Source organism: Gluconacetobacter brunescens, assembly GCF_048695475.1.
In the GTDB taxonomy this organism is placed as follows: Bacteria; Pseudomonadota; Alphaproteobacteria; order Acetobacterales; family Acetobacteraceae; genus Gluconacetobacter.
Map to the genome: position 1 here is coordinate 166480 of NZ_JBLHEN010000003.1, position 57671 is coordinate 224150.

Genomic DNA, 57671 nt, shown 5'->3' on the forward strand with positions numbered 1-57671 from the left:
GATCATCAGGAGCAACGACATGGATTATGTAAAACGTGGCTCGACAGAAATGGATATTTCCCGTCTTTGTCTGAGCTGCATGACTTTTGGGGAACCGAATGCTGGTGACCACCCATGGACGCTTGGCGAAGCCGAAAGTCGGTCGATCATCGGGCGTGCGGTCGAACTCGGGATTAAGTTCTTCGATACCATAAATATGGCCGCTCGTGGGGCCGCCCGGGCGAAGGAACTCTGACAATGGAACTAACTTTCCGGCAGGTCGACGTGTTTGCCGCCGAACCCTTTCGAGGGAATCCGCTCGCCGTGGTCGTCGGGGCGGATGAATTATCCGACGCGCAGATGGCGCAGATCGCGAACTGGACCAATCTCAGCGAGACGACCTTTCTTCTCAGGCCGACGCATCCAGATGCCGACTATCGTGTGCGAATCTTCACACCAAAAACAGAACTTCCTTTTGCCGGCCATCCGACTCTTGGAAGTGCGTACGTTTGGCATTCTTTGGGTGGCGCTTCAAAATCTGGCGTCATCGTGCAGGAATGCGGTGCTGGTCTTGTCCCGGTTCGCAGGCATGAAGGCCGACTGGCCTTCTCCGCACCGCCGAGGCATCGCTCAGGCCCCGTCGGTCAGAACGACCTGAGACACGCCCTTGAGGGCTTGCGTCTGATGTCGGCCGACATTCTGGATGCGCAATGGGCGGATAACGGTCCCGGCTGGATGGTCCTGCGGCTGCGTGGTCGTGACGACGTTCTCGCTATTCGGCCAGAATGGAATCTGTTGCGGGGATTGATGGTTGGCGTTGTCGGAGCATGGAACCCCGTATCCGATGGGGCAGACGCCCAGTTCGAGATACGGGCGTTTGTAGGAGAAGAACAGGGCTGGGAAGATCCGGTTACGGGAAGCCTGAACGCGGGGATTGCCCAATGGTTGATAGAAAGTGGCCTCGCGCCGACGCGCTATGTAGCCAGCCAGGGCGCCGCATTAGGGAGAGCGGGGCGCGTATTTGTGGAGCAGTCAGACGGGGAGATCTGGGTTGGAGGCGTTGTCGTTCCCCACATTGTCGGAAGCATCGTCGTGTGAGTTGTGAAAATATGCCGCTAGTCCGCACTTGGCAGGAACAAAGGGAAATGCGGGCAGCTTGGCAGACATAGCAGACCGGCAAGATACGCCTCATGTCGGACATAAAGTGCTTATCCCTATATTCTTGAAAGCGGACATTCTCGGGTGCCCCCAATTCACGATCAGACAAGATCCCGTCACCGATTCGGGTGATGAGTAAAAATCCTCTGACACAAACCATCATTGGCATAAATTAGGTTATCCTTACCGAAACCGCGCGGTAATTCCACAACCCGTCTCCATCGAATTCTTAGTTCTCGCCCCCATGCCCTAGCCGGTGGCCAGGTCGAAATCCGTGGGACCGGGCTTGCCATGCGATCAGGAATCCAGCAGCAGCGAGCCCCGTCACAGCCCAGGGGAATGACGCTGCACCCCATGTGTCGAGCAGCGCGCCGCCCAGAAGGCCCCCGCCGGCTATGGCACTGTTCCAGGCGACGACATTCATCGACAGCGCGACGTCCACGCCATTCCCGGCCGCATCGGCGAGCTCCGTCTGGAGCAACGTCGCGGCCCCGCCGAATGTCAGGCCCCATATCGCGACACCGATCATGATCACCGCAGGCGATGCTGATCCGATGGCGAAAGCTCCTGCCACGACTGCGAATATGGCAAGATTGAGCAGTTTTTCTGGTGCCCGCGCGCTTTCCACGGGCTACAATGACACGCCCGAGCGGGCATCGCGTCCCTTCGATCAGGGCCGGGACGGCTTCGTCATGGGAGAAGGCGCGGGCATCCTCGTGGTCGAAAGCCTCGATCATGCCCTTGCTCGTGGTGCCGTCCCAATTGCCGAGCTGGTTGGCTACGGCACCAGTGCGGATGCCTACCACCTGACCGCAGGTCCGGAAGACGGATCGGGCGCGGCGCGCGCCATGCGCGCGGCGCTGCATCAAGCGGGTATCGCGCCCGAGGCGGTCGGCCACGTCAACGCGCACGCTACATCGACGCAGGTTGGTGATCGTGGCAAACTGGCGGCCATCCGTTCCGTGTTCGGGGAGCATAATGGCCCGATCATCAGTGCTACCAAATCCGCGACGGGCCATCTCCTGGGTGCTGCTGGCGGGATCGAGGCGATCTTTACAGCCCTCGCGCTGCGCGACCAGATCGCTCCGCCGACCCTGAACCTGCATGATCGGGACCCGCTCTCGGCCGGGCTGAACCTGGTGGGCCCCGAGGCCCGGCCGGCGAGCTTCGATTACGCCATCTCGAACGGGTTCGGCTTTGGCGGCGTCAATGCATCCGTCATTCTGCGGCGCTGGATCCCTGAGCAGCCTTCACCGGCGCGCTTGCGTTCCGCAGGCCCGCCGGCTTCAGGTCTGCCGTTCAGGCCGTTGCGGCCGATGCCTTGATGGCATCCACCAGTTCGGCCGTTGTCAGGATTTCGTGAGCGTATGTCGGGCCGTCGATATTGAGGGCCGCGTTATAGGCTTCGGAAGTCCGCGCGGCCGTGGCATCGCGGACCAGTGTGACATGGAAGCCGAGTTCCATTCCGATCCGGGCTGTTGCCTCAAGGCAGGTGTTTGCCAGCAGGCCCACGCAGATGATCTTCTCCTTGCCGTACCGCTTGAGCTGATGTTCCAGATCGGTGTTCGGGAAGCCGCTCGATGCCCAATGTTCGGTTGCAACGACATCGCCGGGTTGCACCTGAAAATCGTCATGGAAGGTGCCGCCCCATGTACCTTTGGCGAACGCCTGGCGCTTGCCGGCGCCGAGCTGGTAGGGCGAAGGATACTTCCAGTTTTCGTAGTCGCCCGGTTCCCATCGGTGATGGGGAACATGGTACACCTTGATGCCCGCTTCGCGGGCCGTGGCGACGATCGTGCGCAGGTTGTCGAGCAGGTTCAGCTCCTGCGCCATGTCCTTGACCCACGGCCAGAGCTTTCCTCCTTCGCTCAGGAAGTCGTTGTAGAAGTCGATGCACAGCAGCGCCGTGATCCGGGGATGGTAGGTTGGTGCCATAACTTCCGTCCTTTTTTGTCAGGGGACTCATCTCGCGGTCGCCCTTGTCATAATAGATAATAGGCATAATCTATTTTGGCGAGCTTTCTCCGCCGTGGCGGTCAGGGCACGCAGAACAGTGGAGATTGCAATGACTGAAACAGGGAAGAAGCTCTACCTCGAAGATCTGACTGTGGGCATGGAGTTCCGCAGTTCGGAATACGCACTCGACAGGGAAAAGATCGTGGCGTTCGCCTCGGAATTTGATCCGCAGCCTTTCCATCTGGACGATGCGGCAGCGGAAAACAGCTCGTTCAACGGACTGGCCGCCAGCGGATGGCACACCATGAGCGTGACCATGCGGTTGCTGGTCGAAAGCGTGCCATTCGGCAGCGGGCTGATCGGGGCCGGCGCGGAGCTGTCCTGGCCCGCCCCGACACGGCCGGATGATGTCCTGCATGTGTGGACGGAAATCATCGACATCCGGCCATCCCGCTCCAAGCTGGATCGGGGCATTGTTGTTATTCGTTCCCGCACGCTCAATCAGCACAACGAATTGCGGCAGGACGTCACGGCAAAGATACTGGTTTTCAGCAGAGAGGTTTAGAAATGGGGCGTTCCTCGCAGGAACAGGCTATTCAGAACCGGGCGAACATAGTCGAGGCGGCCAGCCGCCTTTTTCGCCAGCACGGCGTCGATCATGTGTCGGTCGCCGACATCATGGGCTCGCTCGGCATGACGACGGGCGGCTTTTACAAGCACTTCACGTCTAAGGATGCCCTGGTCGCCGAGGCATTCGCACTTGCCTTCAGGCAGTCGGCGGCCTCATGGCGGAAAGTCTCGCAGCAGAATGGTGCCGGAGCGATCGTGCATCATTATTTCCGCAAAAGACCAGCCGAGCAGAACTGTCCCATTCTGGCGTTCGCCCCGCATGTCGAGACAGAGAATGCAGCCGGGCAGTGCGTGCAAGCCTACACCAGAGGCGCGGAAACGCTGTTCGCGCAGTTTCTCGATCACATGAAGCCGGCCGCGGACGGTACGACTGATCCGCAAGCCGGCCAGGATGCCGAGATCCTGTTTGCGGCAATGGTCGGCGCGAGGCTCCTGGCCGACGCCACGGGTGATTCAGAATGGGCAAAATCAGTCGAAGGGGCCGTGCAGGGGGCTGTCAGCCGCCTTCGTTAATCCCACACCACGGCGAGCGCCAAGCCGCGGTCCTGCCGATATGAGAGCAAGGAAATCGTCGTCAATGACAGTCACGCGGGAGGGAGGATTGCCTGACCAATTCCAGAAGACGAGATTTTTGTCATTTTCCGTCGCTCCCGGGGCAAAGCTTGGGACGATAATGCCAGCCATCCCGCCGGTTATGAGCGTCTTTGCCAGCTCCCATGACGGCGGCGTCTTGCCTTGGTCGGCAAGGTCTTCCCAGGGACAGGCGAGGGCGAAGGAGGAGAAACCGAGATTATCAAGATTGGACGGATCGGTCAGATCGAGGACTGGCTCACTATCGACATCATAGGCACAGATGGTCAAAGGCTGCGGCTTGAATGGAAAACCCTGCTGGGCTTCAAGCCAGGCTGTCTCCATCCGAAGTGAGGTGTAAAGGGCGGGTGTGCCGACTGGATTGAACCGACCTCCATGAAGCGCCGCACCATCGGCTGATAATGGGGTGAAAGACCAGCGGGGATTATGAGCCCGGAATACCCGTCCGTTGAGCCTCACGCGTAACCGCCGATCGCAATCCGATCCAGGTAGCGCCGGACGGCATCGGCGCGTCCTTCTCGGACGAGCGCCTCGGCAGTCTGATCACCGAAGGAGGGCAAGGGTTGTGATCGATACCAGGCAAAAGCCTGCTGGGCTGAACCGGCCCATGGCCGGACGCGATTGAGGATCTCGACCATGTCGCGCAGCCTCGCCTGGGTGGCGGGGCGGCGGAGACGGGCGCTTTTGCAGACGGCGTCACGCGACAGGCCCAGTGTTGCCGCCAGTTCACTCCTCGTGATGTGCAGCATGTTGCTCAGTCGTTCTGCCGCGATCAGCCCGGACGGATCGAAGGCGTCGGAGAGGAATGTGGTCTCAGACATGACACATTGCCTCATATATTGCCCGCATTATGGGATCATATATGAGGCAGAATGCCTATGACAAGGATTCCAGTTGGATATGCCCATGCGCTTTGGCATGGTGACTCTGTCACGCAGCGAGACGGGGTATCTCGCGGTCCACCAATCGCAAGTATCGTTGGTTGTCTTCCCCCGCAACCATGAAACACAACAAAAACCCCACGAAACCATAAGGTTCGTGGGGTTTTTCTTTGGGCGGATGACAGGGTGAAAATAAATGCCAACAAAATCAATGGTATAATTTCGCAGGTTCAAATCGAGTGCAACTTTACCTGCAACCAGTTGCGATATACGCGGGGACCGCCCAAGATAGAAATCGGGATGGTGCTGCAAAGCGGTGCTTCAGACATTGAGTTGACAACCCAATCAGTTGCGGCCGTTCTGAGGCGCTGCGCGCTAGAGAACTGGAAGAGATCGAGGGCCTCCTTCGACGAGTTACGGTCTTCGCGGCGGAACTGAAAAAGAGAGGCGCCTCACTATTCCGGTGCTGGCGCACCGCCGCCCTCAGACAAGCGCTGTTGGAGCCACGTGCGGCTAATGACCTTGAGGCCCTCATGCCACGGTTCGTTGTTGGCGATATTGAATGACAGTGCTTCAAGGTCTGCCATCACAAGATCGCGGCCTGCACGAGTATCATAACTGGTACTGGCCCATTCTGCCTCGAAAAATTGCGGGTCCAGCGTTGCGAGGACGTCTCTTGTCACATCGCGGACCTTGTCCGGATCGCCGGGATCAACCTGATCGCGCAGGCGTGGGTTTCTAGCCCAGGTCTTAATAGTAGAGCACACAAACTGCGTCATGCAGGTCATGCCGACCTTTGAGAGCAACTTGCTGTTTGCGACGAAAAGGTCAGTCCACTCTTCCTTAATCACCGTCCACATAGCGATCAGGAACGCATTCAGGCTGTCGAGGTCTTCGAGTTCGCCGAAGCCAAGAGACTTTGCTTCAGACGCCATCGCCTCGATCGCCGCAGGCACGACGATGCGCTGCTCAGGAGGATTGTTCGGCCATGCGACCATTCCCCGAAACGGGCTATCTGGGTCTTCATCCAGCACGCCCACCGAACCTAGGTTGGTATTCAGCGCTAAGCGCGCGCTCTTAAGCCTGGCCTCTAGTTGATCATCGGCATAGTTGAGCGCAAGCGCGCGAAGATGATCCGGCGGAACCTTTGCAGACTTGTTATTGATCACCAAAAACTGGAAGGCCATTTCCAGATCGGATGCTTCGATGAGTCCGACCACCGGTATGACGGTGTTTGGATCGACAGCCTCTAGTCCGCGCATACGGTGTTGACCGTCGATGATGAGGCCGGGATGAGGCTGCCCCTCGTGCGTTTCAAATCGCAGTTTTCGGACGACCCCGTCGCCCTCAATCACAACACCCCGAAGACCAATCACGATGGCTGTTGGAATAGTGTTCGAAGGATTATCAGCAAAAAACCGTCGGATGCTTGCGATGCGACTTTTCTTCGGCTCTCGCTGTGGCGCCAAGCGGTTATCTGGTCCGAGCCGATCTACGTCGGCCCACTGCGACACCTGACCTGCAGGCGCGTGAAACATCGCCAACAACGGGCCAGAACCATCGACTCGCTGGTGAAACACGAAGGCATCGTATTCATACCGCATCAGTTTGGCATCCAGTCTACGCTGGTGCGAGCCGCATCATGGACCCGCAAATTAAAAAAATCATATCCCTGATCATCATCAATCCGCACTGGGTCTTCGCGCGGACCGATGGCGAGAAGGGCGTCCTTGAGAGAACTACCATTGATTTGCGCATATGACATCGCGGCTCGGATGTGGAGCGCTACCTTAACTTCGCGCGGCAGACTCCTCAGTCCACTCGCCTGGTCGATGTCAGAGAAAACTATCGGTTGGATCCACGCCATCTGCCACGCAGCAATATGGCTTTTGGCGCTATTACACTGCGGACAGGCAGGCAGGAGGTTCTCCAGTACAGTGTCACCTCCGAGTGCTCGCGGCCAGATGTGGTCTGCCGTGGCCATAAGCCCATCCGGACCTGGCGCGTCCTCATAGGCAACCCCGAACAACCGGCTGCAACTATAGCAACTGGCGGGACCGCTTCGGATGACAGCGCGTTTGAGCGTGGGGTTCGGATTTTTGTGCATCTGCTCGGCGCTCGTCAGTACTTCTTGCACAAGTTCGCTGAAATCACCGGTGTAGTGGAGCGGGGTCAACTCTATAACGTCGCAAATCCGGGCGCGCAGTTCCTTGGCCTGCTGCTCGCGGTCTAGCGGCAATTCCTCGCGAACGTCGTGTGCCAAGCGGAGCAATCGTTGCTGCAGGTGAAGCACCGAAGCGCCTACGAAGAAGTTGGTGAGATTGCCGTAGCGCCGGCCCATCAGCAAATTTGCGCCCTGTAGGGTATCCGCGAGAATCTGCCATTCGTCGTGTCGGTTCAACAGCAAAAACAACAATCGTTCACCGGCGGTCGTCGCGATCCATGGTGCGCGGCCTGACAGCAATTCGATCACCAAGCATATCTCCAAGGGGTCTACCTCAGAGACTAACCCATCTGAAGATTCGACGCCATCGCGCACCTGGTGCTCTGGACGAAAAGAGCATTTAAATAACAAAATCGTCGCATATTATGTGAATTAAATGTTGAATTTAATGCGGAATAATGTTAAAATATGCGCAAGAAATGACTTTTTTGTCGAAATCGGTGCTGCTTGTGATGGTCAGATTCTAGGTGTTTAGTCCCAGGGTTTGGTGGTGCGGATCTGAGATGAATCGTGATGGCTCTTTCTGCCATTGCTGACAAATGAATTCGTATGGAGTGAGACCCCGCAGGGTCTTGAGCCTGCGGGCGAAATTGTAGGCGGCAAGAAGTCTGCGAGGTGCTGGCGCAACTGGTCATGCGTTTCATAGTAGAAGCGCTTGACGGTGGCGATCCTTGATCGTGCGGTTCATCCTCTCGACCTGACCATTCGTCCAGGGATGTTTCACCTTCGTCAAACGGTGCTTGATGTCGTTTTCGTCACAGACCCGATCGAAGATGTGGTGGAAGGCATACGTGTCGCAGGCTCGATTGGTGAACTGGATGCCGTTGTCGGTCAGTATCGTATGGATTTTATAGGGAACGGTCTCGATCAGGCGTCGAAGGAACTGAACTGCGACCATTTTGCCCGCTTGCTGATGAAGTTCGACATAGGCAAACTTGCTGGTCCGATCAATGGCGACAAGCAGGCGCAGTTTGCCCTCTGCCGTCTGCACCTCGGCGATATCAATGTGAAAGTAACCGATCGGGTAGCTCTTGAACTTCGCACGCTTCGGCTTGTCGCCTTCGGTATCGGGCAGACGGGAGATGCCGTGACGCTGAAGGCAGCGATGCAGCGAAGAGCGCGTCAAGTGTGGGATCGTCGCCTGTAGCGCGTAAAGGCAATCGTCCAGAGGCAGCAAGGTATGGCGGCGGAACGCCAGGACGATCGCTTCTTCCTCGATCGATAGGACGGTTGAAGACGGCACCTTCGGGCCGGTGCGTCGATCTGACAGACTGTTCCGGCCCTTCCATTTGGCGACCGTCTTCGGGTTGATCCCGTAGCGCTTCGCCAGAGCCCTCAGGCTCTCTTGACTATGCTTGTCTTATAACTTTTCCCGTCGCCTTTGTGCGATGAAGGATCGTTGCTGCGGGACGGCCGTCCCGCAGCAACGGGAAGGGAGCGGATCGGTACTATGTTGGCTATAATGAGCCGGGATACAGTATGATCGCCCCTTCTTTTCCTTGTGCCCTGAACGGATACCCGAGGTCTGGCCTCGAATGACAAGCATAGGACATGGAGAAGATGACGCATCCTCTTGTGACGTCCAAGCCCGAATTGCACCCCGCGTCGATTACGATCGGAATCGACGTTTCCAAAGATCATCTCGATGCCGCCCGTTATCCCAGCGGAGAAACTGTCCGTGTCACCAACACGCGTAAGGGACAGACAGCTCTGCTGCGTTGGATCGGCGATATCCAGACCGTAACCCGGGTGGTGTTCGAAGCGACCGGCCCCTATCACCGGATGCTGGAAGAACGTCTCGCATTGATTGGCTTGCCGATGGTCAAAGTCAATCCACGTCAGGCACGTCGGTTCGCTGAGGCTGCCGGCAGACTGGCCAAGACTGATCGCGTCGATGCAATCATGCTAGCCCGCTACGGCGCACTTCTGGAGCCGATTATACGCCCGGTTCGATCAGATTTGCAGAACCGCCTCGCCGAACTGGTAGCCGCCCGCCGCAGCCTGATGCGTGACCGCACGGCGACGCTCAATCGCCTCAAAACCCTGACGATCGATTTGCTGAAACGCCACGCGCGTCATCGGCTGCGGCAGATCGAGGCGCAGGTCGCCTCCCTCGACGCAGCAATCGAAGCGCTTGTAGCAGAAGACCCAAACCTGTCCCGGCGTCGGGACGTGCTCGCCAGCATTCCGGGGCTTGGCTTGGTTACTGCGCATGCGCTGCTGGCCGACATGCCCGAACTCGGTACAATGGAAGAAGGTCAGGCCGCATCGTTGGCCGGACTCGCCCCTGTAACCCGTCAATCCGGCGCCTGGCGGGGGCGAAGCTTCATACAGGGCGGACGTGCTCCCTTGCGGCAGGCGCTCTATATGCCCGCCATGGCGGCCATGCGATTCAACCCGGATCTCAAGCGCGTTTATGACAGGCTGAATACCAAGGGAAAACACGCCAAGATCGCCATTACCGCCATCATGCGAAAGCTCGTTATCCTCGCCAACGCGCTGCTCCGAGATAACCGGCTCTGGACGCCAAAAGCCGCTTGATCACCACGGATACTGTATCGCTCGACGGACTGCCGCTGTCGTCGTGGCGCTCCCGTGGTGAACCTGGCCCATAGCGCATCCTTCCACTCATGTGAAAATAATGCACCACCAAACCCTGGGACTAAACACCTAGTCGAAAGCGAAAAAGGGTGCGCTGCCATCTGGTGCGAGCGCTTTCGTCTCCCGCGATGACTCGCGTGGCTGTGGATGTCTCTGAAAAGTGGTCGTGTTTTGCGCGGTCGTTGAAATTTGTGGTGGGAGAACTGTAGGCAGGGCGCTGTTTCTCAAAAATGCCAAGTTTCTTTAGCTGTTCGCGCTGCATAATGATGCATAAATCTGATTGAATATCTTGTCATCTGCCAGTTTTATATGCGCCATTGCTATTGAAAAAAAGGTCATAAGTAGCCCTTTTGGCATAGGCGCCTATCGCATTTTTCGCATTCTGTTTCTGGGCATATTTTCCAATTAAATGTGGAAAATGGAATCGCCTTGCTGTAGGGATAAATGAGAGGGAGAAGCGCTGAACCGTGACCGTCGTCATTACCACCTGTACCAACCGCAAGCGAAAAGCGATTGCCAACGACCTTCGTATTTGCGCGGTGGCGCCCGCAGGGCTTGTCGATGTGGCTGGGCATTGGGCAAGGTGTCTGGCGTCGGCGAACGAACATTATTCTCCGGCAGCGATCTATGGGGGAAGGGGCTTCCAGGAGGCTCGGAGTGCAGCCAGTATGCTCAATGCGCGCTTGCTCGTTGTGTCGGCAGGTCTCGGATTAATTGATGCGACATCGAAGGTTCCTCCCTATGCATGCACGATAGTCGCTGGGTCTACTGATAGCGTGGCATCGCGAGTAAAAGGAGCGTTCTCTCCGTCGCAGTGGTGGTCTGCGCTCAATAGGGTTTCGCCGTTTGGATTATCCCTCTGTGACGCCATCCAAGATGCGGGAGGACTCGTTCTTGCGGCTCTCTCGGGCGCATACTTGGACATGATTGCGGACGACCTGTTGGCATTGCCTAACGCCGTCCGTGATCGATTGAGATTGTTTACACGGGCTCCACTGGGTCGGATAAATCCGGGCCTTCGCTCGTTTGTAATGCCTTATGATGAGCGTCTGGACGGGCCCGACAGTCCAATTCCAGGAACAATTAGCGACTTCTCTAGTCGAGCTGTTCGTCATTTCGCGGAAAAAATTGTCATGCCGGACGATCCTCGATCGCCGGCGGAGCATGCGCGGGCGGTGCGGATCGCTTTTGGAGCGTGGCGAACGCCCGAACGTCCAGTGCGCTTGCGCCTCGAGGATCATGCAATATTGAAGATTATGCGGGCCTACTGGGACGACCCCGAGGGATTGTCTCTTTCCCGACTTCGGGGTGAATTCAATGTGGCTTGTGAGCAGAGTCGTTATGCTGGACTCACGCGCATCATTCGAGGCGAGAGAGCATGACTGCGCGCGAATATCTCAGAGTTCGGGCCGTGAAGGCGGAGCAGGGGGGCGGCACAGGGGTCTTCGCTTTCTTTCTCTATGGTGCCGATATCGATCGCATCGCGGACATTAGCCGGATCCGGCGAGAAGATCACGAACTGAAGGGATTTCAGCGTCGCGAGATCCGCGAGCATGTCAAGGAAATTGCCAGCTTTCTCGACAGCGGCCCCGTCCTGTTTCCGAATGCCATCATACTAGCCCTCTCCCCGGAGGTTGAATTTTCGTCTGCGCGGGGACGCACGCCAGGAAATATGTGTGAGGTTGGCGATGCTGGCACTCTTGGCATTCCACTGTATCCAGAGGGAAGCAGAGCGGCTTGGATCGTCGACGGGCAGCAGCGCTCGCTGGCCTTGGCTGCGGCAAAGAACAAGCAGATCGCGGTGCCAGTCATCGGCTTTGTCTCTGATGAAGTCGCTACCCAGCGGGAGCAATTTATCTTGGTCAACAAGTCGAAGAAGCTGCCGACAGGGCTTATCGACGAATTGCTTCCCGAGGTGTCTGTTCAACTGCCTAGAAATCTTGCGGCGCGGCAGTTGCCCAGCGAACTCTGTAATGCGCTTAATAGCGATCCAAAGTCGCCGTTTCATGGTCTCATCAAACGAGAGTCCAATCCAAAAAATGGCGCGGGGATCGTGAGCGACAACGCCCTGATCGAAACGATGAAGGCGAGTCTAAGAACAACTGCCGGCGCACTGGGGCAGTTCAAGCACAATGGTGACGGCAACGACACTGCCGCTATGTATGCCACATTGGTCACATTCTGGTCGGCGGTGCGCGATACCTTTCCTGATGCATGGGGCAAGCCGCCGAAGGACAGTCGTCTCATGCACTCCGTGGGCATCCGGGCAATGGGTGCCTTAATGGACACAATCATGTTTCGCGCCGATGGCGTTGCAGACAAGGCTTTGGCCGTGAGGAACATCCTCGGCCGACTCGCCCCGCAATGTTGCTGGACGGCGGGGCGCTGGGAAGGTCTAGGTCTTGCATGGAACGAACTGCAGTCCACACCACAGCATATCAACAAACTGAGTGAGCATCTCATCCGGATAGAGCGCGAACTGGCGCGGGTGCCAGCATGAAATTCATCTTTGCTGATAGCCTAGACTATGTCGACCCTATGTTCGACTTTATCGCCGACCGCAGTTCGGCGGAGCGTCAGCCTTATTGGGATGACGCCTATCCTCACGAGATACTGGGCTACGCGCCCTATGACGGCGTTCTCGTGTCTCGTGGTATCGTGGGTGACCACCGGGTGAAGGGTAAATATACCGCGAGTCAGGCACGACGTTTTCATTTGGTTGGCGTCCGTAAATTTCTGCGGCTCGACAAGCCGGAGTTTGCCCATCTCGATATTTTCGGAGATTGCGGCGCATTCACGTATGTTCAAGAAGAACGCCCGCCTTATTCGCCGGGTGAGATGGTCGAATTCTATGACGAGTGTGGCTTCACGCACGGCTGCTCGGTCGATCATATCATTTTCGATTTTGACCCTGCCGGAAAGTCGTTCGGGGGCGGCTCTGAAGATGCCAAGATCCGGTTCGATATAACCTTGGAGAATGCAGAGGCATTCTTTCGCGAGACGAGGGCGATCAAGGCCGGTTTTACTCCGCTCGGCGTGGTGCAGGGATGGTCTCCTGGCAGCATGGCAGAGGCGGCTAGGCGCTTGGTGGCGATGGGGTACGATTATCTTGCTCTCGGCGGCATGGTCCCGCTCAAGTCCCCGGAAATTAAGCTTTGCTTGGAGGCGATTCGAGCGGCAGTGCCTTCGGCAACTCGGCTTCACATCCTAGGCTTCGCCAAAGCGGACGATATCGACAGCTTTCATAGCTTTGATATCGCCAGCTTCGATACGACCTCCCCGCTGATCCGTGCGTTCAAGGACGCCAAACAAAACTACTATCTGCCGGGTGAGGGGCTAGGTCTGCGATATTTCACTTCGATCCGCGTCCCGCAAGCGATCGAAAACCCGAAGCTACAGCGGGGCGTAAAAAAAGGTATATTCCGCGCAGAAGAGCTTATCCGTTTGGAGGCTCTCGCACTCGACTCGTTGCGGGCCTTCGATCGAGGCGAAGAGGGGCTCGAAGATGTGCTTCATAATGTCCTCGTCTACAGTGCTCCTCTCGTTGAGGAGAAGCCATACGAGGATTGTAAGGATAGTGTCATGCTGGCGCGACTCGCCCAAAGGTACCGCGCCACACTTGCCGAACGGCCATGGAGGCAATGCTCCTGCAAGATTTGCCAAGAAGCAGCGATCGACGTGATCATTTTCCGGGGCAGCAATCGCAATAAGCGGCGGGGGATTCACAACCTCGCTGTCTATCAAGACCACATTGAACGATTGGATCTAAAGCGTGCCGTCGACTGACTCTATTTCTTTCCTCGCAGTTCAGGCGAAGCAAAGCAGCGAGCACACCGTGCTGACGTTCGCGGCACGGGCGGCGGACGTCCTGCGTTTTGCATCGATCGATCGCATCGGCCGCGATGCTCAGGGTGAGTTGAGCGGCTTCCAGCGGCCGCAGGTGGCGGCGCATATCCGCGAAATCCGTGACTATCTCGAGAAGCCCGACGCGGTGCTCCCGAACCCTATCGTGGTGGCTTTCACGGACCGCACGAGCGTCGATAATCTCAAGAATGGGGCGGTGCGCCTCACGATCGATATGAGCCATGGCGTGCCCGGACTCGTCGTTGACGGCCAACAGCGCCTCACTGCGCTGTCCGAAATCGATCGGGATTTCCAGGTCTTCGTTTCGGCTCTTATCTGCCGCAACGAGGCCGAACTTCGCCGACAGTTCGTGCTGATCAACAACACCAAGCCGCTGCCGAAGTCGCTCATTTACGAACTCCTGCCGTCGGTCGACGATCTGCCTCCGCGGTTGAGCCGCCGATCGGTGGCCGCCGATCTAACGGCCCGCCTGAATTTCGAGCGTACGGCTCTGCAGGGGTACATCAAGCAGCACACCCAGCCAGACGGGATCATTGCCGATACTGTCGTGCAGAAGATCATAATGGAATCGCTCACGAACGGGGTCATGCGAGAACTTATTGACACTCCCCGTGGTCGCGATCGGTGCGTTCGGCTTGTCTCGAATTTCTTCGAGGCCGTGAAGAAGGTGTTCCCCGAAGCGTGGCACGGGCAGAAGCCTGCAACTTCGCGTCTCGTCCACGGGGCGGGTATCCAGGCGATGGGCGATGTAATGGAAGTACTGGCCGCCCGCACCGACGCAAAGTCTGTGGAAGACTTCCGCGAAGGACTCGAGTGCTTGAGGGGACGAACGGCCTGGACGGGCGGCGCGTGGGAAATCGGTGGCGAGGTTCGCCGGTGGAACAGCTTGCAGAACGTCAATCGCGATGTAGCTCTATTAAAGCATTATCTCGTGTCGATCGTGAAAGCGGACCTGAGGCAACGCGCGCGCGGCGCTTCGGCGTCCCCCTTCGAACAAACGGAGGGTGTCTGATGCCCTACGCCGTGAAGGAAATATTCAAGACGCTCCAAGGGGAGGGGGCTCAGTCTGGCCGCGCGGCGGTCTTCTGTCGCTTCGCGGGGTGCAATCTTTGGTCGGGACGTGAGGAGGACAGGGCGAGTGCGGCCTGCACTTTTTGCGATACTGACTTTGTAGGAATGGACGGAACTGGCGGAGGCCGGTTCGCTGACGCAAGGGCTTTGGCGGATGCAATCGAGCGTGAATGGGCGGGTTCTGCCTACAAACGGTACGTCGTGCTCACCGGCGGAGAGCCCCTTTTACAGGTTGATGACGCTCTCATAGCTTCGCTCCACCAACGGGGCTTCGAAATTGGCATTGAAACGAACGGTACGCTGCCCGCGCCAGAGGGAATCGACTGGATTTGTGTTAGTCCCAAAGAGCGAACTGAACTTATTTTAAGGACAGGTCATGAACTGAAGCTTGTCTACCCTCAGGCGGAGGCGAGACCTGAGCACTTTGCCGATCTTGAGTTCGAGCATTTCTTTCTGCAGCCTATGGACTCGCCGATGGCACCGGCCAACCTTGTGGCCGCCATCGGCTTCTGCACCGATAACCCACAATGGCGCCTTTCCATTCAGTCTCACAAGATGATCGGAATTCGCTGATGTTCGAACTGAGCAAGCAGTTTCGCTTCGATGCGGCCCATACGCTCGACCGTGTGATCGAGACCGAGTCCAGCCGACGCATCCATGGCCACAGCTACCGGGCAGAGGTGTTTGTCAGGGGGCAACCCGACCCCACGACCGGCATGGTCGTGGACCTAGGTTTGCTTCAGCGGACAATGGAAGACGCACGCGACGCTCTTGATCATCGGTTCCTAGACGATATCACCGACCTTGGTCCGGCGACGATGGAGAATCTCAGCCGGTGGATCTGGAATCGACTGTCGCCGGTCATCGGAAACCTCCACAAGGTCACGGTCTACCGTGACAGTAGCGGAGAGGCGTGTTCCTACTGGGGCGGTGAGGTGGTGGCGGCATGAGCGCAGACGGCGGCGCACTTGTTCTGTTCTCCGGCGGGCAGGACAGCGCTACGTGTTTGGCTTGGGCCCTCGATCGTTTCGACACCGTCGAGACGATCGGCTTTGACTATGGTCAGCGTCATCGGGTCGAACTTGAGGTCCGAGAGCGGCTTCGTGCCGGGATGATGGAGCTACAGCCTGGCTGGCGGACCAAACTCCGGGACGACCATATGATTGATCTCGCCGTGCTTGGGCAGATCAGTGACACCGCGCTCACGAGCGGTGTTGAGATTGCAATGGTAGCGAGCGGTCTACCAAACACCTTCGTTCCTGGACGGAATCTGCTATTCCTCACCTTTGCGGCTTCGGTCGCTTACCGTCGGGGCATCAAGCACATCGTAACAGGCGTGTGTGAGACGGACTATTCCGGTTATCCGGATTGCCGCGATGATACTATCAAGGCGTTGCAAGTCGCGCTCAACCTGGGGATGGACCAACGGTTCGTTCTGCACACGCCGTTGATGTGGATCGACAAGGCAGAAACATGGGCGCTTGCTGACTCACTAGGTGGGTCAGCCCTAGTAAATCTTGTGCGAGTAGAATCGCACACATGTTATCTGGGCGATCGGGGAACAACGCATGAGTGGGGTTCCGGCTGCGGTAGTTGCCCCGCATGCGATCTACGCCGGGCAGGCTGGCAAGAGTTCTGTGCCCGAAAAAATAAGGGGCTGATTTAGGTAAGGGTCTGGTGGAACGGTTTAGGTCAGCCCAAATGATCGAGGACCGCGCGCAAGATGCTAGCTGTTCCCTTGCCAGGCGCCCAGATCAGTTCCCTGCCGGCCAATGCATCTTTCACGCAGTAAAAGGCTTGGTGGCTACTACTCTTCCACGCGAAGACGAACAAGTCGGCAGCCTTGGCTAGGCTTCTGAGTTGCGCGGTGGCCACTAAGTCGGAATTCACCACGACCTTGCAACCTGGAAACAGTTCTTGGAGGGCTGCTTTCGCCCGGCCGCCAGCGGCTTCTGCCAGCGTATAGATGCCGATCATCTTACCCTCGAGGTTCGGCACAGTCGCGTCTGCGCCACCGGTGTCTTGCTCGCGCTTTAAAGCGCTGATTGCGTCCGATCCAACGTCGTAATCCTTCGCTAGCGTTTCTATCGGCAATAGGTCTGTTGGCATCAACCGGTGGGCAAAGCTCGTGGCTTGGCCAAGAACCAGCAGAAATAGCCTGAGTCTGGCGTCGCGTGCCTGATACGAGGGGCAGGGAAGGATCGCGAGTGCCTCACTTATGTCGAGACTCCACGACAGATAAGCATAGGAGCCGATCCTCTTCTGCACGTCTTCAAGATCGCTCAGTAGCGAAACGTAATCGGACGACGACAGTCCCTGCTCGATTAGTAGGGTTGCTAATTGTGCGAGTAGATCAAGGTCCGCTCGCGACAGCGAATCGTCCATTGCGATTAATAGAAAAAGCAACGAAGCAATTGGCTTTGCTGCCTGTGAAATCTCCGCTTCGTCGGGAAAGAAGCTTGCGAAGATCTGCGGGACTGCAGCCCGAGCAACCGAACCGGCCGCACCGTTGAGGCCGCCGATGATGTCAGTAAACCGCTGGGCTAGTTGTATGTTGTCCCTTATCTTGTGCGCATCCCAATTTGTCGGCGCCGATTGCACTTCGTGCTCGGCGGCAGCGAGATTGTGACCCGTCTGCAATTGCTCTGCCCATAGCATCCATGAGTTGACAGCGGCCTTGACGGTGGTTTCATCTTGCGCTGATGCAGCATCGTCGGTTAGCGCCCGTCCCAAGCTTTCGATCTTCGCTGCGACAGCGGGAGCTAAAGTGTCGACGAGAACCGGATCTGTGCCTTCCAGCAATGTAAGCAGGCGATCCCGAACTTCGTTGGTTCCAATCGTGCCCACGCAGGCCACTAATCTGCTGATGGTCTTCCTGCTTGGCGGCAGCCGCATGTAGAATTCGAATGCACGGTCAATCTGCCCGTCATCGAAGGCTTCGTCGGCTTCGTCCAACGTCGTGGTAGACGCGGGCTTGGACTCTGTGACAAGAGACGGCTCGAAAAGGGACGTGTCTGTTCCCGTTGGCAATAATGCTAGGAGAGAGGCGATGATCGCTGGGTCAGCGGTCGCTTGAAGCTGCTCGAACAGCATAAACGCTTTGACCACCCGCGGTGTAAGAATGCCCCGACGCGACGCAAACAGCTTGGGATAAGGCGTCGCGACATGGAGCGAGAAGGCTTCACGCAGCGCGGTCGGATCACCGACTGTCTCTACATCGTCGATGTAGGTGCGGTAGAGCGCCTCGATGAGGTCAGCGAGAATCTGCGGCGGAAGCGCAAGATCCGCGAGCGTCTTGATTAGCCAGTGATTGCGCGCGACATGCGGCCATAGGCCGAGGCCGGCGCTCAGCCGCACCTCAAGATATTTGAGGTTCTCCTCGTTGAGGCGGCCGGTCCGCTTCAACTCGACGATCAAGGCTTCCGCCTGTGTTTCGTCGCCAGCCAGAAGCGCGCGCTCGAAGTCTCCACGGATTGCTCCAACTGGGCGGACCTGCGCGCGCCTCATCCTCGGCCTACGTCCGAGCAGCGCGGCAAAATCGCTTAGGCGTCCAGCGATCGTCCGCATGGCTGCCGTATCGGGGCCAGTGAAGCGATAGACCATTCCGCCAAAGCGGTTGCGGAGCACCGCCGCCATTGGATCGGCAGCATCGCTTGGCACGCGGTCGAAGCGGCTTAGCCATGTTGGCCCAAGCCACGCGTTGAGTTCGTCTCCAAGTTCGTATCCACCGGCGGGGCCTAGCATGGTGGCATACCAGCCCGTAACCTGTCCGCCACGCACAAACGGAAAAACCAGCGGCGCATTGGTTTGCTGGGCTGCGAGATAGGCGAGCCAGTGCCGAACCTGGTCCGCCTGTTCTGTTGGCGCCGTCCCGTCGACTAGCGATGTCCAGCTAAGCTCGTTCGGAGATGCAAAAAAGCGATCCAGCCACTCCTGCTCATGCGCTGGCAGATGCTCGATCATGCGTCCGTACCCACATAGGATTCAAAATTGATCCGCGCTTCGGCAAGTGTCTTCGGCGTGGTGTCGTATACGACCATCTCGTCGTTCAGTTCGAGGCCATTATAGGTGAGGTTCATCGAGCCGGTGAGCAGACCTCGTTTGAGCAGCACGCCCTTGATGTGCAGATGCTGACGCCGGACGACGCACAACTTGTTGGTGAGGCCCGTTTCGTCGGCTGCCGTGGCGAGCCTATCGAGGAGAGGATCGTTGTGTTCATCCAGACTTGTCACGATACCGAGCGCAGTACCGCGCGCTATCACATCGGTCAGGACCTCAACCAATCTGATTTCGCGGTTGCCCCATTCCGGATTAATCGAACCGAAACCGCCTGCACGATTGTCGAACAGCACGACGTTGCTGATCCAAGGACTGACGAGCCAGGCGCGCTCTCCGCCGGGCGCGATGAGTTCGCCGAGAAACATCATCTGCAGAAGCTCGCGGATGAGGTTCTGGCTGGTTACAGCGCTCTTGAAGATCCTGCGTGTCTCGAAGCTCATTGCAGCGCCTCCGCGACATCGAGATCGACATGGAAGGCGTTTTCTACCCGCCGCACCGCTTGTACGCGGGCATAGACTGAGAGATAGGCCGACTGCACCGGGTTAGTGGCGAGAAAGCTCAGCGCGTTCGCCAGCAGCGAGGAAGCCGCCATCGGACAGACCAATGTTGCCGCTCCGACGTCGGCGAGACGATCGAGGCAGAGATCCTGCCAACCCTCGGCCTCAAGATCAATGAGCGCGGCATCCTCCGTCAGATGGGCGCGCAACAGCAGCGGATCAGGCAGCGGCAGATCGGCGAACGGCGAATAAGGCCGGAGGCCCGATTGCCGAATATGCGCGCCGCGAGGCCAAAGCAGCCCACAGATCACGCCGAAGCGCCACTGGTCCGGATTGACTGTCGGCGGATCAAGGCCGGCGAGGGCAAGCGCGGCATCGATGTCATCGGAGCGGGCGAGTCGATAGGCGAGCACGCGGGCATCCAGTTCGATGCCGAGCCGCGCCTCCTCGGCGTCCCACGACCGCACCGCGTCGAGGAAGAAGGCGTCGCTGTCGCTGCTCGATCCGGGCCGGAGGATGCGGTTGGCGAGTGCAACGATGAACGCGTGAAAGGTGACGAAGCCTTCCTCCGCGAGCGTGTGACGCAACTCGGTGAAACGCACATGGCTCTCCTCCGCGCCCGATGCATGCCGGAATATGCGCGTCGCTGTGGGCAGCGGATCGTCGCTGTCGCCCTCGACGACTGCAGCGAGGAAGCGACCAAGCTGATAATCGCTGAGCGAGAAGTCATTGTCGCGCAGCGCCGCCGTCATCAGGCTGAAGAATCGCCGCGGATCCTCGACATACTGACGCTGCGCCTCTTCGATCTGCCCATTGCCGCCCGGCGCCATCTCGCTGATCCAGATCTCGCCAGCCGGCATGCCGGCGAGCACGTCATCCTCTTCGCGCGGACCCGCCGTCGTATCGAGAACGAGACTATCGCTGTCGATCTGCGGACACAGGCTGGAAATGGCGCTGAGTGCCGCCGCGCCGACGGTCGCAGCGTATCGCTCGCGCAGCCAAGGTTCCCAGCCTGCGTCGATCGGCGTCCAAAGGACCGCAGCGAGGTTAAACAGGCCGGCCACCACTTGCCGATCGGCGAGGAAGCTGGCCAGATCCTGGCGCAACTTGTCCTGCTGGTTGCCCTGGGCGTTGGCATCATCGACGATGGCCGACTGAAACAGGATGTTGAGCGTCTGGTCTAGGTTGAGTGCGGCGTTGCCGTCGGCTAGCCGTGCGGCCGCCTCCCGCAAGGAGATTCCATGTGCCATCGCTTCGTTGCTGAGGGCCGCGAGCATTAAATGCGCGAGCCACTCGCGTGCGAACGGATTGTCCACACGTTCAGCAAGCGGCCCGTGCAACGCTTGATGGTGGAAGCGTGCCGTGCGCATTGCCCGATAGCGCGGGTCCCATTCCGCTCCGAGGCTGGACCACAAGGCATCCGGAAATCGCAGGCGGATGCACATCGCATCAACCGCGAGACTGAAACCGAGAGCGACCGCTTCGCCGCCGACCTCGAAGTGGAACTTCTTGGCAAGCGATCCGCCGTCACGGAAGCGAATACCCGCGTCGCTTCCAAGCGCCATCCGGCGGACCTCGATCGGGCTCAGACCTTCGTGCGAATAGAACCGCACCTCCTCGATCAGGGGTGTCCAGGGGCTGCCACGCGGCGGGTCGAGCACCATGCCATGACCGCGCGCGACAATCTGACTGCGCCAGCGGATTCGGGCGTTGGACGTGTCGACCACGGTGCCCGGCGGTGGCTGAACCTCGAGCACGCGTGGCCGATAAACGGTCACCTGCTGCACCGTCCTGGCACCATGGATACGCCAGTCGCCGAGCCGATCCAGGCGGGTGAAGGGTTCGAGTGGCACGGCCTGTTCTGGATTCTGATCGAGGGCCGGACATACCCAGTGCCGCTCGAACGCATGGCTGATGCCGTATCGCCGGGAGACGCGGCCCGGAGCAAACTCGCGTATCGCATGCGCGATCGGCATCACGGCCCGATCGGGCGTCGCTTGGCCTGGTTGCGGCAAAATGATCTCAACCTCGGGCAGGTTGAGATCGCTGAACAAGTTGGCCGGTGCGAACTCGGGCAAGGGCGAGTTGAATACCTTATAATCATTACCCGGTTGGCCCCGCGCGCTCCAGTTGCTTTCAAGGCGCCGGAGCGCAGTGGGGAGTACTTGGGTCATCAGTGGCCGGGGGTGGTCCCATAGCAATGGCAGGACAGCGCTTTCATCAATCTTCAATGCCGAAGCAAGGTAGGACGTATAGCGGTCGAGTTCGGCCGGAATGGTAAGGATGCGGTGGATCAAGCCGGCTAACGCCGTCTGACGCGACCGTTCGTAGTTACTGTCTGCACTTCTTGACAGATCCACCCACACACTTCCCTGGCGTGAGGAGCCCAGTATCAGGCTTAGGTAGTCAAGCGTCGCATAGACTGCCTGTATGCGCATCACATAGCGGTTGCCGATCGGCAATGTGCGCAACGGTAACTCGGGATCGAACAGCAGATCGTATCCCTGATAGGCGAGACGATCCCGGCCATAGTCTGATAGCACTGCGACAGTCCACGGACGCATCCGGGGTGATCGCCCGGCGCGGCCTTTGCGCTGCAGGAATTGCGCGACGTCGCGGGGGGCCTTGTGCTGGATAACCGCGCCGACGCGGGGATCGTTGAACCCGACCTCGAGCGATGCTGTTGCGACGATGACGTCAAGATTGTTGCCGACACCCGGGTCCATCGACATCACCCGCCCGACTGACTTGCGGTCCTGTGGCTGGAGGCTATGGCCGATCTCGACAACGGCTTTCCAATCCTGGCCATGCAGTTTGCGATGCTGGACGGGCAGCGGTCGACGCAGCGATGCGAGTCCGCCATCTGGCTTGTTCGCTAGGTCAGGTACGCCACTGCTGCGCCGACCCTCTGCATCGAGCATCGCGAAGTACATGCGGTTCGTGACGTCGATATCGTCGGTGAATAGGAACACACGTTCGCCGATGATGCCCCGGCTCTTGCGTTCATCCGGCGCGTCGAGAAGCCGGGACAGCAGCATCCCCGTCTGGATCGTCGTCGACAGCAAGGCTGTACGCGATACGGGATCACCGCGCAGCGCGAGCAGATATTCAGCGCCCTCAGCGATCATATCACTGTTCGAGGGCGCGATCTCGACCGACGCCTGCTCGTATAAGCCCGTCAATTGCGCGAAGAATCGCCCGCCGTCCTTGAGCGTGGCCGACAGACCGACAAAGCTAACGTTGCGCCGCAGAAGTCGCCGCCAGCGGCGCAAGAGGAAAGCTACCTGCGCACCGGAACTGCCGGCATAGGTGTGGACCTCGTCCAGCATCATCATCTCCACTGGCCGCTGGGCACGTTCACCGATCCCGAACAGATGCCGGACGCGGTCGTCCCCCATGCGCTGGTTGAGCATCTCGGTAGTGGTGAACAAGATATCCGGCGCTTCACGCTGTAGCCGGTCGCGGGTGAGGATGATCTCGTCGCTCTCGATCATGGTGGAACATTCGAGACATTCAAGCCGCTCGTGCCCGGCGCGCCGGTCGGCATCGCGCCACGCCATGTCGCCGTCGCAGTCCGGCGTGGGACAGCGAAGATACTCGCAGATGAGACCGGCCGATGTTTGCCGCCAGCCGCTGCGCGCCTCGTGTGCCTTCTCGGCTGACTGGGGCGTCGGACCGAAGAAGGTGCCAATCAGGATCTTTCTGCGTCCGCGCCTCGCGAGCAGCGCATCGAGGCGACGCGTCTGGTCATAGACCTCGGCGAACTGATCCTTCAACAGTTCGTTGCGCGGATAAAGCGCGAGGACTTTGACCCACCGGTCGCCCATTGCGTCACGCTGGATATGCGACGCCACTCGTGAGAGCGCCGGGAGATAGAAGGCCAAGGTCTTGCCACTGCCGGTGCCGGCGCTGACCAGTGTCGCTGTCGATTGCGAGCCCTCGAAGCCTCCCAGAATTCGCGCAGCCGCAGCGACCTGAAAGCCTGCAAGTGCGAATCGCGAACCATAGCTTTCGACAAGTGCCGACAGCGCGGAGCGTGCGGTCTGATCCGGCGTTGCTGACGCAATGGTGGCCAGCGCCATTGCAGCGTCAATCTCGCGCCGCGGATAGCGGCGGCGGCGCCAAATGAAGCGGAAGTCGGCAACGAGGGTTGGCGCGGTCTGCCAACCAATCGGGCCGCGATGCTGCGGAAACAGTTGGCGCAGTCGGAACAGAAGCCGAACGCCTTCCGCCATCCGCGACCGGTAGTGCGAGCCCGCCTCCTCGCCAATATCGAACAACAAGGCACGATCGATCAGCGTAGCGATGACCTGACCGGCACCGGTAAAGGAGACCCTACCGTCCATTCTCGGATCGTCGAGCAGCGCATCGATAATGCCGTGCAACTCGCCCGCCGAGACATGGCCGTCGACCAGACCCCATGTCAGGAGCTTGGCCTCACGTTGCTCGATCTCATCCAGTGCGGCGAGAAGTAGGGCTTCATCGTCTTCCATCTGCACTCCGTGGCACGATACGGTAATTGTCGAAGGCATCGTTCTCGTTGAGCCATTTGAGAACCGCATCGGTCAGCAGATCGAGCTTCGCTCCCCCGATCTGGATGGCCTCGAGGAAGCGCTTCACATCAGTCGGAACGTCGAAGTCGAACGTCTTCGCCGTCTCGGTCAACTGTGCCGCCAGCGCCTTGACGCGTTCGATCGCTGCCCGGTCTCCAGGGAGCTTATCGAATTCGGCACGAAACGCCTGGTGGAGTTGCTCATAGGTCTTGAACGCGGCATTGTTCGCTGGCGTAAAGGCGATGCGGCCTTTTACTAGAGTTGGCGCCTCGCCGGTGAACACGGTTTGCCGATATCCCTTCCAGCCTCGCACGACCGAAGCGGAGACGTCGGCGGAAGCCGCCTTCATTTCCTTCAGTAGATTGGCCCAGCCGCTTCCCTTCTTGAGCGCGGCAGCCTTTCGCTCCCCGGTAAATCGCTCGAGGAGCGCCGCGGCGCGCTTACGCGCCGTCCCAAGTGTGGGCGGCTCGGGCGTTTCGATTCCGGACCCCATCAGCAGGGCGCGTTGATCGAGGGCGCGGCTGAGTTCGGCCGCCGGCGGCGCGAGGTCTGAGCGCAGGTCCTCGAGCCGCCCTGTTTCCTCAACATTCGCACCAAGCCGATCGAGCGCAACCAGCCGTTCGCGAAGCGCCCTGGCACGAACAGGAAGCGATGCGCTCATAGAGTTGCCTTCTCTGCCACGGGTGGCGTTGCGCTTACGCCCTCGAGCAGCCTGGTGATCTCCGCCGCAACAGCGTCGGGGTTCGATTGGCCCCGAACCGCCTCCTGCTGGGTGACTCGCGGCTCCGCCTGGGACACTATGGCATTGGCGGTGATCAGGAACGACATGGTGCGCTGGATTAATCCGAGGTCGAGCGATCCAAGCGCATTGAGCAACTTCGGGACTTGCTCACGATCCGCTTCGTCGACGATTGTCGCCGTCTTATCCACCAACTCGACGAAGCGGCTGGTCTGGAATTCCGTCAGGCGAATCTCGAACTCGCTGAGCTTGATCGCGACATTGGCGGGCCAGCAGTTTGTCTTCTGCAGCAAGGGGATGATCTCCCGCAGGTCGGCAACGAAAGAGCCCTTGTCGATGCGTTCGTCCACATAATCGGCGATCTCGTTGCGGAAGGCACGGAGCTTGGCGATGACCACCTGCAGCCTCCCCCAAATGCGTGCGTCGGTCATGGTCGGGATGAAGGGCCGCACCTCGTCGGGTAACCCTTCTGGAAGCCCTGACGGCGGGTCGCCGGTAAGCGCGTCGAGTAGCCGGGGGCTGTCGACCGCGAAGGGCTTGCTGCCGATCCCCTGGAAGCTGGCGCTGCGGTCGAGCAGCAGTCCCTGCAAGATCGTGCGCACGCTCCGGCCGTTGACCGACCCCGTCGCCTGGGCGCGCAACTGATCCCATCCTTCTTCGAATGCTTGCGTCTCGACCTGCGGCGGCGACCCGAAGAGCCCGCGCAAAAGCGGTTCGGCCCCGCCCAGACGAACCGGAGGCGACAGGCCGACAATGCGCGATTGGTTAAGTAGGGCGCGGCCGATCACTGCGGTCTGCGCATTTGCTTCCGCGACGAGTTTCGGGATCAACTGAGCGAGCAGACGATCGATGATGGCAGCACTCGCGACATAGTCGATATCTGCTTCAGAGTAATTCCAGCGATGACCGTTGAAGCTGAACCTCAGTGCGCCGAGAAAGCCTTCGCGAAGCGTCCCATCCTCGTCCTCGTGACTCTCGCAAACGATGAGGATGCGCCCGCCAACCGGATTGTTGCGGACTCCGGCGATCCAGAGTGAGCGGGCGTCAATGACTTGATCGGGAATACGCAGCACCGGCCAATTGATGGCGCCCTTCAGCATATCCCCTAAGGCGTTCCGAAGCGCGCGCGCATCGGCCTGAACAAGTTCTGTTCCACTGGCCCAAGCATCGAGTTTCTTCGACCACGCGGCGATCTTCGGGTCCTGTTCGGCCGCAACTGGTGGCTGCGGCGGCGCTGGAGGAGCGTTTCCGCCGCGCGTCGGCCCAGCAGGTCGGATTGGTGGTTTCTGTGCGGGTACGAACCCCACGTTGGCGAGTTCGGCCGGCGTCGGCAGCGAAAAAGTCGAGAAAATTGCTGGCGGCACATGGGCAAGCGCGGCCTGATCCGCCGCATTGCCGGCCCAGACGGCCAGCGCGGAAGCCATGCGCCGCTTGACGGGTTCGGGCTGACTTGCCTGTCGGATCAACCCCGCGAGATAGACATTCGGGCGCAGTCCGTGGAATTCAGGCGGCGGGAAATTCCCGCTGACGAACGTGCCCCGCATGAGCAGCGGGCGGCGGAGGATCTCGTTGATCACCCGGCGCGGGTTGAAGACCAGCCGGTTTGCCTCCGTCAGATGCCGCTGGACGAGTTGCTCGATCGCCAGGCGGTTGAACGGAAACAGTGCATGTCCGCGCATGGAGAAGCCGAAGGCGATCAGCGCTTCAGCTTCCTCGTCGCTTTGCTCTCCGTCCTGCCAGGCGGGCAACCAGCCAGTAAGCTCGTCGTCGGCACTGCGGCGGTCGAAGCGTTTGCGCAGACCGTCTTCACCCCAGCGGGCCGCATTCAGATAGGCGCCGACCATTTCGATCACGGCGGCCCCGATTTCATCGTCGCTCTGCTCGCGGTGGCCGACCACCCAGACGCGTTGCGCCCGGGTCAGGATCGTGTCGCGCGAGGCGAGATAGCCGTCGGTGAGCGCGAGCGCCGTGCGCATTGTGGCGCGCACCTTCTTACCGTCATGGGTACCTTCCTGCACGCAAACCTTGAGCAGCACATCCTGAATGCCCGAGAGTGCGGCGAAATCCTCGACCAGCAGGACCAAGTCCATACCGTCTTTGAGTAGGATTTCGCGGATCCCGAGGATGATGTCCTGCAGGGTAATGCCTCCGGTGCTCTGCTCGAGTTGGAAGACATTGCCGATGGCCGTGTCGACGATCGTGTTGAGAAGGTCGGCAGCGGCTTGCCGGCGACGCACGTCCAGGACGGCAAGCTGAGTCTGATAATAGGTCTTTACCGGCAGCGCCGCTTCGTTGAGATCGATCGCGTCGGGCAGAAGCAGATCCTCGGCGAAGAATTGCGATTGGGTCTCATTTCCTTCCGCACCGTCTTCCCGGCCTTGCAGTGCGCGCGCCAAGACCCGAGCGAGGATGGTTTCGTCGAAATAGTCTTTGAGCGCCGCGTCCCCGAACAGCTTCGGCAGCATCTGGGCATGACCGATCAGCGGCCGCAACTCCGCCGCCCGGTCTTTATGTTCGCGCGCCTCGAGTCGCAGCGCTTCAACTCGGCTCGCCAGCGTATTTTCGATCTGCGCGCGGAACAGCACCACGGCCTTGCGCTTATCGATCTCCGCGACCGCGCGTGCCAGTTCCGATCGCGACTTTTCGAAGCGCGAATCGCCTTCTAGCGGCTCAAGGATGAGTTCGACAACGCGTCGGAGACTTGCGCTCTTGGGTATACGGATGATGTGGAGACGCTCGCGTTTGGCCGAGCGCTGAAGTTGCGCGTCGAGCCAGCGAATGATGTGCGACTTGCCGACCCCCGAAGGGCCGGTGATCGGAAACAGCAGATATCCGCCCGGTACGTCGTCGGAAAGAAAAGCATCGAGCAGTTCCTGCTCGGATGCTGGGGCTTCGATGTTCGTACCGGCATTGCGCGTCGTGAGCAGAGCCGGTTGATGAATCGCCAGCAAAACCGACACATCGGCAGTTTCGGCCTCGTTCTTGATGCAGGCGTTGACCTCGTCAGTTTCCGGCCAATATCTCTCAAGCATCAGCGCGCTTTTCCTGCTTGCGTCAGGGCCACATGCGACACGTCCCGCCAGGTCCGTGCATTGGTGCCGGTGAGCGACACGACGCCTTCGGTATCGCTTTTGCTCAAAAGCGTGATGAACCCTTCCCGATCGAGGCGCTGGATCGCCCGCGACAATGACGAGGATATGAGGCCAGCACGCAGGCGGGGCCAGGCGCTCTCCTTCAATGCGGCCTCGACCTGGACACGATAGGCGCCCCCGTCGAAGACCGGCAACACCCCCGCCGCCCGTTCCACGAAGGCGGGGGCAGGCAATTCCCGGTTTGAGCCGAATATGTCGGGAAGCGTCTCGCGCAGCGCCTGCGTCGGATCGACGACCCACTGCACGCCGTCGCGGGCGAACCCCAGATACAGCATCCAGGTTTTGAGGCCGTTCCAGCGGGTATTGTTCTGGGCAATCTTCTGCGCGCTGCTGTCGATCAGTTGGTGCCCCTCCATTTCAGCCAGACGGTCAGAATTGACGTCGAGCGTGTAGACGTCCTGGGCGAGCATCCACGCCACGCCGCGCGACAGGTCCGCGCTCTTGGCGCCCTCGCTTTCCCAGAAACGCGCGTTGTTCGCAGGCGACAACGCGATGGTCCTCGCCACCTTCGGCAGGCGCGTTTCCGCTTCGTCGGCGTTCTTGCCAAGCGCGGAGCGGTAGGAGGCGGCGATGATAATGGACCCGTTTTCCTCGCCGAACAGGCCAAGTTCAGTCCAGCGGTTCAGCGTTCTCGTCAACTGGCTGGTGTCGAAGGCGCCGGCCGCTCCGCCGCAGGCAAGGATCAGATCATCGCGGCCCTTTGGACCAAAGCGGATGAGCACCCGAACCAGCACGATCAGCACGTTGAACAGCCCGTCACTGGCTTGATTGAGGATACTCACAGACGCGCTCCGAGCTTGAATTGATCGACCGCCAGCACGTTGGAGCCGGTGTCGGCAATGCGGCGCGCGAAGTTCCAGGGATCCGGCGTCGACGCCGACGCCATGATGACATGCAACGGCCGCCTCATGGTGAACAGATGTTTCGGCAACGTCGTGCCCGGCGGAGCAGTCCAAAGCGTGACCCGCGGAAGCTCATAGGACGACGGACGAATCGTTTCTTCCTCAAGTGTCTGCAGCAGCAGCACATGATCGTCGCTCTGCTTATGCAGGCCCGCCAGTGCCGGATTGCGTTGTCGAAACGCCGCAGAGGTCGCGATCTCGCGCACGCCGAACATGGCGACAAAATCACGTAGTAAGTCGATAAGCGCCATATCATCGACCGGTTCATCGACTGGCAGAATGATCGGTTGAGCCAGATCAAGCTGCGGGAAGCTACCGGCAAACAGGCTGAGGTCGAATGTGCCGACCTGTTCGATGCCATAGGCAGGAGGTGCCGGATAATCGATGTTGGCTGTTCCCGCACGACGGTCCGCCGAGCACCCCCCGCAGGCCCTCGATACGATTACGGAACGTCCTGGGGCGTTGCTCCGGTACAGATGGTCGAGCAACAGCGAAACCTCCTCCGAACCGTTCAGTAGCTTGTCGAGGAGTGCTCGATTCACGGTCGCTGCATCAAACGCGCGCTGCCGTTCCCGGTCGATCAGCGCTTCGAACCGTTCGCGGCTCAGATGCCCCAACTCCGACAGGCCGACGACAGTGCGCTGGAAATAGCCCGACCAATGCTCATCGCTGCGGATCTCGAACGCCGCTTCACTCTCCTCCTCTTGCTGCGCGATGCGGGCCGGTGGCTGCGATTCAAGGCCAAGCAGGCCGGCTCGCGCCATCATGATCAGCGTGCGCATGTTCCACGACTGGTTATAGTCTGACTGCTGCCGTAGCCGCGGAGGTACGACCGCCAAGTCCACTTCCAGCAACTGTCCGATTGTATCGAGTTGTTTGCTGCTGGCGTACATCGTCGACCATCGCTCGAAGGCAAGATCGTCGCTGATCAGGGAAGGCGAGGCGATCGAGTTCGCTATCTCCTGGTCTTCACGCGAATAGATTAGGAACGATGCCGAGGGACAGCCGTCACGGCCGCCGCGCCCTACTTCCTGATAGAAGCGATCGAGCGTTTCGGGCACGGCGGCATGGATGACGGTGCGCACGTCGCGCTTGTCGATGCCCACTCCGAAGGCCGAGGTGGCGACGATCCCATCGAGGCGGTTTTTGGACCATTGGTCGATGATGCGACGCCGATCTGCATCGGCGGTTTCGCCATGAAAGCAGTCGATCCGCGCATAGCCGTTGCCCCGCAGCAGTCTCACCCATCGCGTCGCGTCGTTGCGCTTGGTCGCGTAGAGGATGAATGGCCGCGGTGCGTGCCTCAGGAGTTCGAGGACTTTCCGATCCTTCGCGTTGGGATCATCCTCGCGGTGCACCCAATATTGCGGCTCTGGCCGAAGATGGACCGAGGCGACCACCTGGAGAGTGCGTGCCGGGCCGAACAGCGCATCGAGTGTTTCCATCGTATCGGGCGTAAGCGTCGCCGACATCAGGAGCGTCCTGAAGCGGCGGGCGGCGGCGCACGCGTCCAGCAACCCGCGCCGCACACCGGCGAGCATTTGAAAGGCAGGACGAAAACCGTCGCCCCACTGGCTGACCAGATGAGCCTCGTCGATGATGAGGTAAGAGAGCAGTCCAGCGCTGGCCGCATCGTAGAGTGAGGGCAGCAGCGCGCCTGTCACGGCCTCGGGCGAACAGTAGAGGATGCCTTGGCGACCCTCGCGAATCGCAGCCTTGATTCCGACGCGCTCCTCCGCGCCAAGGCCGGCGTGCCAGGCAAGCGCGGGCACCTCACGGCGGGGAAAGCGGCGCTTGAGCATCTGCCGCATTTGCCGCGCCTGATCGAGTGCCAGCGCAGTGGTCGGCACGACACACAGCGATAAACCGCCTTCGACCCCACGCGTAAGCACAGGGGCCTGGGCAACGAAGCTCTTGCCCGACCCGGTCGGCAATGCGACGACGAGCGTCTCTCCGGCCGGCAGCAAGAAGGCGCTTCGCACGGCTTCGCGTTGCCCGGGCGACACATAGCTGTCGAAGCCGCTCGCCTCACCGAGAAACGGATCGATCGGCCGCTGCCAGTCGAGCCGGACGTTCCGCTCCGCGAAGATATCCTCGAAGACCGGATTATCGCTCTCTTCCAGCCATTCCGGGCGCCAGGGCCGCGCTTCGATCAGGAAATATCCGTTCGCTTCGCTGTGTGCTCGAACGCCGAAATTTGCCCAATCACGCCGGCTCGGCCAACCGACACCCGACGAAATCCGCAACTGGGCCTGTTGGCCCGCCTGCAACGATTGTCGGCGCAGCACATGCCGAAAGAGCCCCATCGTGTCCTGCGGACAGTGCAGCCGCCCCGTCGCTTGCGACGCCAGAAGGACCTGGGTCAGCCGGTCGAAAATGCCATCTGTGGCCGGCGTCTCCGCCTCGAGCTTGGTGAGGTCGAGCAACGCGTCCTGCAGACCGCCGAAATCATGCACTGCCATCAGATGCTGCCTGAGATACGATCAGTCGCCGATCGGCTTGATGAAATGAAGACGGTGCCGATCGTATCGAGCCGGACGCGCGGCGCGTTGATCCCGGCGCGCAGCGCCGCGGCGAACTGCTCCTCGAAAGCGAGCTCGGCGCCTTCCACTTCGGTCGCACCGGAGCGGGCCCTCGCGCGCAATTGCCCAAGGCGCCCATGATCGATCTGGGCCGCGCGCTGCTCTGCCCGACCAAGGCTCGCGATCAGTTCGGAATCGGCACGAAGCACGTTCTCTGCCGTCGCTCGGGCCTTGCCGCAAAGCTCTCCCCAATAGGCAAGTTCCGGGAACTGCAATTGCAGCAGACGCGGCCATCGCCTGGCGTTGAGGTTGAGATCGACGGCCCCGCTACGATCCGGTTCGATGCTGTAAGGTCGGCCCAAGCGCGCCACCAGTTCCTTGTCGCGCACAGGCGCCAACTCGCGGTCGAGCCAAATTGTGCGATAGAAAGGCGCAAGCGCCATGTCGCCGCGCCGACGGACGGCCGCTCGGGCCGCACTCGTGTTGCGCTTGTGGGTGGAGAGCACGCCGACCGCCGCAGCGGTATCGGCCTCCAAAACGAAATCGAAGCGAAAGTAGAATTCGGCGAGCGGGTCGCCGACATGGTCCGGCGCGAAACGCCACATTGCGAACGAGCGGCCCCGGTCGTCGGCTTCCGTGAGCGCGGTCAGACCGCTGATCAAGGCATCGCCGTAACGGAGGAGGCCTACGCCGGCCGCGCGCGCCGCCCGATTGAGCGCGGTCCGCCTGCGGTAGGTATAGGGAATGGTCCGGATCGTCCGCGCGAGCCTCAGCCCGAGTTGCAGATCGAGCGCTTCCGCACACTGCGCCATGAAGGCGGGCAGCGGAATGAGCGTATGCCGGTTCGACGTCGAATAGATGTAGCGGAAGGGGGCCGCCGCGCCTGCGGTCGCAACCAGCCGCGCCTCTTCGGCGCGACCGAACTGCAGCGTCTGCTCGAGCCAGATCGCCGTGTCGCTGGCGAGCGACTGCCAATCTTCGTCCACCTCCGAAAGCTCGTCGACCAGATCGGTCGAAGGAGTCCCGAGCGCATCAAGTGCATCCTGTTGGTCGATCGATTTGATCTCGCGCTCAATGAGACCTTGCTCGCCGGCGCTGGTCGCCGTCAGATCGATGAGGGCTTCCGCACCATCGGTGAAGAGCGCCCTCGCGATGTCGCGTACCGTCTGCTCAATCAGATATTGAAGGCTCGCAACCGACCGGTCAAAAACCTTGAGGGCCGTGTTGAGGTAGTCGACCCAGGCCAATTCCAACGGATCGTCCTCGCACGCTAGTACGAGCGAGCGCACCGCTTCGCCCGATCCGTAGCGATCCGCCCGGCCGAGCCGCTGCTCGATCCGGTTCGGGTTGAGCGGCACGTCATAATGGACAACCACCTTCTTTCCGCCCTGCAGGTTGAGGCCTTCCTCGGCGCGGCGGTCGCACACCAGCACGGGATGATCGGCGGCTCCGGCGAACTTTGTCCACGCATCGTCCTCGGGATCGTGCCGATCGAGCGTAATCCCAAGCTCATCCTGGATACGCTTCGCGAGCGCATCGGCGGTCTTCGCATCGGAGCAAAAGATCACGCACTGCGCTTGGTTGCGTATGAGTGGCGCGATCGCGTCGAGCAGTGCGTCCGCGCGGTCGTCGAATAGGCCGGCCCGGCCGAGGCAGCGGTTGATCGCCGCAAAGCGTTCGGGATCGCCGATCATCGCCGTCTGGCGAGCAAGAAACCCGATCATCCCCGGACCGGAGTTCGGATATTGCGAAGCACGGTCGAGCACCTGCCAGAATGCCCGTACGCGGTCGCTCCAAAGCTTCTCTGAACCTGCCGCGTCGAGCTTGTTCGCCTCATCGAACCGCCAGTCATCGATGGCCGCGGTCAGAACAGCGCGGTCGCTACTGCGATATCGGACGATCTCGGCGCCGGATCGGTCCGGCGTCAGCCCGCCGATGCTCCGCCGGCGGTGGCGCAGGATGCGACGGTGCAGCCGGTAGACTTCGCTTAGATGGGTGCGTAATCGTCCGATCGCTTCGACAAGAGCAGGATCGTCCTGCTCGGGCATCGTCTCGATGACATTGCGCAGTTGTTCTGCGTGTTCCTGCAGTAATTCGTCATCGGGAAAGAGGGTTGCCAACTGGTCGATCGTATAGTCGAGGTACAATGCATTTTCCGGCGTCAGACCGGCAACGATCTCCGCCAGCGCCTGACGGCTTTCGATCTTGCGACGGAACGCGCCCTCACTGCTAAGCGGATAGGTGGCAGGGTCGAGCAGGTGCAGCATCTCGAGAAAGCCGCGCTCGTTATGCAGTGCTGGCGTTGCGGACAAAAGCAGGACCCGATCGATCGCCGGGGCGGCGGCGGCGATGTCGGCATAGATTCCAGTGATGCCACCCGTTAATCGTTTGGTTAGATGGTGGGCTTCGTCGATGACCAGCATCGTCGCTTTGGGCAGGAGCGAGCGTATGCTGTCGTCATGATCAAGGGCGACTACGTGGATGCTTTGATCGAGGCATCGCCCGAGAAAGAACCGGCTTTCAAGCTCGTTTCGCCACTGGCCGACCAGCGCAGGAGGCACGATCACGAGAATGTTGCATTCCTGCCGTGTGTCCAGGACGCACTGCCGGATGAGCATGCCTGCCTCGATTGTCTTGCCGAGTCCCACTTCATCGGCGAGAAGATAACGCTGCACCGGATCCTGAAGGATACGCCGCACCACCTCGATCTGGTGCGCCTCGAGTTCGACTGCCGACGCCAGGAGTGCCGACATTCCTATTGATGCCGCACGCTGGCGGGTCTGCGAACGGACAAAGGCGCTCCGGCCATCGGAAAAGCGCGGACTCTCATTTATCTGGTTGGCGAGATATGGTGTAGGGTCCTCGATCGGGTTCGCCCAGCGGACGAACACCACGCTGACCTCCAAATACTTTGTCTTGTGATTGGGAAACTGAATTAACTGGCGGTCGCCATGATCGTCGAGAAGTCTGCCAATCTCCCAAGCGCCTGCTGCCTCGTCGAAATGATAAACGCGGGTCTGCTGGGCGAGGAATACGCGCTCAACTAGATTACTATTGAGCTTGCAGGTAACTGGTTCAGAAGTGGGCATGTCAAAGTATTCAACAGTGCAGTAATCTCCTGAATAGTCGATCTGCTTTCCTATACCCCACGTTGCCGGCTCGCCTGCGAGTGCCCTGACGAACACCTTTCCCCCCAAACCAATAAGCCCGACCGTAACAAAATGTCTATTCGGGAACTCCGTCAACCCTTATTAGAGTTGACCCTGCTGTCAACGTGCGGCTTGGGTTTTCTGAAGGATGCCCCTTATATGGTCAATGACGATCACGCGAGGGAGGGCGGCTGTCTGACTGCCTCCAGAAGATAGAATTCCTGTCATTTTTTCTCGTTCCAGGGGTAAGAATCCAGGCAATGATGCCAGATGCCCCATCGCTCATAATCTTCTTTACGAGTTTCCTGGAGAGTGATATATTATTTCAAATCAAGGACAGATTCGCTATCGACATCACAAGCTCGGATAGCCAGTGGATGCGGCTTGAATTGAAAGCCCTGCTGGGCCTCGAGGTAGGCAGTCTCCATTCGAAGTGACGTGTAAAGGGTAGGTGTGCCGGCCGGATTGAACCGACCTCCATGAAGCGCCGCACCATCGCCTGATAATGGAGTGAAAGACCAGCGGGGATTATGAGCCCGGAATACCCGGCCGGTAAACCTCACGCGTAACCGCCGATCGCAATCCGATCCAGGTAGCGCCGGACAGCATCGGCGCGTCCCTCCCGGACGAGCGCCTCGGCAGTCTGATCACCGAAGGAGGGCAGGGGTTGTGACCGGTACCATGCGAAAGCCTGTTGGGCTGAGCCCGCCCATGGCCGGACGCGATTGAGGATCTCGACCATGTCGCGCAGCCTCGCCTGCGTGGCGGGGCGGCCGAGGCGGGCGCTTTTGGAGACGGCGTCACGCGACAGGCCCAGCGTGGCGGCCAGTTCACCCCTCGTGATGTGCAGCATATTGCTCAGCCGTTCCGCCGCGATCAGCCCTGACGGATCGAAGGCGTCGGAGAGGAATGTGGTCTCAGACATGCCCGAGTGCCTCATATATTGACCACGACATAGGATCATATATGGGGCGGGTTGCCTGTGACAAGGATTCCCATTGAATATGCCCATGCGCTTGGCATGGTGACTCTGTCATGCAGCGAGACGGGGTATCTCGCGGTCCACCAATCGCAAGTATCGTTGGTTGTCTTCCCCCGCAACCACCGATTCCCACATTGACGTTTTTGCAAGTCCTTTCAAGGACTTGCCGGACTTTGTGTCCCTCTGATTCACGAACCTCAGCAGCGTTCCCAGCTCGCCATAGAGCGTCGCGAAGATATCGCCGCGCTTGTCGCCGGGTGAGAGAACGATCTTTTCCACCAGCGCGCGGACCGCCTCGGACGCCTCGGCACGGTCTTCCGGCTGGTTCAGGCTCTCGGTCAGACGCTCCACCTTCTTCTTGAACATCGCCGCGACATTCGGGTGAATGTCCAGGGTATCTTCCAGTTCTGAGGAGAGCAGGGCGTTCAGGTCAACCTCGCGGTCACGAAGCTCCTGCATGCGTGCCTTCATATGAAGGTCAAACATCCCGTTCTCGATCGCGGTCATGATGCCGGCGATACCCTTTTCGACTTTCGCCAGTTCGGCCTTCCAGCCGGCGCTGTTGGCGCGGCGTTCATGATTCAGTCGGTTGGTCTCTTCCGTATAGGCTTTCATGGCCGCAGCGGCGGCTTCGGGTGTCATCAGTTTGTGCTTGAGGCCGGCGAGCACGCGTTCTTCAAGATCGGGGCGCAGGATCGTCGCCTTGTTATGGCAGGAGCGGTTGGCGATCCGGTTCGAGCAGGCGTAGCGGTCCTTCTCGCGGAGCGAGTAGGTGCCCCCGCAGACGCCGCAGAAAATCATACCCGAGAACAGGGATTTCGGGCGGCGCATGCCGTTCATCCTGTTTGCGGCCGATGTTCTGACCGCCGCGATGACGTTGACATATTGGGCGGCGATTTTCGCCTGCCTGTCGCGGACGTCCTGCCAGAGCGCATCATCGACGATCTGCAACTCGGGCACTTCGGTGATGATCCATTCAGATTCAGGGTTCAGCCTCGACACCCGCTTACCCGTTGAGGGATCCTTGATATAGCGGAGCCGGTTCCAGACGAGGCGGCCGATATAGAGTTCGTTGTTGACGATACCCGTGCCGCGCTGGACGTGGCCCCGGATCGTGGTGTCGATCCACGGGTTGCCGTTCGGGCCGGGAATGTTCTCGTCGTTGAGGGTACGTGCGATCGCACGTGGGCCGACACCGGCCGCAAAGTCTTTGAAGATGCGGCGGATAATATTGGCCTCGTTTGCGTCAATCTCGCGGTCGCCCCGGATCGGATCGCCTCGTGCGTCCAGCTTCTTGATCACCTTGTAGCCGTAGCACAGGCCGCCACCGGACTTGCCGTCCTCGACCCGACCGCGCAGGCCCCGATGGGTCTTCTGCGCCAGGTCTTTCAGGAAGAGGGCGTTCATTGTGCCCTTGAGGCCGACATGCAGTTCGCTGATCTCGCCTTCGGCCAGGGTAACGATTTTGACCCCTGCAAACTTTAGATGCTTGAACAGGGTGGCGACGTCTGCCTGATCGCGGCTGATGCGGTCCAGCGCTTCGGCCAGCACGACAGTGAATTCGCCACGCTGCGCGTCCTGCAAAAGGGTCTGGATGCCGGGACGCAGGATCATGCTGGATCCGGAGATGCCTGCGTCCTTGTAAGCGCTGGCGACCTTCCATTTTTCGCGTTTGGCGTGCTCGCGGCAGATGCGGAACTGATCTTCGATCGAGGCGGCCCGCTGATTGTCAGAGGAATAGCGGGCATAGAGCGCGACACGGACCATGGCAGGACTCCGGGCATCATCTTCCAAAAAGAGAGGGTGTCAGAGCTTACCTTGCTTCCACCCGCCGGGTGGTAGTCAATTCGTTGGCGTCGCCATCACGTTTTTCGGATAGCCCCTGCTGGATGACGGGTGCGGCGTTGACGGCGCTTCTGACGCTCATAGTCCTCGCGAGCCATCTGGCGACCGATAAGCCGCGCCAGTCGGAGCACGCTGGCATCCGTTATATAAAGGTCGGTTTCCGCGTCGTCGGGAAGAATGATCTCGATCCGCGCCTGCCTGTCTCGTGCGTCCATGACGGTTTCTCCAGACGATACTGGAGCTATTGGACAGGGTTAGGCGTCATGAAAAAGCACAAAATCATACTATGCGGTCATAGGCGGTGTTTGTGTAAGTAATAGGATAGATGAACAAACCTGCAACGGGCAGGCATGGAGGTTGTATGGCGCGGTGAGCCGTGGTTTTTAGTTTCAATAGATGCTGCCGCCAGAAGCGATCAGATAAGAGATGTTGAACCGAACTCCGCGGCGCACGACTGGTTTCGCCTCATGACGGACACGAGAAGCATCATGCTAAATTCTGAAAAGCGGACGTAAGTGTCTGTATCTGCCGAGCTGAAAAAAGCTGAAGAGCGCTGCCAGTGAGGATGGTAGAAATTAAGAGTCGACCGGCCCAGATACTTGCACCGGCTCTATCTTACTCCTAACCCTTTCCGAACCCCGATTTCTCGCTGTCGAGTACCTCCATCTGTTTCGGATCGTAGCGTTCCCCGGCAGCAGACCCTTTTGGAACTGCCTGCTCGATAGCAGCCAGATCGTCAGGCGTCAGCGCAAGATCAAGCGCACCCAGCGCCTCGGAGAGCCGATCGCGTCGGCGGGCTCCTACAAGTGGTACGATGTCGTCACCCTGTGCTGCCACCCAGGCAATTGCGAGTTGGGCCACGCTTGCGCCCTTGGTGGCTGCAATTTCGCGTAATGTCTCCACAAGGGCCAGATTGCGCTCGACATTGCCTTCCTGAAAGCGGGGACTACGAACCCGAAAGTCCCCTGGCCCCTTAGCCCCTTGCCAGTGCCCACTGATTAGACCACGCGCGAGCACGCCATAGGCTGTTATGCCGATGCCAAGTTCACGACAGGCAGGAAGAATTTTGTCCTCGATGCCACGCGAAATCAGCGAATATTCAATCTGAAGGTCACTGATTGGGTGGACGGAAGCCGCGCGCCGGATGGTTTCCGGGCCAACTTCCGAAAGACCGATATGCCGGACATAACCCGCCTGAACCATGTCGGCGATGGCGCCAATCGTATCCTCGATAGGCACAGCCGGGTCCAGCCGTGCAGGCCGGTAGATGTCGACATGATCAAGCCCGAGCCGTTGCAGGGTATAGGCCAGGAAGTTTTTCATGGCAGCAGGCCGTGCGTCGTAGGAGCCCCAGTTGCCACCCGGGTCGCGCATCGCACCAAACTTGACGCTGACGAGGAATCTGTCGCGAGGAATATCCTTGATCGCCTCACCGATCAGCATTTCGTTATGGCCCATGCCATAAAAATCGCCGGTGTCGAGAAGCGTGATCCCAGCGTCCAGCGCGGCATGGATGGTAGCGATGCTTTCTTTCCGATCAGCCGGACCATACATGCCGGACATGCTCATACACCCAAGACCGATTTCGGATACCTGAGGGCCGCTCTTACCAAGTTGCCGCAATTTCATATTTCAGAAAAATCCCTATTTCTTGAAGCAGAACCCTACCACACAGGCTATCTTTCGATAACCTTTCTTCCGTGCAGCTTTTCGTCCTTTGGAACGGAACGAATTTTCCGTTTGATGGAGCAAGCGGACAGGCTGTAGTCGCCTCATGTCGGTAACTAGACGAGATTCGTTCATTTTTGGATAGCGGACATCAGACCATGGTCTGATTACTCTGCACGATACAATCCACTTAGTAGAAATCTCGTTACTAACTTAACAATCTTCTCAAAATGAGATTGTTTGTCTGAAGGCATAGGTCAATGAGCCCTGACATTTCAGGGCTCATTTGTGATGCTTATCGCTCGTGCGCCGGTAAACTAGCGATTAACTTGCTTAGCGAGGGTTCATCTAGCTTCTGCAGAACAGAGGCAAGCGTTACCTCACCGGAAAAACCCGGAGCGAAGTTGGAGCCATACGTCACACGTAGCGTGCGAATCAAAGTATTCCCATGCTTTCGGCTAATAGCACCGTTTTTATCACGATGGCGTTGATCTAAACCAGGCTGCTTCATTTTCTCATGTCCACAATTGTTGAGATCTTTATGTTTTATCGTTCCCTTTGCAATTCAAGGGGGTATGTCCTTGTTTTATTCAATCGAACATTGTGCCGCTATTATCTTGATTGCAGATAAGAATCCGAATCAAAAAAGCTTTCTTTCTGGCAGACTGTTTACGCCTACATTTCCGACATTTTTACTCAAGTTAATTGATCTCGAGAACGGACTGTTTCGTGCTCATGTAGTGAGTGTAGAAATCGTTGCTGAAGAAGCATGTAGGGCTTGGTGTACGATATCTTAAAGACGCTCATCTGGAGCGAAAGTCCACAGTCTTTTAAAATTCCAGAATGCAGTTGGATTGTGATGGGTGAGCATCTAGTATTTTGGCTATCTATACATTTTCCACTTCCGTATTCTAAATTCCATAATAGAGTTCTGATTTTATTTGTTTGTATTTCAGCTATACCGTTATTGCATTGCATGCCTTACGATATTGCATGTCAATATTCGAATATTATATGTTGAATTGGTCGTGAAAATGATGAAAGCTGCAAGAAATAAAATCGTTTTATAAACAAGATCGCAAAGTGAGATGAAAATGGCGAATGTTTACGTTGAAGCACGTCCCAAAGGTCGTCCCGAAGGAAGCCACATTTCTGAATATGTAGTAGAAGATAGCGGAGATAGAGTATTACATGTAGCATCAACTCAAGCATCTGCGATTTCATGGGCAAAAAAACAGGGTTATCACCCACTAGTTGCTAGAGTTCGCCATCTGAATGACAAAAAAAGACCTGATCACTGGCGATCAGTGTAGTATATAAAAGTTATATTATTTACAAAAATCCGTTCTAAAATTTTAATTAATGGCAGATGATGTTAAAACAGGATGCATTTAATTTTGGTTATGTGATCTCTGAGTTATGGCTCAGAGAAAACATTTGTGATCGTTCTTCTGAATTGCCTTTAGATTCTACACAAATCTCTGACAGTAAACAGCCTATACATGACCTTTTGCAAGAGATGATGCAGTTATGTACAGTAACAAATATGGTAGACCGTATTGGTCCCGAGATATCTCGCTTTCAGAAAGCACTTCCAAATTTATCTCTCAAAGATATTGCAAAACGGTGTGACATTCTTAGAGAACGCTTATTAGATGAATTAAAAAAAGAATTTTTTTTTCATGTGCCCGAAGACGCAGTCCCATACTTCAACTTAACTACTCCTTTTGGTGACAATGTCGCAAAAAAATTTCCTACAGCTAAGGACGATTTTCAGCAGGCAGGTAAGTGCCTTTCCCTACAGCAACCTACTGCTTGTGTATTTCATCTAATGAGAGGAATGGAAGCAGCAGTACGTCGACTAGCAAGAAAACTTAATATGACAATTAAGCCACAAACAACATGGCGACAACTGACAGGCAATATGGACACTAAGATAAAGTCTATGCCAGAGACAACCGTAAGAGAAAAAAATAAGAAAAATAATTGGGAAAGTGCCAGAGTCAACTTACACCATCTTGGGTCAGTATTAAGAAACAACACGATGCATCCAGCATCTGTGTATACGCAAGATCAAGCGAAACATATCTTCGAATCTGTTGGTGTTTCAATGAAATCCCTATGTGGACTCTAGTAACTGTATTTAAGTGGTGAATCTATTGCACTTCTTAAATACAGAGGCATTTTTCAGTTACTGTAGTTCATTGGACTTATATCGTTTCGGCAAGTACGTAAGTGCAGGAGCGACCGATATGAGGCGTGAAGCTATAATTTATTGCAGATCACATAAATGACCGCATTCTTCCTCCCGCATTCCGGAAGCGGACAGACCGTACCCCCCCCCCTGAACTGCCTGTCTGTTCTACGATGTAGGACCAGACAGGCGGCAGTCGCCTCATATCGGTCATACGCTCTCCGAAAGGGTGGCTCCGCATAGCAGACACAAGTAGGCCTCCGCAAAAGATGCAGATATCTTTTTCATGTACCGCAGACTGGAAGAACACGTTTTCCAGACGAACATAACTTTTGTCCGAATCTGACGCTATTGATCGAATACGGGCAACTTCGCCTCGTCAACCTTAGCTTTTGGGTATCGTCTAGGGGAGACAGGTGCCGCATCAGCGGATAGATTAGCTGGCTCTGACGCTCTTCTTGGTGGAACAATGTCTGATTCTGAGCATTTGCGCGATTTAAAAACGGTATGGGGTGACTCCTGTCACTCAATGTGGGCAGAATTGCTTTCCATCTCGATTGCTGAGAACATGGTGCGAACTCGCTACGCCGAGATCGAAAGCTCTGCGTGTCTAGACGAAATCGTCTATGCACCTGAAGTTAAGGGCAGATTTGGGAATCTTACCAAGGACGAGTATCTTGAGCGCGTGCCGAAGTACAAGGATGCGGTGATTACTAACAGAGTGATCATTCTGTCAGCGTCCTTCGAGCTTTATTTAAACAATTTTGTAGAGGCCTATCTTGCGGCACGCCCGAAATTCTACGATCAGGGCACCGGCGCGCGGACAACAGCAGGAGATAAAATATATGGTGAAGTTATGAAAGTCCGCGGCCTGAACGCACGTATTAAAAAAATGGCTGAAAAAATACCCTTCAAGATCAAATCACTCAACACCGGCCTCGATTACGTCGATGACGTATATATGTTGCGTAATGTCCTGGCACATCGGGCTGGCCAAGTGGATGACTACGCAGCTCAAAACATCAAACACATCTCGTTCCGGCCGGGAGATCGCGTCGTCATCACCGCTGAGCAGATGATGGCGTTGGCGGCCCCAGTCATCAAGGTCGCCGAGGGATTGGATCATAAGCTAACTTAGCTTTGATACCGTACGGTGGTTGTACGGTGATCGGCGGCAATATCGGGCCATAAGGGGGCAATCGGCGGTGTTTGGCGGACCAAGTGGGTTTCAAACACTTATATTGAATCGATCGGTGGGCATTTAACTGCTTCGTGAGAAAATAGCGAATTCCAGAAAGTGTCATGAAAGGACAGGAGTAGGATGAAAGCCCCCGCGAGGGTCGTCCACTTAAATGGTTGGTTTTACCGATCGTTCTAGGCAAAGCCGAGGTTCCGTTCCCCCCCTGATTTGTCTATCGGCTCAGTGATGTAGCAGCAGACACGCAGCAGTCGCCTCATAGCAGGCATAAAATATGACGTTTGTGCTTTTGCAAAATAGACCTTGCCGAAGAAAAGGGAGTAAGCATAATATAATTTTATCTAGTTCTAATCATATTGTTTTTTGATTATCATTCGGGGTTCATTATCAGTTATGAGTATGATCGATCATTTCACTGAAGAACAACTAGAAATGACACGTGAAGGAGTTCACAAACGCGGTGAATTTATACAAAGGTATTCAGGCATAGAATATTCGATAACGCACTTTCTTGCTGCAGTAACTAGGCATCCAGCCTATTCGAGCGTTGGAGAATTAGGATATTCTGTAAGAAAAAAAGAAAAACAGTTTGAAAAAATAATTTCTATGCCTGGCCCAGTAGAGGGTTATAATTCTAATCTAAAGGAAATGTACGATGCGTTCGCTTCCTTAAATGAATATAGGAAGTTCATAGTGCATGGAATTATGATCGGCCGCAATCTATCTGGCAAACCTGTCTGTTTTTTTTCATTTTATACCCATGTAAATGGAGTTCCACACGCTAGCAGCCTCGAATTATCAATTTCTGAGTTCGACAATATAATTGAGCGCGCGCATATATTGTCCCTTAAAGCATCGAAGGTAGTCCCGGACATTGTCACCGTGTTGATGAATGATAGCGATTATCCTTCAGAATAAGAGCGTCTTTCAAAAACCCTTGTACTTCGGTGCAGAATGCGGGATATGGTTTCATGGCCTCACCTCTCGTTTCCGACGTCTCACCGTCCGCTACGAAAGAAGGGTCGATATCCGCCTCGCCTTCATACTGATCGCATGCTCACTCCTCTGCTTCAGAACTCTCACAACATGGTTTTGAAAGGCACTCTTATCTGTATGCGGCCCACAGCTGACATTCCGTTTACCCCCCCATTGCCGTCGTTTCCTGCCGGGAAAAGGTTGCGGATTTTGGGCGGGTCTGGGGCCTTCAGAGTCAGAGGGCTGCGCGGATTTTCGTGACGGGTTGAGAGGGTAGGAGAGAGTCTCCTGTCCGCCCGTCATGGAGTTTTTCGCCATGGCGACCGCTATTCCCAAAATCATCCTGAGTTCGTCCTGTGACATCCCGTTCAACCGGCTGGTGCTGTCCCAGTCCAACGTCCGGCGTGTGAAGTCCGGCCTGTCGATCGAGGAACTGGCCCGCGACATCGAGCGCCGCGGGCTGCTGCAGAGCCTGAACGTCCGTCCCGTCCTTGACGGCGAAGGGGCCAAGACCGGCAGCTATGAAGTGCCCGCCGGTGGGCGTCGTTTCCGTGCTCTTGAATTGCTGGTGAAGCAGAAAAAACTGGCGAAGACTGCCCCGGTGCCGTGCGTGGTGCGCGAGGTTGGATCGGCCATTCTCGCCGAGGATGATTCCCTGGCCGAAAACGTCCAGCGCGTGGCCTTGCACCCGCTGGATCAGTTTCGCGCCTTCCGTGACATGCTGGAGAAAGGCATGTCCGAGGAGGAAATCGCCGCCGCGTTCTTCGTCGCACCGGCTGTGGTCAAACAGCGCCTGCGGCTGATGACCGTGTCCGACAAACTGCTGGATGTATATGGGCAGGATGGCATGAAGCTGGAACAGCTGATGGCCCTTTCCATCAGCGATGACCATGCACGCCAGGAACAGGTCTGGGACATCGTATCCCAGAGCCATAACCGTGAACCCTATGTCATCCGCCGCATGCTGACGGAAAAGACCGTGCGGGCCTCGGATCGTCGCGTACGCTTTGTCGGACTGGACGCCTATCTCGCGGCCGGTGGTCCTATCATGCGCGACCTGTTCGAAGCCGATGATGGTGGCTGGCTGCAGGATCCCGCCATTCTGGATCGGCTGGTCATGGAAAAGCTGCACGCAGCCGCAGAAGATATCCGCGCTGAGGGCTGGAAATGGGTTGAGACGGCCCTGTCGTTCCCATGGGGACATACCCGGCAGTTCGCAGAGATCGATGGCACGGAAGTGCCCCTGACCGAGGACGAAAAGGCCCGTCTCGAAGCCTTGCGTGCCGAGCAGGAAGCCATCGAGGCTGAATACGCCCAGGCCGATGAATATCCGGACGAGGTGGATGCGCGGCTCGGCGAGATCGAACAGGCCATCCTTGCCCTGGAAGAACGGCCTCTCGCATTCGGTCCTGCCGACATGGCGCGGGCCGGCGTCTTCGTCAGCCTTGCCAGCAACGGCATGCTGCAGGTCGAGCGGGGCTTCGTGCTGCCCGAGGACATGCCGAGTGAGCCGGAAGCGACCGATGATGCGGGCAGCGCCGATCAATACGATCGCCCTGCATATGATGGGCAGGAGTACGGTAGCACAGGCCATGGTTATCAGGAGGGCGATAGCATTGCTCCGGACGTCGAGCCCGAGGAGGAAGACGGCATCAAGCCACTGCCTGACCGGCTGCTCACCGAACTGACGGCCTGGCGCACGCTGGCCCTGCGGGACGCGTTTGCCAGCAACCCGCACATCGCGCTGACCGAAATGCTGCATACGCTGGTGCGCGATGTTTACTGGCAGACATCAGGTGCGGACTGCCTTGAAGCCTATGTCCGCGAAATCCCGCTGCCGGTCCATTCGCCGGATATGCCGGGCAGTGTGCCCGCCCACGCTCTGCGCCAGCGCAATGAGGGCTGGAAGCACGATCTACCGGATGACGAGGATGCGCTGTGGCGGTGGATCGACGCGCTGGACGATGCCAGCCGCATGGCGCTGCTGGCGCATTGCCTGTCCTTCGGCATCAACGCGCTCTACGAGCGCATGCCCGCCTACGGCGCGGTGTCCCAGCGCAGCGTGACCGAGCGCTTCAAGCGGGCCGATCGACTGGCGTCAGCCCTCAGCCTCGATCTGGTCGAGGCGGGCTGGCAGCCCACGGTTGAGAACTATCTCGGGCGCGTTACCAAGGCGCGCATCCTGCAGGCCGTGCGGGAGGCACGCGGCGACGAGACGGCAGAGCGCATCGCCCACATGACAAAGCCCGACATGGCCCGCGAGGCCGAGCGTCTGCTCGATGGTTCGGGCTGGTTGCCCGAGGCGTTGCGGACTGTAGGGCGACCGGATGACACCCCTGCCAAAATGCAGGGAGCAGGCGCCGGTGTGGAGGCCATCGCCGCCGAGTAACCCTTATGAGGTCTGGAACTTTGAGACAGCGGCTTCCGGTGCCCGGAAGCCGCTTTTTTCATGTTCGGTGTCCCGGAAAGAGGGAGAGGGCGGCTTCGCCTTTTGTGCCGAATAACCGGCATCAGAGGAGAGTTTTCCATGACCACGACCACTATCCTGCCCCCTGCATCCCGTGGCGCCGCATCCAGCGGCTTCCGGATTGATCCCTCCCGTGGCGAACGGAGCGCCCGCGTCTCGTCCGAATGGTTCTCGCGCCCCGACGACGAGCGGTATCTCTCGCTGTCAGATCTGCACGCCGCGACCCTGGCGCGCGCGGAGCGGGCCACTGCACGCACCGTCGAAAGCCGTGCTATTCGCGTGGAGGCCTCGCGCGACAATGCCGAGCGCCTGACCCTGACCGTGCCAGGGCAGAATGACCCGATCGCGCCCACCCACTGGTCGTTTGGCCAGATGTGCAGCCTTGTCGGTGCCCCTTCGTCGTACCTGCGCAATCTTCCTGCACCACTGGCGGCGATCAACCTGCAGCACGGCCTGCTGTCGCACCGCGTCGAACTGGTGAAAACGCTGGAGACCGAGGACGGCCGCGTCGAACTGCGTGCCGTAACCGGTCCCGATTACGGTCGCATCTGGGACCATGAACTGGTCGGTGCGGTGCGGAAAATTGCCGGTGACGGCACAGGCGATACCAACTGGAAGGTACCGGGTGTTATCGACTGGGCCACCATGACCCATAATCCCTATGTCGACATCACCAGGGAAACCACCACGCTCTATGCCTCAGATAGGGACGTTTTTTTATTCCTCGTGGATGATACACACCCGATCGAGGCCGGGCGTCTGCCCAATGGCGACCCCGATCTCTATTTCCGGGGTTTCTACGCCTGGAATTCAGAAGTTGGCAGCAAAAGCCTCGGTATTGCGTCATTCTATCTGCGCGGAGTGTGCCAGAATCGCATGCTCTGGGGCGTGGAGAATTTCGAACAGATCACGATCCGGCATAGCAAGTTCGCCGCCTCGCGTTTTGTGCATCAGGCCACACCGGCCCTGCGAAATTTCGCCACGGCCAGTCCGACCTCGTTCGTCTCGGGCATTCAGGCCTCGCGCAAAGCGCTGGTGGCCAGAACCGATGACGATCGGGAAACCTTCCTGCGTCGTCGCGGGTTCTCTAAACCGGAAACCACGAAGATCATCGAAACGGTCTTGCATGAGGAAGGGCGCAAGCCTGAGAGCGTGTTCGATTTCGTGCAGGGAATTACGGCACTGGCCCGCACCAAGACCAATCAGGACACGCGGCTGGATCTGGAGGGCAGGGCACGAAAGCTGATGGAGAAGGTCGGATGAACGCGCCCGTCATCAGAAAGTGGCTTGATGGGGAAGGGGCGGCGGACAGGGTCCGCCGCCTTTTGCCTGTCGGCAGGTCAGTCGTTCAGGCTGTCTTTCAGCGCCTTGGCTGGTGTGAAGGCCAGCTTGCGCGAGGCCGCGATCTGGATGGTCGCACCCGTGGCCGGGTTGCGGCCTTCGCGGGCGGCGACTTCCCTGACCTTGAACTTGCCGAAGTTCGGCAGGGTGATTTCATCACCGGCCCTGGCGGCGGCGGTCATCGCTTCGATCAGGGTGTCCAGCACCTTGCGGGTATCGGTTTTGCTCGTGTCGGTGGTGGTGGCGATATGATCGACCAGATCGGCAATCTTCATGGGACTATCCTTTTGCATTCGGGCCTGTGCCCGTTGCCTCTGCCGTTACGGGGGAATCATGGCGGCATCAAGCCTGCAGGGAGGGTGAGATGACAGATGCGCAGTCACGGGATGCTGGCGATCTGGCCCGCAGGCTGGCCGAAAACGCCGAGGCGGTCTGCCGCCATTACCTCTCGGCCGGGCGGCGGCACGGCAATTACTGGCTGGTCGGTGACGCCCACAACACGCCAGGGCGGTCGCTCTATGTCCGCCTGCATGGTGGACCGGACGGACGTGGCCGTGCGGGCAAATGGACGGATGGCGCGACAGGACAGCACGGCGATCTGCTCGATATCATCCGTGAAAGCCTCGGGCTGCTGGATTTCCGTGATGTTGCCAACGAGGCCCGGCGCTTTCTCTGCCTGCCGCACTCCGAGCCACGATCGGCCCCTGATCGCGGCCGTTCCCATGCGTTCAGCCACGATACTTCGGGGCAGGCATCTGGCACTGCAGACGCCGCACGTCGGCTCTGGGCCATGTCCCGCCCGCTTGCGGGCACACTGGCGGAAACCTGGCTGCGCCATCGTGACCTGACGCGCCTGGCGGACCTGTCATCCCTGCGTTTCCACCCCGACTGCTACTATCGCGCCGATACCGACAGCCCGACCGAGACCTGGCCCGCGCTGATTGCCGCCGTCACTGATCTTGATGGCCGCGTTACCGGGGTCCATCGCACCTGGCTGGCGCGGGACGGACGCGGCAAGGCCCCCGTCGCCATGCCCCGTCGGGCCATGGGCGACCTGCTTGGCAATGCCGTGCGCTTTGGCGCGGTGTCCGACGTGCTGGCGGCAGGCGAGGGGATCGAGACGGTGCTGTCGCTCAACGAAGTCATGCCCGATCTGTCACTGGCCGCGTGCCTGTCCTCGGCGCATCTCGCCGCCATGGCGTTTCCGCCCACGCTGCGCCGCCTCTATGTGATGCGCGATGACGATCCGGCCGGGGAACATGCGGTGACGACCCTGCAGACCCGGACGCAGGAGGCCGGGATCGAGTGCCTCGTGCTGTCACCGCGTCTGGCGGACTTCAACGATGATCTCCGCTATCTCGGGCGCGGGGCGATGCGAGCGATCCTGCATCCCCAGCTTGCCCCGCAGGACGTAGCACGGTTCCTGCATCCGGTCACGCACTGAGGCGGGCCGGGAAGAGGGTGTGAGATTCGTCTTCTTTCCGGTGTGGCGTTGCGTTGTCCTGTATCCGGATGAGGCGCGCCCGCAGCCTTTTCTGGAGGGGAGCGGGCGTCAGTCAGGCCGGGCCTTCAATGGCGGAGACGGCTATTTTCCGCCGCGCGTGCCGCGCTTTGCATCGCGAAGCAAAATAGCCGTCTCCCTGCCATCCTTCACTGCGTTCCGGCCGCGCGTTGCGCGGTTCCGGCCCGGCCTTCGTCTGCCGCTATCCGCCCCCGGAAAGGCCGCGAGGGGCGCGGCCAGAACCGGAGGACAGACCCATGACCCGCACACAGGACGATTTCGAACCCGCCCACGCCACCTCTTCCACCGCCCATGTGCTGGCGGAACTCCAGCTTTACGGCCACCGTCCTTTCGAGGATGAGCCGGACGCGAGGCCGCTGCCCCACGCCAGCCAGATCGAGGGTGCGGTTGCCGATATCTTCGACGCGCTGTCCGCCACGCTGACCGACACGCGACTTGAACCCGATCTCGAACCGTTGCTCTGGTCCACCGTCAATGTCTTTCACCGCATGGTCGGGCAGGTGGAGCGTGATCTTGACCGCAACGAGCAGGCGCAGAAACGCAGCCAGCAGGAACAGGATGGCAGTGAGATCCGCTCGGTGGAACTGGAACGCCTCATCGCCGAGGGGCTGACACTGCTGGAGCGACGCAACGCTTACGAGATATTCCGCGACCTCGCCTGCGACCAGTTCGAACGCCTGACAATGTCGCCCTGGCGGCCACGCTCCGGCTCGCTGGTTAGTCGCAGCACCCTGACGGCATCCATGATCGACAGCCGTGATTTCCTCAACGCCCGCAGGAAAGCTGAAACGGAGCTGCTGGTGCCGGCTGGCCCCAAGGTCGCGGTCACCGGCGGGCTCGACTACGAGGACCATCTCCTGATCTGGAACCGTCTGGACAAGGTGCGCGAGAAGCATCCCGACATGGTGCTGCTACATGGCGGCTCGCCCAAGGGCGCGGAATTCATCGCCTCCCGCTGGGCTGATCACCGCGAAATTCCGCAGATTGCCTTCAAACCCGACTGGAACCAGCATGGCAAGGCAGCCCCGTTCCGGCGTAACGACGCCCTGCTGAAAGTCCTGCCCGTCGGCGTCATGGTGTTTCCGGGATCGGGCATACAGGACAATCTGGCCGACAAGGCCAAGCAGATGGGTATTCCCGTGTGGAAGTTCCAGAAAGGGGGTGGCGCGTGAGCGCCATTCCCATGACTGCATCATGAAAGCGGCCTGACAGCTGCTGCCAGATGCCTGGGCCGCAATGACGTCGGGCTCCCCAGACGCTGCGCACCTGATGGCGGGAAGTACGTTCGCCCGTCATCCGGAAGGCCCCGCCCGGAGAACCGGCGGGACGGAGTTCGATGGCAGCCCCGTGCGTCTGCGGGGACGGTCCATGGGGATGAAAAGCCCGCGCCAACCCCATCGGTGAAAGGGCCGGGACGGCAGGCAGCGAACGAGGGATCATCCGGCCCGCTTTGAAAGGATGCGCCTGTGCCGGGAGCGGGGGCCTGTCGCACTGCACGGGCAACCCTGCCCATGAGCGGGTGAAAAGGGGGCGTAACATCAAAGACGGCAAAAACGACCACCAGACGGGGCCAGTTTACAACAGTGGCAGCGTGACAGTCTCGCGCCAGATCGCATCGTCCCCACCTGACGGACCGGTCATGCCGGCATCGTCTCTCCATGGGGCTGGCGGGTTCGCACACCATGGCCTCTGTCGGATGGCTGATCTAGCCGAAGACCGGCTGCGCCTCGATCGGCTGGCCGCAACGGCGTTCCAGAACTTTCTTCCCCTGGCGGCTGCGCCGCCATTCCTCGCGAAACAAGAAAGTTCCGGCCCTGCCGTCCTCCGCTGCGCTGCGGCCCTGAAGGGTGCTCTGCCGCTCGCCTCCGGCTGGTCGATCGCCATCGAGGCCACGGTGGTCGCGGCCCGATAACAGCATGGAGATACGACAATGGCTAACATCGGTTCCTTCAAGAAGGTGGGCGAAGGCTTCGAAGGCGAAATCGTCACCCTGGCCCTGCAGGCCCGCAACGTCCGCCTGGTGGCGGAAACCAACCGTCCCAACGACAACGCCCCCAATTACCGCGTCTATCTGGGCAGGATTGAACTCGGTGCGGCCTGGACCCGCCGCTCCAGTGAAGGGCGCACCTATCTGAGCCTGAAGCTGGATGATCCTTCCTTCGCCGCCCCGATCTTCGCCAACCTGTTCACCGACGAGGAAGGCGAGGGCTACTCCCTGATCTGGACCCGGCCGCGCAGCCGGAACGGGGATTGAACCTCCCACACCCAACCCCGCCCGGTCTCCCCCGGGCGGGGCCTTTCCGGGTTTTCTAGCGGGCTCTTTCCGGGCGCGCGCGATCGTGCTGGCCGCCCGACGTGAGACGCAGGAGGAACACGAGGCTTTCCCTCAGCCTTCCCATTGTACCATGCGCGAGGGCAAACCGCGTCAAGGACACGTGGTCCCCCCAATTTTGCCCGACGTACCCGTGCCGGGCACGCCGAACAAAATCGGCTCCCCCACGCGCCGGCAGGCCGGTCGCCTGACGGCGATCCCTGACCCGGTCCGCCCCGGCATGAGCCGTCCGTCCTGTCTTCGAGAAACGAAAGGAGCAGGACGATGACCACGCTACACGACCATATCCAGATGCTGCGCGCCGAACTGACCAGCTTTCACCTCAGTCGTCGCGAGCGCCGGCAGATCGAGCGCGAACTCAAGGAGGCGCTTGCCCGACGCGATGCCGAGCCCCCCGCCTGACGGGGGGCTTCCGGTTTGCGGCGAAGCAATACGGAGTTTTTCAATCGTTCACCACGATCATGTGATCTCCAATTGCCGGGTTCTCCCTGGATGGCGGGTCGTGGATACTGAACGTCCGGGCAGGCGTCGCCACCCGTTCTCAGGCAAACGAGGGAGGGCGTCATGCCCGGAGCACACTGGCACGACCAGGCGCGATACGAGTATCTGCGCAACGCGATCCCGGCGGAACTCGGCTGGGAATATCTTCGGCGCAATCGTCGCTATCGCGACGAACAGCGCGCCTGCGCAGAACTGTCTCCCGACGATCCGGCCCAGGCGGAATTCGCCCGACGCTGGGGTCCGCGATTTCGCCGCCGATCCTGATCAGCGATTCAGCGCGCTGACCGCGCTCTGGTCGCGCCTGGCTCTGCCGACGATCCTGGTCATCCGGCCATTGCCGCCAGCCCAGACGCTGACCCCGCGCCGTCTCGATCTCCAGGCGCTGTCCGATGTGCGTTTCGTCGAAACATACGACGGAATCTACATCTGTTGTGTCTGTGCTGGCGTGACCTGGCAGCTCTGGATGGAACACCAATGGCCGGGGCCGCACCATTATGTTTTCGAGCAGGCATACGACAGCTTCACGCCATTGCGGGCTCACGAGACAATTCGCTTCTGGCGGGTGCTCGCGGGATTCCCGGATCCCGGTCCGTGGCACAGGATGTCGGCGCAGTCCATCGCACGCCACATTCTCGCCCTGCGTGTCAAAGACGCTCTTGCCACGGGCGTCAGCGAAAGGGTGATCGCCGATCGTCTGCTCGGTGAACCGACGGCGCGCGCCTATGACTGGCCGGATATTTCCGGGCGCGGGCGGTTCCGTCGTCTCAAGCATCTGGCGGACCGGCTGATCGAAGGTGGCTACCGCGATCTCATGGGCTATCCACTGTCGCGCCGGAGGTGAGTGCAGGGCCGGATCCGTCCGCATTGTTTTGCCCCTGATTTTCATGACGACTCCCTGATAACAGCGAAGCACAAAAAGCTGTTTTGCCGGAACGTATTTTCGAAGGCGTGCGGCAAACGGCGGTGTTCGGGTGGTGAAAAGGACTGGTTCCTGTTTCATTTCATGGACGCTTTTGTTGTCGATAAAAACGTCCATTCCCTGAGCCGCCGATTATCCACCAGCGTCCCTCCAGACGCCCCGCTCTTCGCCGGGTGCTACATGGAAAAGGAGACATGGTCATGGCGATCGCACCACGCCTGATGCGTGTTCGTGAGGCGGCCCGGTTTCTGGGTATCTCGCTCCGCACGCTCGAAAAACACCGTACCTATGGCACCGGGCCGCTCTACCGGAAAGTCGGCGGGCGGGTTCTGTATTCCGTCGAGGACATGATGGCCTGGACCGCCGGGGGGGCGCGCCATTCGCCATCGGAAGCAACATCAAGCCGTGTCTTTCCGGCGCGCCCGCTGACCCCCGAAGAACGGGAGAGCCTGTGATGGTCGCCGATGAGAGCTGGCGGGAGCCAGACCGTCGCTTCGTGGTCAGCGGTCCCGCCCGGCCCCGTGACCAGCGCGATCTTATGGGGCGACCGTTCTTCGCACTGGCCCGGCGTCCGCGCTTCGAGCCAGTCTGTTACCGGTCCCGGCAGATCGATGTGATTGTCCGGGCATCGGCGGACGAAGGCACGGCCACAATCTGGGATGCCGACGTGTTGCTCTGGCTCGCGGGCCAGATTGTCGAGGCTCTCAATCATGGCCGCTGGGTGTCACGCCATGTCCGTTTCACGCCCTGGCAATTGTTCCACGATCTTGGCTGGGCGGACGGTGCGCACCAGTACCGCCGCCTTCGCGGTGCTCTGGTGCGTCTGGAAGGCACACGGGTTGCCACCAGTCTGCGCACCCCTCCCGACTGGCCGGCGCAATCCTTCGCCTGGATCAGCGATCTGGGAATTTCCAGATCGGAGGGTGTGTCGCTGACCCTGCCGATCTGGTTCATGGAAGGTGTTTGCGACTGCTCCCGCGTCCTGACCCTCGACCCCGCCTACTTCCGGCTGGCCGGTGGTCTGGAACGCTGGCTTTACCGGCTGGCGCGCCGCCATGCCGGTCGGCAGAAGACCGGGTGGACGTTCGATGTGGCGGAGCTTCATGCCCGTTCCGGCTGTCTCACCCCGTTGCGCAATTTCATGATCGATATCGGCACCATCGTGCGCCGCCAGAGTATTCCAGGCTACGATTTTCAGCTCGTTCCCGGCGGAAAACCGGGAGTCCTGCGCATTGTTCCAACGGGTCGATCCACAGTGCCTGGGGAAAACCATGTGGATCCTACCGTTGCTTCAGATGCGGAACATACCGTTGGTGCAGGTGCGGAATTACCGTTGCTACAGGTGCAAAAACCCGTCGAAGCATTTGATTCAAAAGAAGAAAATGGCACCGTAACTTATATAACTAATATAATAACTTATTATGTAGGGGATTTCGGTCTTTCAGACACCTTCCCGATAGCCCGGTCGGGGTATGGAAAAAAGGCTCGGGAAGCGGTCGCGGATCGCAGGGTCGGTGTTCCATGACCGCGCGTTCTTTCCGGCCGGACGACGCTGTCCTCACCTCAGTTGAATTGACGTGGATCGAGAAGCGTATCGAGCACTGGATCCGGTTTGGGCACCCTGTCGAGGATCGCATTCTGGATCGTCGGCGCAGGCTGATGAGCTTCGCGCCGGACAGCGTGTTCGCGTTTATCCGCTGGGCCGCGAACGATTTCGGCACCGTGGTGTCCTGCATCGACATCGTGCGCGCGGTCAGGGCTCAGGAAGCCTGCCAGACCGTGCCCTTCGTGCGTCCTGGGGGCGAGAGCCTGCTGCGCCAGAGCGGCTGGCCCAAGGTGCGGCGCGTGCTGGAAGCGATCGACGGCGTGGAGGTGCTGGGAATTGATCCTACGACCGCCTGTCCCGATCACTGGCGGCACCTGCATCACCGGCTCACGGCAGCGCAGGAACCGCGTTCCTATACGCGCGAACGCCACGAGGCGTGGCTGCGCAGGGGAGCCGTATCATGACCCGGCGCGGCTGGTTCTTCACCACGTATTTCGCCGTGCTCGGTGTGGGTGCTTCGCTGACGATTCATCCCGCGCCGCGCTGGGTCTGGAACGAGACGGCCAGCGTGCCGGTGGGCCTGTATCGCATCCAGCCCACAGTCCCGGTGCGCGTCGGCGACATTGTCGCCATCCGTCTGCCAGAGCGCGAAGCGACGCTGCTGGCGTCACGCGGCTACCTGCCGTTCGGCGTGCCGCTGCTCAAGCATGTGGCAGCGCTGGCGGGCCAGAGTGTCTGCCGCATCGGCATCCACGTCACCATCGACGGCAAGCCCGTCGGTGATGCGAAGACCGTCGATCATCGGGGTCGGAAGCTGCCGGTCTGGCAGGGCTGCCAACGCCTCGAACCGGGGCAGATCTTCGTAATGAACGCCGCGGTGCCGACCAGTCTGGACGGGCGGTATTTCGGTGTCCTGCCGATGGACACCGTCATCGGTCGCGCCGTGCCGGTTCATGTTCGCACGGGCGAGGCGGAGCCACCGCCGCCGCATTTCGATCCCCTCCCGGAACCAGATGATCCCATGCGGAAGGGACTGCTCCTGGCTCCACCCATGATGCCCGCGAAAGAGAGCGAGCCGCCTATTCAATGATGATCATTCAGCCTCTGAATTCTCTGTCACTCCCACTCTGTCTGAAAGGATTTTTCTCATGAGCCAGATCGGATTTTTCACCCGCACCGCCGATGGATTTGCCGGGCGTGTGCGCACCCTGTCGCTGGACGCCGAACTGACCTTCGTTCCAGCGGAAAACAATTGCGCGGAGCATGCGCCGGATTATCGCATCCATCTCGGTGAAGGTGATTCAGCACTGGAGATCGGTGCCGGCTGGAAACGCACCGGGGAACGTGCTGGCGAGTATGTTTCTGTGCTTCTGGACGATCCCACTTTCATGCAGCCAATCCGCGCTACGCTGTTCCAGGCTGGGCGTGGCGGACGGGAGTGGCAACTGGTCTGGAACCGGCCTGCAAAACGCTCAGGAGGCCGGAAATGAGTGCCCGGTTTTTTATGTCCGCCGGCGTGCTGGCCGTGCTCGTGCTGCCTCTCTCGCCCGTCCCTGTTCACGCCCAGGATTTCGACGATCTGGTGCGTCAGGCGGCGGAAAGGAACGCAATCCCGGCGATGTGGGTGCGGGCGGTCCTGCAAGCCGAAAGCGCTGGTGATCCACATGCGGTTTCCGCCGCCGGTGCAATGGGGCTGATGCAGCTTATGCCCGGCACATGGAAGGATGTCCGGCGAGCACTCAATCTGGGGGCCGATCCTTTCGAGCCGCATGACAACATCGTGGCCGGGACAGCCTATCTGCGATGGCTGCACGATCGTTATGGCGATGCGGGTTTTCTGGCTGCTTATAACGCCGGTCCCGCTCGTTATGACGAGCATCTGATGACCGGTCGGCCATTGCCCGCCGAGACGATTTCCTATGTCGCGCAGGTCCGGACTTTGATTGGAGGCCCGATCGTTTCCACCGCCGGAGTCCTGTCGAAAATCGTGGCCGACTGGCGTGCCGGATCGCTCTTCATCGCGGCAGGGAAAACGGTCCCGAACTCCGTCCGGCCGATCCCGGTTTCCATGGAGAAAAATGCCGTCCAACTCCATCCCTTTCCGGCCGAATTTCTTCCGATGCGGGATGGTTCGCGGCGTGCCGATTTTTTCGTCGCTCGCTCTGCGCCAGAGCAGGAGGGTGAGGTGCGGGCAGAGGTCATGAAACCATGAAATCAGGCAGGGGAAGAGGGACAGGGAGGCACGGCAAGATTAAAGGGCGCGGCACTCCGTCCGGCCCGAACCTGCGGTTTTCTCTGTCTGCACATGGGGTTGGCGTCCCGCGTTGCGGCACTGTCGATTTTTTGCGTGGAGTGCGCCGGTTTTCCAGAAACAGGCAGTCTTCCGTCATCCCCCACGGCACTGTGCGGGAAACGGCGGTGAAGTGCGGTGTTGGCCATGTCTTCTGATGACGATATCAGTTTCCAGGTCCGGCCGGGCCGCATCCGGGGCAAGGGCGGCGGAAAGACAAGAAGTTTTCTCTCGCGGATGCGCGCAACCATGCGGCGGTCGGGGGCGTCCCGCTCGCTTCGAACTCACGGCGGGTCTGGGCCGAATACGCCCGGTGGTTCCGGCGGTACCGCCCCACGTCGCGGTGGGCGATCCGGCGTCCGGAAAGGACGCGGTGCCCCCTTCGTGCGGGCGCGGCATCTCGCGGGTTGGCAGCATACGAAATCCGGCAGCCGCCGCGTTGTCGTGAAGTCGCGCATGATCCGTGGACCGGGCCGTGATGGCAGGGCGCGAGCTCACCTTAATTACATCCAGCGTGACGGCACGTCCCGCGAGGGGCAGCGCGGGCAGCTTTACGGCCCGGAAGCCGATCGCGCCGATGGCGATGCCTTCCTCGAACGCGGGCATGACGACCGGCATCAGTTCCGCTTCATCGTCTCGCCGGAGGATACCGAGCAGATGCAGGATATGAGTGCCTTTACGCGCGACCTGATGAAGCAGATGGAAACGGACCTCGGCACAAAACTCGACTGGGTTGCCGTCAATCATTTCAACACCGGCCATCCTCACGTTCACATCGTCATCAATGGCCGCGACGACCAGGGGGACGATCTGGTCATCAATGGCGAGTATATCACCCAAGGCGTGCGGGAACGGGCGACCGAACTGGTGACGCTGGAACTGGGTCCGGAGACGGTGCTGGAACAGCGCCGCAAACTGGAGAATATGGTCGGGCAGGACCGCTTCACGCGGATCGACCGGCAGTTGCTGGCGTTGGCGGAAGATGGTCCGATCGACATGCGTGGCGAGCAGGGCGGCGATCATGTCCTGCGCCAGCGGCGGCTTGCGAAACTGGAGCGCATGGGCCTCGCCAGCCAGGCCGAGCCTGGTGTGTGGACGCTCGCGCCGGAGACGGAGAAAACGCTGCGCGAACTCGGGGAGCGGGGCGACATCATCCGTGCCATGAACCGGGCTATGCGCGAGCAGGGGCGGGCGCCGGATCCCGGCCTGTTCGTGTTCCATGGCCCGGCTTCACGCGACACGGTGGAGGGGCGGATCCTTGACCGCCATCTCTCCGACGAACTGGGCGAAAAAATTGGCCTGGTCATCGACGGTTTGGAAGGGCGTACCCATCATGTTGTCGGTATCGACCCTGTTTCCCTGG

Annotated in this window: 50 protein-coding genes and 3 pseudogenes (1 of these 53 running past the window's edge); 31 read left to right on the top strand and 22 right to left on the bottom strand. The window is 59.3% G+C overall.

The genetic code is table 11. The features are described 5' to 3' along the window. The first annotated feature begins 19 nt into the window (after positions 1-19). Positions 20-235 carry an aldo-keto reductase family protein gene (locus ACMAUO_RS18915; RefSeq protein WP_420358455.1) on the top strand — a complete coding sequence of 72 codons (216 nt, stop codon included), beginning with the start codon at positions 20-22 and terminating at the stop codon, positions 233-235. A 2-nt stretch (positions 236-237) separates the two neighbouring features. Continuing rightward, a complete protein-coding gene (locus ACMAUO_RS18920; RefSeq protein ID WP_420358456.1) occupies positions 238-1077 on the top strand; it encodes a PhzF family phenazine biosynthesis protein in 840 nt (279 codons plus the stop codon). A gap of 289 nt (positions 1078-1366) precedes the next feature. On the opposite strand, the pseudogene ACMAUO_RS18925 reads toward ACMAUO_RS18920, so the two are convergent. Next, a pseudogene (locus tag ACMAUO_RS18925) lies at positions 1367-1738 on the bottom strand (MFS transporter); the annotation flags it as partial. Between ACMAUO_RS18925 and ACMAUO_RS18930 the strand changes: the two are divergent. After that, on the top strand, positions 1722-2462 hold the full coding sequence (locus ACMAUO_RS18930) for a beta-ketoacyl synthase N-terminal-like domain-containing protein (RefSeq protein WP_420358457.1): 741 nt from the start codon (positions 1722-1724) through the stop codon (positions 2460-2462). The pseudogene ACMAUO_RS18925 and the gene ACMAUO_RS18930 sit on opposite strands and share 17 nt — an antisense overlap. On the opposite strand, the gene ACMAUO_RS18935 is transcribed toward ACMAUO_RS18930, so the two are convergent. Further along, positions 2437-3072 carry a cysteine hydrolase family protein gene (locus tag ACMAUO_RS18935; protein WP_420358458.1) on the bottom strand — a complete coding sequence of 212 codons (636 nt, stop codon included), beginning with the start codon at positions 3070-3072 and terminating at the stop codon, positions 2437-2439. The genes ACMAUO_RS18930 and ACMAUO_RS18935 overlap by 26 nt on opposite strands. Positions 3073-3202: 130 nt before the next feature. Here ACMAUO_RS18935 and ACMAUO_RS18940 point away from each other — a divergent pair, with 130 nt between their 5' ends. Together ACMAUO_RS18940 and ACMAUO_RS18945 are read left to right on the top strand one after the other, a co-directional pair. Then, positions 3203-3658, top strand: a complete 456-nt coding sequence (locus ACMAUO_RS18940) for a MaoC family dehydratase (protein ID WP_420358459.1) — start codon at positions 3203-3205, stop codon at positions 3656-3658. A 2-nt stretch (positions 3659-3660) separates the two neighbouring features. Next, the gene (locus ACMAUO_RS18945) at positions 3661-4236 is read left to right on the top strand and encodes a TetR/AcrR family transcriptional regulator (RefSeq protein ID WP_420358460.1); all 576 of its coding nucleotides are present in this window, start codon (positions 3661-3663) and stop codon (positions 4234-4236) included. Here the strand turns inward: ACMAUO_RS18945 and ACMAUO_RS18950 are convergent. From ACMAUO_RS18950 to ACMAUO_RS18970, 5 genes and pseudogenes are all read right to left on the bottom strand, one after another. Next, entirely contained in the window at positions 4192-4773 is a 582-nt protein-coding gene (locus ACMAUO_RS18950) for an RES family NAD+ phosphorylase (protein ID WP_420358461.1), read from the bottom strand. The two genes, ACMAUO_RS18945 and ACMAUO_RS18950, sit on opposite strands and share 45 nt — an antisense overlap. Next, positions 4770-5135, bottom strand: coding sequence for an antitoxin Xre/MbcA/ParS toxin-binding domain-containing protein (locus ACMAUO_RS18955; protein WP_420358462.1), 366 nt, complete (start codon positions 5133-5135; stop codon positions 4770-4772). Before ACMAUO_RS18955 ends, ACMAUO_RS18950 begins: the two co-directional genes overlap by 4 nt. Before the next feature lie 515 nt (positions 5136-5650). Beyond that, positions 5651-6799: a DGQHR domain-containing protein gene (locus ACMAUO_RS18960; RefSeq protein WP_420358463.1), complete on the bottom strand. Its 1149-nt coding sequence runs from the start codon at positions 6797-6799 to the stop codon at positions 5651-5653. Continuing rightward, positions 6799-7668 carry an HNH endonuclease gene (locus ACMAUO_RS18965; RefSeq protein WP_420358464.1) on the bottom strand — a complete coding sequence of 290 codons (870 nt, stop codon included), beginning with the start codon at positions 7666-7668 and terminating at the stop codon, positions 6799-6801. The genes ACMAUO_RS18960 and ACMAUO_RS18965 overlap by 1 nt, the downstream gene beginning before the upstream one ends. Positions 7669-7882: 214 nt before the next feature. Next, a pseudogene (locus tag ACMAUO_RS18970) lies at positions 7883-8776 on the bottom strand (IS481 family transposase); the annotation flags it as partial. A gap of 203 nt (positions 8777-8979) precedes the next feature. Between ACMAUO_RS18970 and ACMAUO_RS18975 the strand changes: the two are divergent. Then, the gene (locus ACMAUO_RS18975) at positions 8980-9960 is read left to right on the top strand and encodes an IS110 family RNA-guided transposase (RefSeq protein WP_420358665.1); all 981 of its coding nucleotides are present in this window, start codon (positions 8980-8982) and stop codon (positions 9958-9960) included. Here the strand turns inward: ACMAUO_RS18975 and ACMAUO_RS18980 are convergent. Further along, a pseudogene (locus tag ACMAUO_RS18980) lies at positions 9905-10032 on the bottom strand (IS481 family transposase); the annotation flags it as partial. The gene ACMAUO_RS18975 and the pseudogene ACMAUO_RS18980 sit on opposite strands and share 56 nt — an antisense overlap. 1366 nt (positions 10033-11398) lie before the next feature. Between ACMAUO_RS18980 and dbpB (ACMAUO_RS18985) the strand changes: the two are divergent. The 6 genes from dbpB (ACMAUO_RS18985) to queC are packed head-to-tail and all read left to right on the top strand — an operon-like array spanning position 11399 to position 16621. Continuing rightward, positions 11399-12520 carry a DGQHR domain-containing protein DpdB gene (dbpB, locus tag ACMAUO_RS18985; RefSeq protein WP_420358465.1) on the top strand — a complete coding sequence of 374 codons (1122 nt, stop codon included), beginning with the start codon at positions 11399-11401 and terminating at the stop codon, positions 12518-12520. Then, positions 12517-13806 (top strand): tRNA-guanine transglycosylase DpdA, encoded by a 1290-nt coding sequence (gene dpdA, locus ACMAUO_RS18990; protein ID WP_420358466.1) that lies wholly within the window; start codon positions 12517-12519, stop codon positions 13804-13806. Before dbpB (ACMAUO_RS18985) ends, dpdA begins: the two co-directional genes overlap by 4 nt. Beyond that, the gene (dbpB, locus tag ACMAUO_RS18995) at positions 13793-14896 is read left to right on the top strand and encodes a DGQHR domain-containing protein DpdB (RefSeq protein WP_420358467.1); all 1104 of its coding nucleotides are present in this window, start codon (positions 13793-13795) and stop codon (positions 14894-14896) included. Before dpdA ends, dbpB (ACMAUO_RS18995) begins: the two co-directional genes overlap by 14 nt. Then, positions 14896-15528 (top strand): 7-carboxy-7-deazaguanine synthase, encoded by a 633-nt coding sequence (queE, locus tag ACMAUO_RS19000; protein ID WP_420358468.1) that lies wholly within the window; start codon positions 14896-14898, stop codon positions 15526-15528. Before dbpB (ACMAUO_RS18995) ends, queE begins: the two co-directional genes overlap by 1 nt. Beyond that, entirely contained in the window at positions 15528-15905 is a 378-nt protein-coding gene (locus ACMAUO_RS19005) for a 6-pyruvoyl trahydropterin synthase family protein (protein WP_420358469.1), read from the top strand. Before queE ends, ACMAUO_RS19005 begins: the two co-directional genes overlap by 1 nt. Next, complete coding sequence (gene queC, locus ACMAUO_RS19010; protein ID WP_420358470.1) at positions 15902-16621, top strand: 7-cyano-7-deazaguanine synthase QueC; 720 nt, start codon at positions 15902-15904, stop codon at positions 16619-16621. The genes ACMAUO_RS19005 and queC overlap by 4 nt, the downstream gene beginning before the upstream one ends. Before the next feature lie 26 nt (positions 16622-16647). Here queC and dpdD read toward each other — a convergent pair whose 3' ends face one another. From dpdD to ACMAUO_RS19075, 13 genes are all read right to left on the bottom strand, one after another. Continuing rightward, positions 16648-18918: a protein DpdD gene (gene dpdD, locus ACMAUO_RS19015; RefSeq protein ID WP_420358471.1), complete on the bottom strand. Its 2271-nt coding sequence runs from the start codon at positions 18916-18918 to the stop codon at positions 16648-16650. Then, on the bottom strand, positions 18915-19454 hold the full coding sequence (dpdK, locus tag ACMAUO_RS19020) for a phospholipase D-like domain-containing protein DpdK (RefSeq protein WP_420358472.1): 540 nt from the start codon (positions 19452-19454) through the stop codon (positions 18915-18917). The genes dpdD and dpdK overlap by 4 nt, the downstream gene beginning before the upstream one ends. Continuing rightward, the gene (dpdJ, locus tag ACMAUO_RS19025) at positions 19451-24004 is read right to left on the bottom strand and encodes a protein DpdJ (RefSeq protein WP_420358473.1); all 4554 of its coding nucleotides are present in this window, start codon (positions 24002-24004) and stop codon (positions 19451-19453) included. Before dpdJ ends, dpdK begins: the two co-directional genes overlap by 4 nt. Then, positions 23991-24725 (bottom strand): hypothetical protein, encoded by a 735-nt coding sequence (locus ACMAUO_RS19030; protein ID WP_420358474.1) that lies wholly within the window; start codon positions 24723-24725, stop codon positions 23991-23993. The genes dpdJ and ACMAUO_RS19030 overlap by 14 nt, the downstream gene beginning before the upstream one ends. Continuing rightward, positions 24722-27835, bottom strand: coding sequence for a protein DpdH (dpdH, locus tag ACMAUO_RS19035; protein ID WP_420358475.1), 3114 nt, complete (start codon positions 27833-27835; stop codon positions 24722-24724). The genes ACMAUO_RS19030 and dpdH overlap by 4 nt, the downstream gene beginning before the upstream one ends. Next, positions 27835-28737: a protein DpdG gene (gene dpdG / locus ACMAUO_RS19040; protein ID WP_420358476.1), complete on the bottom strand. Its 903-nt coding sequence runs from the start codon at positions 28735-28737 to the stop codon at positions 27835-27837. The genes dpdH and dpdG overlap by 1 nt, the downstream gene beginning before the upstream one ends. Next, entirely contained in the window at positions 28734-31319 is a 2586-nt protein-coding gene (gene dpdF, locus ACMAUO_RS19045; protein WP_420358477.1) for a protein DpdF, read from the bottom strand. The genes dpdG and dpdF overlap by 4 nt, the downstream gene beginning before the upstream one ends. Beyond that, positions 31319-34564, bottom strand: a complete 3246-nt coding sequence (dpdE, locus tag ACMAUO_RS19050) for a protein DpdE (RefSeq protein ID WP_420358478.1) — start codon at positions 34562-34564, stop codon at positions 31319-31321. The genes dpdF and dpdE overlap by 1 nt, the downstream gene beginning before the upstream one ends. Before the next feature lie 284 nt (positions 34565-34848). After that, a complete protein-coding gene (locus ACMAUO_RS19055; RefSeq protein WP_420358479.1) occupies positions 34849-35091 on the bottom strand; it encodes an RES family NAD+ phosphorylase in 243 nt (80 codons plus the stop codon). After that, the gene (locus ACMAUO_RS19060) at positions 35088-35453 is read right to left on the bottom strand and encodes an antitoxin Xre/MbcA/ParS toxin-binding domain-containing protein (RefSeq protein WP_420358480.1); all 366 of its coding nucleotides are present in this window, start codon (positions 35451-35453) and stop codon (positions 35088-35090) included. The genes ACMAUO_RS19055 and ACMAUO_RS19060 overlap by 4 nt, the downstream gene beginning before the upstream one ends. Before the next feature lie 108 nt (positions 35454-35561). After that, positions 35562-37277 (bottom strand): recombinase family protein, encoded by a 1716-nt coding sequence (locus tag ACMAUO_RS19065; protein ID WP_420358481.1) that lies wholly within the window; start codon positions 37275-37277, stop codon positions 35562-35564. Between the two features lie 95 nt (positions 37278-37372). Next, positions 37373-37570 (bottom strand): hypothetical protein, encoded by a 198-nt coding sequence (locus tag ACMAUO_RS19070; RefSeq protein ID WP_420358482.1) that lies wholly within the window; start codon positions 37568-37570, stop codon positions 37373-37375. 406 nt (positions 37571-37976) lie between these two features. Then, positions 37977-38984 carry an aldo/keto reductase gene (locus tag ACMAUO_RS19075; protein WP_420358483.1) on the bottom strand — a complete coding sequence of 336 codons (1008 nt, stop codon included), beginning with the start codon at positions 38982-38984 and terminating at the stop codon, positions 37977-37979. A 1408-nt stretch (positions 38985-40392) separates the two neighbouring features. On the opposite strand from ACMAUO_RS19075, the gene ACMAUO_RS19080 reads away from it, so the two are divergent. The 5 genes from ACMAUO_RS19080 (at position 40393) to ACMAUO_RS19100 (ending at position 47120) form a co-directional block, all read left to right on the top strand. Then, complete coding sequence (locus ACMAUO_RS19080) at positions 40393-41157, top strand: hypothetical protein (RefSeq protein ID WP_420358484.1); 765 nt, start codon at positions 40393-40395, stop codon at positions 41155-41157. Positions 41158-41686: 529 nt separating this feature from the next. Further along, complete coding sequence (locus ACMAUO_RS19085) at positions 41687-42355, top strand: hypothetical protein (RefSeq protein WP_420358485.1); 669 nt, start codon at positions 41687-41689, stop codon at positions 42353-42355. Between the two features lie 453 nt (positions 42356-42808). Continuing rightward, on the top strand, positions 42809-43333 hold the full coding sequence (locus ACMAUO_RS19090) for a hypothetical protein (RefSeq protein WP_420358486.1): 525 nt from the start codon (positions 42809-42811) through the stop codon (positions 43331-43333). 373 nt (positions 43334-43706) lie between these two features. Then, positions 43707-45779 (top strand): ParB/RepB/Spo0J family partition protein, encoded by a 2073-nt coding sequence (locus tag ACMAUO_RS19095; protein ID WP_420358487.1) that lies wholly within the window; start codon positions 43707-43709, stop codon positions 45777-45779. A 138-nt stretch (positions 45780-45917) separates the two neighbouring features. Beyond that, the gene (locus ACMAUO_RS19100; protein WP_420358488.1) at positions 45918-47120 is read left to right on the top strand and encodes a DUF932 domain-containing protein; all 1203 of its coding nucleotides are present in this window, start codon (positions 45918-45920) and stop codon (positions 47118-47120) included. Between the two features lie 77 nt (positions 47121-47197). On the opposite strand, the gene ACMAUO_RS19105 is transcribed toward ACMAUO_RS19100, so the two are convergent. Then, complete coding sequence (locus ACMAUO_RS19105; protein WP_420358489.1) at positions 47198-47473, bottom strand: HU family DNA-binding protein; 276 nt, start codon at positions 47471-47473, stop codon at positions 47198-47200. 89 nt (positions 47474-47562) lie between these two features. Between ACMAUO_RS19105 and ACMAUO_RS19110 the strand changes: the two genes are divergently transcribed. From ACMAUO_RS19110 to ACMAUO_RS19175, 14 genes are all read left to right on the top strand, one after another. Further along, positions 47563-48642: a DUF7146 domain-containing protein gene (locus ACMAUO_RS19110; protein ID WP_420358490.1), complete on the top strand. Its 1080-nt coding sequence runs from the start codon at positions 47563-47565 to the stop codon at positions 48640-48642. Between the two features lie 314 nt (positions 48643-48956). Beyond that, positions 48957-49892 (top strand): DUF2493 domain-containing protein, encoded by a 936-nt coding sequence (locus tag ACMAUO_RS19115; protein WP_420358491.1) that lies wholly within the window; start codon positions 48957-48959, stop codon positions 49890-49892. A 524-nt stretch (positions 49893-50416) separates the two neighbouring features. Continuing rightward, positions 50417-50632 (top strand): hypothetical protein, encoded by a 216-nt coding sequence (locus ACMAUO_RS19120; RefSeq protein ID WP_420358492.1) that lies wholly within the window; start codon positions 50417-50419, stop codon positions 50630-50632. Positions 50633-50650: 18 nt separating this feature from the next. After that, positions 50651-50974, top strand: a complete 324-nt coding sequence (locus tag ACMAUO_RS19125) for a DUF736 domain-containing protein (RefSeq protein WP_233066126.1) — start codon at positions 50651-50653, stop codon at positions 50972-50974. A 342-nt stretch (positions 50975-51316) separates the two neighbouring features. Beyond that, positions 51317-51454 (top strand): hypothetical protein, encoded by a 138-nt coding sequence (locus tag ACMAUO_RS19130; RefSeq protein WP_167335761.1) that lies wholly within the window; start codon positions 51317-51319, stop codon positions 51452-51454. 162 nt (positions 51455-51616) lie between these two features. Next, on the top strand, positions 51617-51817 hold the full coding sequence (locus ACMAUO_RS19135) for a transcriptional regulator domain-containing protein (protein WP_420358493.1): 201 nt from the start codon (positions 51617-51619) through the stop codon (positions 51815-51817). Positions 51818-51887: 70 nt separating this feature from the next. After that, positions 51888-52394 carry a DUF2285 domain-containing protein gene (locus ACMAUO_RS19140; protein WP_420358494.1) on the top strand — a complete coding sequence of 169 codons (507 nt, stop codon included), beginning with the start codon at positions 51888-51890 and terminating at the stop codon, positions 52392-52394. Between the two features lie 272 nt (positions 52395-52666). Further along, positions 52667-52927, top strand: a complete 261-nt coding sequence (locus ACMAUO_RS19145; protein WP_207847031.1) for a helix-turn-helix transcriptional regulator — start codon at positions 52667-52669, stop codon at positions 52925-52927. Beyond that, the gene (locus ACMAUO_RS19150) at positions 52927-53997 is read left to right on the top strand and encodes a replication initiator protein A (RefSeq protein ID WP_420358495.1); all 1071 of its coding nucleotides are present in this window, start codon (positions 52927-52929) and stop codon (positions 53995-53997) included. Before ACMAUO_RS19145 ends, ACMAUO_RS19150 begins: the two co-directional genes overlap by 1 nt. Then, positions 53994-54482 (top strand): DUF2840 domain-containing protein, encoded by a 489-nt coding sequence (locus ACMAUO_RS19155; protein ID WP_420358496.1) that lies wholly within the window; start codon positions 53994-53996, stop codon positions 54480-54482. The genes ACMAUO_RS19150 and ACMAUO_RS19155 overlap by 4 nt, the downstream gene beginning before the upstream one ends. After that, positions 54479-55108: a S26 family signal peptidase gene (locus tag ACMAUO_RS19160; protein ID WP_420358497.1), complete on the top strand. Its 630-nt coding sequence runs from the start codon at positions 54479-54481 to the stop codon at positions 55106-55108. Before ACMAUO_RS19155 ends, ACMAUO_RS19160 begins: the two co-directional genes overlap by 4 nt. 58 nt (positions 55109-55166) lie before the next feature. Beyond that, positions 55167-55508: a DUF736 domain-containing protein gene (locus tag ACMAUO_RS19165; RefSeq protein WP_420358498.1), complete on the top strand. Its 342-nt coding sequence runs from the start codon at positions 55167-55169 to the stop codon at positions 55506-55508. Further along, a complete protein-coding gene (locus tag ACMAUO_RS19170; protein WP_420358499.1) occupies positions 55505-56230 on the top strand; it encodes a lytic transglycosylase domain-containing protein in 726 nt (241 codons plus the stop codon). The genes ACMAUO_RS19165 and ACMAUO_RS19170 overlap by 4 nt, the downstream gene beginning before the upstream one ends. Before the next feature lie 534 nt (positions 56231-56764). Beyond that, positions 56765-57671 carry the 5' portion of a DUF3363 domain-containing protein gene (locus ACMAUO_RS19175; RefSeq protein WP_420358500.1) on the top strand. 821 nt of this gene lie beyond the right edge of the window, so the window shows 907 of its 1728 coding nt (coding positions 1-907); its start codon is at positions 56765-56767; the stop codon falls past the right edge of the window.

Coding starts and splice junctions, on each gene's coding strand:
- ACMAUO_RS18915 (WP_420358455.1), top strand. CDS start 20: ATGGATTATGTAAAACGTGGCTCGACAGAAATGGATATTTCCCGTCTT.
- ACMAUO_RS18920 (WP_420358456.1), top strand. CDS start 238: ATGGAACTAACTTTCCGGCAGGTCGACGTGTTTGCCGCCGAACCCTTT.
- ACMAUO_RS18930 (WP_420358457.1), top strand. CDS start 1,722: ATGGCAAGATTGAGCAGTTTTTCTGGTGCCCGCGCGCTTTCCACGGGC.
- ACMAUO_RS18935 (WP_420358458.1), bottom strand. CDS start 3,072: ATGGCACCAACCTACCATCCCCGGATCACGGCGCTGCTGTGCATCGAC.
- ACMAUO_RS18940 (WP_420358459.1), top strand. CDS start 3,203: ATGACTGAAACAGGGAAGAAGCTCTACCTCGAAGATCTGACTGTGGGC.
- ACMAUO_RS18945 (WP_420358460.1), top strand. CDS start 3,661: ATGGGGCGTTCCTCGCAGGAACAGGCTATTCAGAACCGGGCGAACATA.
- ACMAUO_RS18955 (WP_420358462.1), bottom strand. CDS start 5,135: ATGTCTGAGACCACATTCCTCTCCGACGCCTTCGATCCGTCCGGGCTG.
- ACMAUO_RS18960 (WP_420358463.1), bottom strand. CDS start 6,799: ATGCGGTATGAATACGATGCCTTCGTGTTTCACCAGCGAGTCGATGGT.
- ACMAUO_RS18975 (WP_420358665.1), top strand. CDS start 8,980: ATGACGCATCCTCTTGTGACGTCCAAGCCCGAATTGCACCCCGCGTCG.
- dbpB (WP_420358465.1), top strand. CDS start 11,399: ATGACTGCGCGCGAATATCTCAGAGTTCGGGCCGTGAAGGCGGAGCAG.
- dpdA (WP_420358466.1), top strand. CDS start 12,517: ATGAAATTCATCTTTGCTGATAGCCTAGACTATGTCGACCCTATGTTC.
- queE (WP_420358468.1), top strand. CDS start 14,896: ATGCCCTACGCCGTGAAGGAAATATTCAAGACGCTCCAAGGGGAGGGG.
- ACMAUO_RS19005 (WP_420358469.1), top strand. CDS start 15,528: ATGTTCGAACTGAGCAAGCAGTTTCGCTTCGATGCGGCCCATACGCTC.
- queC (WP_420358470.1), top strand. CDS start 15,902: ATGAGCGCAGACGGCGGCGCACTTGTTCTGTTCTCCGGCGGGCAGGAC.
- dpdD (WP_420358471.1), bottom strand. CDS start 18,918: ATGATCGAGCATCTGCCAGCGCATGAGCAGGAGTGGCTGGATCGCTTT.
- dpdK (WP_420358472.1), bottom strand. CDS start 19,454: ATGAGCTTCGAGACACGCAGGATCTTCAAGAGCGCTGTAACCAGCCAG.
- dpdJ (WP_420358473.1), bottom strand. CDS start 24,004: ATGGAAGACGATGAAGCCCTACTTCTCGCCGCACTGGATGAGATCGAG.
- ACMAUO_RS19030 (WP_420358474.1), bottom strand. CDS start 24,725: ATGAGCGCATCGCTTCCTGTTCGTGCCAGGGCGCTTCGCGAACGGCTG.
- dpdH (WP_420358475.1), bottom strand. CDS start 27,835: ATGCTTGAGAGATATTGGCCGGAAACTGACGAGGTCAACGCCTGCATC.
- dpdF (WP_420358477.1), bottom strand. CDS start 31,319: ATGGCAGTGCATGATTTCGGCGGTCTGCAGGACGCGTTGCTCGACCTC.
- ACMAUO_RS19060 (WP_420358480.1), bottom strand. CDS start 35,453: ATGTCTGAGACCACATTCCTCTCCGACGCCTTCGATCCGTCAGGGCTG.
- ACMAUO_RS19065 (WP_420358481.1), bottom strand. CDS start 37,277: ATGGTCCGTGTCGCGCTCTATGCCCGCTATTCCTCTGACAATCAGCGG.
- ACMAUO_RS19070 (WP_420358482.1), bottom strand. CDS start 37,570: ATGGACGCACGAGACAGGCAGGCGCGGATCGAGATCATTCTTCCCGAC.
- ACMAUO_RS19075 (WP_420358483.1), bottom strand. CDS start 38,984: ATGAAATTGCGGCAACTTGGTAAGAGCGGCCCTCAGGTATCCGAAATC.
- ACMAUO_RS19080 (WP_420358484.1), top strand. CDS start 40,393: ATGATGTTAAAACAGGATGCATTTAATTTTGGTTATGTGATCTCTGAG.
- ACMAUO_RS19085 (WP_420358485.1), top strand. CDS start 41,687: ATGTCTGATTCTGAGCATTTGCGCGATTTAAAAACGGTATGGGGTGAC.
- ACMAUO_RS19090 (WP_420358486.1), top strand. CDS start 42,809: ATGAGTATGATCGATCATTTCACTGAAGAACAACTAGAAATGACACGT.
- ACMAUO_RS19095 (WP_420358487.1), top strand. CDS start 43,707: ATGGCGACCGCTATTCCCAAAATCATCCTGAGTTCGTCCTGTGACATC.
- ACMAUO_RS19100 (WP_420358488.1), top strand. CDS start 45,918: ATGACCACGACCACTATCCTGCCCCCTGCATCCCGTGGCGCCGCATCC.
- ACMAUO_RS19105 (WP_420358489.1), bottom strand. CDS start 47,473: ATGAAGATTGCCGATCTGGTCGATCATATCGCCACCACCACCGACACG.
- ACMAUO_RS19110 (WP_420358490.1), top strand. CDS start 47,563: ATGACAGATGCGCAGTCACGGGATGCTGGCGATCTGGCCCGCAGGCTG.
- ACMAUO_RS19115 (WP_420358491.1), top strand. CDS start 48,957: ATGACCCGCACACAGGACGATTTCGAACCCGCCCACGCCACCTCTTCC.
- ACMAUO_RS19120 (WP_420358492.1), top strand. CDS start 50,417: ATGGCTGATCTAGCCGAAGACCGGCTGCGCCTCGATCGGCTGGCCGCA.
- ACMAUO_RS19125 (WP_233066126.1), top strand. CDS start 50,651: ATGGCTAACATCGGTTCCTTCAAGAAGGTGGGCGAAGGCTTCGAAGGC.
- ACMAUO_RS19130 (WP_167335761.1), top strand. CDS start 51,317: ATGACCACGCTACACGACCATATCCAGATGCTGCGCGCCGAACTGACC.
- ACMAUO_RS19135 (WP_420358493.1), top strand. CDS start 51,617: ATGCCCGGAGCACACTGGCACGACCAGGCGCGATACGAGTATCTGCGC.
- ACMAUO_RS19145 (WP_207847031.1), top strand. CDS start 52,667: ATGGTCATGGCGATCGCACCACGCCTGATGCGTGTTCGTGAGGCGGCC.
- ACMAUO_RS19150 (WP_420358495.1), top strand. CDS start 52,927: ATGGTCGCCGATGAGAGCTGGCGGGAGCCAGACCGTCGCTTCGTGGTC.
- ACMAUO_RS19155 (WP_420358496.1), top strand. CDS start 53,994: ATGACCGCGCGTTCTTTCCGGCCGGACGACGCTGTCCTCACCTCAGTT.
- ACMAUO_RS19160 (WP_420358497.1), top strand. CDS start 54,479: ATGACCCGGCGCGGCTGGTTCTTCACCACGTATTTCGCCGTGCTCGGT.
- ACMAUO_RS19165 (WP_420358498.1), top strand. CDS start 55,167: ATGAGCCAGATCGGATTTTTCACCCGCACCGCCGATGGATTTGCCGGG.
- ACMAUO_RS19170 (WP_420358499.1), top strand. CDS start 55,505: ATGAGTGCCCGGTTTTTTATGTCCGCCGGCGTGCTGGCCGTGCTCGTG.